Source organism: Micromonospora sp. NPDC001898 (assembly GCF_042891255.1).
Lineage (GTDB): Bacteria > Actinomycetota > Actinomycetes > Mycobacteriales > Micromonosporaceae > Micromonospora.
The window spans coordinates 218,489-274,131 of the sequence record NZ_JBIATC010000001.1 but is presented as its reverse complement, the minus strand read 5'-3'; the positions used below and the strand labels follow the sequence as shown (position 1 = coordinate 274,131).

The 55,643-nt window shown below is 74.2% G+C and carries 51 protein-coding genes, 1 tRNA gene, 2 pseudogenes and 1 riboswitch (1 of these 55 cut by a window edge); of the genes and pseudogenes, 23 read left to right on the top strand and 31 right to left on the bottom strand.

What is annotated here, in order from left to right; genetic code table 11:
• Both ACFYZF_RS01320 and ACFYZF_RS01315 read left to right on the top strand, forming a co-directional pair.
• On the top strand, positions 1–793 hold the 3' portion of the coding sequence (locus tag ACFYZF_RS01320; RefSeq protein ID WP_387014560.1) for a GNAT family N-acetyltransferase. It extends 146 nt beyond the left edge of the window; the window shows 793 of its 939 coding nt (coding positions 147–939); its start codon lies beyond the left edge, outside the window; it ends in the stop codon at positions 791–793.
• 223 nt (positions 794–1,016) lie between these two features.
• Entirely contained in the window at positions 1,017–1,262 is a 246-nt protein-coding gene (locus ACFYZF_RS01315; protein WP_387014557.1) for a hypothetical protein, read from the top strand.
• A 75-nt stretch (positions 1,263–1,337) separates the two neighbouring features.
• On the opposite strand, the gene groL is transcribed toward ACFYZF_RS01315, so the two are convergent.
• Positions 1,338–2,960: a chaperonin GroEL gene (groL, locus tag ACFYZF_RS01310; protein ID WP_387014555.1), complete on the bottom strand. Its 1,623-nt coding sequence runs from the start codon at positions 2,958–2,960 to the stop codon at positions 1,338–1,340.
• A 1,002-nt stretch (positions 2,961–3,962) separates the two neighbouring features.
• On the bottom strand, positions 3,963–4,166 hold the full coding sequence (locus tag ACFYZF_RS01305; RefSeq protein WP_007073263.1) for a cold-shock protein: 204 nt from the start codon (positions 4,164–4,166) through the stop codon (positions 3,963–3,965).
• Positions 4,167–4,389: 223 nt separating this feature from the next.
• Here ACFYZF_RS01305 and ACFYZF_RS01300 point away from each other — a divergent pair, with 223 nt between their 5' ends.
• Positions 4,390–4,983, top strand: coding sequence for a GNAT family N-acetyltransferase (locus ACFYZF_RS01300; protein ID WP_387014552.1), 594 nt, complete (start codon positions 4,390–4,392; stop codon positions 4,981–4,983).
• A gap of 77 nt (positions 4,984–5,060) precedes the next feature.
• Here ACFYZF_RS01300 and paaN read toward each other — a convergent pair whose 3' ends face one another.
• The 3 genes from paaN to thrC form a co-directional block, all read right to left on the bottom strand.
• Entirely contained in the window at positions 5,061–6,734 is a 1,674-nt protein-coding gene (gene paaN, locus ACFYZF_RS01295; RefSeq protein WP_387014549.1) for a phenylacetic acid degradation protein PaaN, read from the bottom strand.
• 120 nt (positions 6,735–6,854) lie between these two features.
• A complete protein-coding gene (locus ACFYZF_RS01290; protein WP_387014546.1) occupies positions 6,855–7,874 on the bottom strand; it encodes a GNAT family N-acetyltransferase in 1,020 nt (339 codons plus the stop codon).
• Positions 7,875–8,256: 382 nt separating this feature from the next.
• Positions 8,257–9,543: a threonine synthase gene (gene thrC / locus ACFYZF_RS01285; RefSeq protein ID WP_387014543.1), complete on the bottom strand. Its 1,287-nt coding sequence runs from the start codon at positions 9,541–9,543 to the stop codon at positions 8,257–8,259.
• A 12-nt stretch (positions 9,544–9,555) separates the two neighbouring features.
• Positions 9,556–9,687: riboswitch (SAM riboswitch) on the bottom strand.
• A 197-nt stretch (positions 9,688–9,884) separates the two neighbouring features.
• On the opposite strand from thrC, the gene ACFYZF_RS01280 reads away from it, so the two are divergent.
• Together ACFYZF_RS01280 and ACFYZF_RS01275 are read left to right on the top strand one after the other, a co-directional pair.
• Complete coding sequence (locus ACFYZF_RS01280; RefSeq protein ID WP_387014540.1) at positions 9,885–10,340, top strand: hypothetical protein; 456 nt, start codon at positions 9,885–9,887, stop codon at positions 10,338–10,340.
• Between the two features lie 142 nt (positions 10,341–10,482).
• Positions 10,483–11,193 (top strand): hypothetical protein, encoded by a 711-nt coding sequence (locus ACFYZF_RS01275; RefSeq protein ID WP_387014538.1) that lies wholly within the window; start codon positions 10,483–10,485, stop codon positions 11,191–11,193.
• 70 nt (positions 11,194–11,263) lie between these two features.
• Here ACFYZF_RS01275 and ACFYZF_RS01270 read toward each other — a convergent pair whose 3' ends face one another.
• The 3 genes from ACFYZF_RS01270 to ACFYZF_RS01260 form a co-directional block, all read right to left on the bottom strand.
• Entirely contained in the window at positions 11,264–11,713 is a 450-nt protein-coding gene (locus ACFYZF_RS01270; RefSeq protein ID WP_387014535.1) for a DoxX family protein, read from the bottom strand.
• Between the two features lie 337 nt (positions 11,714–12,050).
• Positions 12,051–12,923 carry an ABC transporter permease gene (locus ACFYZF_RS01265; RefSeq protein ID WP_387014532.1) on the bottom strand — a complete coding sequence of 291 codons (873 nt, stop codon included), beginning with the start codon at positions 12,921–12,923 and terminating at the stop codon, positions 12,051–12,053.
• A complete protein-coding gene (locus ACFYZF_RS01260; RefSeq protein WP_387014530.1) occupies positions 12,923–15,793 on the bottom strand; it encodes an alpha/beta fold hydrolase in 2,871 nt (956 codons plus the stop codon). The genes ACFYZF_RS01265 and ACFYZF_RS01260 overlap by 1 nt, the downstream gene beginning before the upstream one ends.
• 379 nt (positions 15,794–16,172) lie before the next feature.
• On the opposite strand from ACFYZF_RS01260, the gene ACFYZF_RS01255 reads away from it, so the two are divergent.
• From ACFYZF_RS01255 to ACFYZF_RS01225, 7 genes are all read left to right on the top strand, one after another.
• Positions 16,173–17,408: a hypothetical protein gene (locus tag ACFYZF_RS01255; RefSeq protein WP_387014527.1), complete on the top strand. Its 1,236-nt coding sequence runs from the start codon at positions 16,173–16,175 to the stop codon at positions 17,406–17,408.
• Positions 17,395–20,334 (top strand): nitrate- and nitrite sensing domain-containing protein, encoded by a 2,940-nt coding sequence (locus tag ACFYZF_RS01250; protein ID WP_387014524.1) that lies wholly within the window; start codon positions 17,395–17,397, stop codon positions 20,332–20,334. The genes ACFYZF_RS01255 and ACFYZF_RS01250 overlap by 14 nt, the downstream gene beginning before the upstream one ends.
• Positions 20,331–20,804: a roadblock/LC7 domain-containing protein gene (locus ACFYZF_RS01245; RefSeq protein WP_387014522.1), complete on the top strand. Its 474-nt coding sequence runs from the start codon at positions 20,331–20,333 to the stop codon at positions 20,802–20,804. Before ACFYZF_RS01250 ends, ACFYZF_RS01245 begins: the two co-directional genes overlap by 4 nt.
• Entirely contained in the window at positions 20,801–21,289 is a 489-nt protein-coding gene (locus ACFYZF_RS01240) for a DUF742 domain-containing protein (protein WP_387014519.1), read from the top strand. The genes ACFYZF_RS01245 and ACFYZF_RS01240 overlap by 4 nt, the downstream gene beginning before the upstream one ends.
• Positions 21,267–22,055: an ATP/GTP-binding protein gene (locus tag ACFYZF_RS01235; protein ID WP_387014517.1), complete on the top strand. Its 789-nt coding sequence runs from the start codon at positions 21,267–21,269 to the stop codon at positions 22,053–22,055. The genes ACFYZF_RS01240 and ACFYZF_RS01235 overlap by 23 nt, the downstream gene beginning before the upstream one ends.
• Before the next feature lie 44 nt (positions 22,056–22,099).
• Complete coding sequence (locus ACFYZF_RS01230; RefSeq protein WP_387014514.1) at positions 22,100–22,870, top strand: hypothetical protein; 771 nt, start codon at positions 22,100–22,102, stop codon at positions 22,868–22,870.
• Between the two features lie 144 nt (positions 22,871–23,014).
• Positions 23,015–25,312 carry an AAA family ATPase gene (locus ACFYZF_RS01225; protein ID WP_387014511.1) on the top strand — a complete coding sequence of 766 codons (2,298 nt, stop codon included), beginning with the start codon at positions 23,015–23,017 and terminating at the stop codon, positions 25,310–25,312.
• Positions 25,313–25,383: 71 nt separating this feature from the next.
• Here ACFYZF_RS01225 and ACFYZF_RS01220 read toward each other — a convergent pair whose 3' ends face one another.
• From ACFYZF_RS01220 to ACFYZF_RS01180, 9 genes and pseudogenes are all read right to left on the bottom strand, one after another.
• Positions 25,384–25,803 (bottom strand): gas vesicle protein K, encoded by a 420-nt coding sequence (locus ACFYZF_RS01220; RefSeq protein WP_387014508.1) that lies wholly within the window; start codon positions 25,801–25,803, stop codon positions 25,384–25,386.
• Positions 25,800–26,060 (bottom strand): gas vesicle protein, encoded by a 261-nt coding sequence (locus ACFYZF_RS01215; RefSeq protein WP_387014505.1) that lies wholly within the window; start codon positions 26,058–26,060, stop codon positions 25,800–25,802. Before ACFYZF_RS01215 ends, ACFYZF_RS01220 begins: the two co-directional genes overlap by 4 nt.
• Positions 26,054–26,902, bottom strand: a complete 849-nt coding sequence (locus tag ACFYZF_RS01210) for a GvpL/GvpF family gas vesicle protein (protein ID WP_387014503.1) — start codon at positions 26,900–26,902, stop codon at positions 26,054–26,056. The genes ACFYZF_RS01215 and ACFYZF_RS01210 overlap by 7 nt, the downstream gene beginning before the upstream one ends.
• Positions 26,903–27,059: 157 nt before the next feature.
• Positions 27,060–27,251, bottom strand: a pseudogene (gvpJ, locus tag ACFYZF_RS01205) (gas vesicle protein GvpJ); the annotation flags it as partial.
• A 1-nt stretch (position 27,252) separates the two neighbouring features.
• A complete protein-coding gene (locus ACFYZF_RS01200) occupies positions 27,253–27,606 on the bottom strand; it encodes a gas vesicle protein (RefSeq protein ID WP_387014500.1) in 354 nt (117 codons plus the stop codon).
• Between the two features lie 17 nt (positions 27,607–27,623).
• A complete protein-coding gene (locus tag ACFYZF_RS01195; RefSeq protein ID WP_387014497.1) occupies positions 27,624–27,917 on the bottom strand; it encodes a gas vesicle protein GvpG in 294 nt (97 codons plus the stop codon).
• Between the two features lie 3 nt (positions 27,918–27,920).
• A complete protein-coding gene (locus ACFYZF_RS01190) occupies positions 27,921–28,904 on the bottom strand; it encodes a GvpL/GvpF family gas vesicle protein (RefSeq protein ID WP_387015992.1) in 984 nt (327 codons plus the stop codon).
• Positions 28,899–29,078 (bottom strand): annotated as a pseudogene (gene gvpJ / locus ACFYZF_RS01185) (gas vesicle protein GvpJ); the annotation flags it as partial. The pseudogene gvpJ (ACFYZF_RS01185) and the gene ACFYZF_RS01190, both read right to left, overlap by 6 nt.
• Before the next feature lie 35 nt (positions 29,079–29,113).
• Positions 29,114–30,268 (bottom strand): SRPBCC family protein, encoded by a 1,155-nt coding sequence (locus ACFYZF_RS01180; RefSeq protein WP_387014494.1) that lies wholly within the window; start codon positions 30,266–30,268, stop codon positions 29,114–29,116.
• A gap of 56 nt (positions 30,269–30,324) precedes the next feature.
• Here ACFYZF_RS01180 and ACFYZF_RS01175 point away from each other — a divergent pair, with 56 nt between their 5' ends.
• Positions 30,325–30,453: a hypothetical protein gene (locus ACFYZF_RS01175; RefSeq protein WP_387014492.1), complete on the top strand. Its 129-nt coding sequence runs from the start codon at positions 30,325–30,327 to the stop codon at positions 30,451–30,453.
• A gap of 598 nt (positions 30,454–31,051) precedes the next feature.
• Here the strand turns inward: ACFYZF_RS01175 and ACFYZF_RS01170 are convergent.
• The 6 genes from ACFYZF_RS01170 to ACFYZF_RS01145 all read right to left on the bottom strand — a co-directional run bounded on the left by ACFYZF_RS01170 (position 31,052) and on the right by ACFYZF_RS01145 (position 36,231).
• Complete coding sequence (locus tag ACFYZF_RS01170) at positions 31,052–31,561, bottom strand: GNAT family N-acetyltransferase (protein ID WP_387014489.1); 510 nt, start codon at positions 31,559–31,561, stop codon at positions 31,052–31,054.
• A gap of 169 nt (positions 31,562–31,730) precedes the next feature.
• Positions 31,731–32,684 carry a hypothetical protein gene (locus tag ACFYZF_RS01165; protein WP_387014486.1) on the bottom strand — a complete coding sequence of 318 codons (954 nt, stop codon included), beginning with the start codon at positions 32,682–32,684 and terminating at the stop codon, positions 31,731–31,733.
• 88 nt (positions 32,685–32,772) lie between these two features.
• Positions 32,773–33,198, bottom strand: coding sequence for a DUF3263 domain-containing protein (locus ACFYZF_RS01160; protein WP_387014483.1), 426 nt, complete (start codon positions 33,196–33,198; stop codon positions 32,773–32,775).
• 124 nt (positions 33,199–33,322) lie between these two features.
• On the bottom strand, positions 33,323–34,342 hold the full coding sequence (locus tag ACFYZF_RS01155; RefSeq protein ID WP_387014481.1) for an ABC transporter permease subunit: 1,020 nt from the start codon (positions 34,340–34,342) through the stop codon (positions 33,323–33,325).
• Positions 34,339–35,262, bottom strand: a complete 924-nt coding sequence (locus ACFYZF_RS01150; protein WP_387015990.1) for an ATP-binding cassette domain-containing protein — start codon at positions 35,260–35,262, stop codon at positions 34,339–34,341. The genes ACFYZF_RS01155 and ACFYZF_RS01150 overlap by 4 nt, the downstream gene beginning before the upstream one ends.
• Positions 35,263–35,445: 183 nt before the next feature.
• Complete coding sequence (locus ACFYZF_RS01145; RefSeq protein ID WP_387015989.1) at positions 35,446–36,231, bottom strand: DeoR/GlpR family DNA-binding transcription regulator; 786 nt, start codon at positions 36,229–36,231, stop codon at positions 35,446–35,448.
• A gap of 197 nt (positions 36,232–36,428) precedes the next feature.
• Between ACFYZF_RS01145 and ACFYZF_RS01140 the strand changes: the two genes are divergently transcribed.
• From ACFYZF_RS01140 to nagA, 3 genes are read left to right on the top strand one after another with little or no spacing between them, the layout of a single operon-like run.
• The gene (locus ACFYZF_RS01140) at positions 36,429–37,358 is read left to right on the top strand and encodes an SIS domain-containing protein (RefSeq protein WP_387014478.1); all 930 of its coding nucleotides are present in this window, start codon (positions 36,429–36,431) and stop codon (positions 37,356–37,358) included.
• Positions 37,355–38,275 carry an ROK family protein gene (locus tag ACFYZF_RS01135; RefSeq protein WP_387014476.1) on the top strand — a complete coding sequence of 307 codons (921 nt, stop codon included), beginning with the start codon at positions 37,355–37,357 and terminating at the stop codon, positions 38,273–38,275. The genes ACFYZF_RS01140 and ACFYZF_RS01135 overlap by 4 nt, the downstream gene beginning before the upstream one ends.
• Positions 38,275–39,384, top strand: coding sequence for an N-acetylglucosamine-6-phosphate deacetylase (gene nagA / locus ACFYZF_RS01130; RefSeq protein WP_387014473.1), 1,110 nt, complete (start codon positions 38,275–38,277; stop codon positions 39,382–39,384). The genes ACFYZF_RS01135 and nagA overlap by 1 nt, the downstream gene beginning before the upstream one ends.
• A 380-nt stretch (positions 39,385–39,764) precedes the next feature.
• Here the strand turns inward: nagA and ACFYZF_RS01125 are convergent, their stop codons facing one another.
• The gene (locus tag ACFYZF_RS01125) at positions 39,765–40,988 is read right to left on the bottom strand and encodes a DUF4032 domain-containing protein (RefSeq protein ID WP_387014470.1); all 1,224 of its coding nucleotides are present in this window, start codon (positions 40,986–40,988) and stop codon (positions 39,765–39,767) included.
• A gap of 77 nt (positions 40,989–41,065) precedes the next feature.
• Between ACFYZF_RS01125 and ACFYZF_RS01120 the strand changes: the two genes are divergently transcribed.
• On the top strand, positions 41,066–41,857 hold the full coding sequence (locus ACFYZF_RS01120; RefSeq protein ID WP_387014467.1) for a phosphatase PAP2 family protein: 792 nt from the start codon (positions 41,066–41,068) through the stop codon (positions 41,855–41,857).
• A gap of 252 nt (positions 41,858–42,109) precedes the next feature.
• On the opposite strand, the gene ACFYZF_RS01115 is transcribed toward ACFYZF_RS01120, so the two are convergent.
• Positions 42,110–43,906 carry an NAD-binding protein gene (locus tag ACFYZF_RS01115; RefSeq protein WP_387014464.1) on the bottom strand — a complete coding sequence of 599 codons (1,797 nt, stop codon included), beginning with the start codon at positions 43,904–43,906 and terminating at the stop codon, positions 42,110–42,112.
• Positions 43,907–43,995: 89 nt separating this feature from the next.
• Here ACFYZF_RS01115 and ACFYZF_RS01110 point away from each other — a divergent pair, with 89 nt between their 5' ends.
• The 4 genes from ACFYZF_RS01110 to ACFYZF_RS01095 all read left to right on the top strand — a co-directional run bounded on the left by ACFYZF_RS01110 (position 43,996) and on the right by ACFYZF_RS01095 (position 48,047).
• On the top strand, positions 43,996–44,478 hold the full coding sequence (locus ACFYZF_RS01110) for an MSMEG_6728 family protein (protein WP_387014461.1): 483 nt from the start codon (positions 43,996–43,998) through the stop codon (positions 44,476–44,478).
• A 71-nt stretch (positions 44,479–44,549) separates the two neighbouring features.
• The gene (locus tag ACFYZF_RS01105; RefSeq protein ID WP_387014458.1) at positions 44,550–46,076 is read left to right on the top strand and encodes an FAD-dependent oxidoreductase; all 1,527 of its coding nucleotides are present in this window, start codon (positions 44,550–44,552) and stop codon (positions 46,074–46,076) included.
• 92 nt (positions 46,077–46,168) lie between these two features.
• Complete coding sequence (locus ACFYZF_RS01100) at positions 46,169–47,380, top strand: hypothetical protein (protein ID WP_387014455.1); 1,212 nt, start codon at positions 46,169–46,171, stop codon at positions 47,378–47,380.
• Positions 47,381–47,603: 223 nt separating this feature from the next.
• A complete protein-coding gene (locus ACFYZF_RS01095; RefSeq protein WP_387014453.1) occupies positions 47,604–48,047 on the top strand; it encodes an HNH endonuclease in 444 nt (147 codons plus the stop codon).
• A gap of 85 nt (positions 48,048–48,132) precedes the next feature.
• Here the strand turns inward: ACFYZF_RS01095 and ACFYZF_RS01090 are convergent, their stop codons facing one another.
• Together ACFYZF_RS01090 and ACFYZF_RS01085 are read right to left on the bottom strand one after the other, a co-directional pair.
• The gene (locus tag ACFYZF_RS01090; RefSeq protein WP_387015988.1) at positions 48,133–48,906 is read right to left on the bottom strand and encodes an enoyl-CoA hydratase/isomerase family protein; all 774 of its coding nucleotides are present in this window, start codon (positions 48,904–48,906) and stop codon (positions 48,133–48,135) included.
• A 127-nt stretch (positions 48,907–49,033) separates the two neighbouring features.
• The gene (locus ACFYZF_RS01085; RefSeq protein WP_387014450.1) at positions 49,034–51,412 is read right to left on the bottom strand and encodes a M4 family metallopeptidase; all 2,379 of its coding nucleotides are present in this window, start codon (positions 51,410–51,412) and stop codon (positions 49,034–49,036) included.
• A 167-nt stretch (positions 51,413–51,579) separates the two neighbouring features.
• On the opposite strand from ACFYZF_RS01085, the gene ACFYZF_RS01080 reads away from it, so the two are divergent.
• Positions 51,580–52,122, top strand: a complete 543-nt coding sequence (locus tag ACFYZF_RS01080) for a hypothetical protein (RefSeq protein ID WP_387014448.1) — start codon at positions 51,580–51,582, stop codon at positions 52,120–52,122.
• Between the two features lie 54 nt (positions 52,123–52,176).
• Here the strand turns inward: ACFYZF_RS01080 and ACFYZF_RS01075 are convergent, their stop codons facing one another.
• The 4 genes from ACFYZF_RS01075 to ACFYZF_RS01060 form a co-directional block, all read right to left on the bottom strand.
• Positions 52,177–52,800 (bottom strand): histidine phosphatase family protein, encoded by a 624-nt coding sequence (locus ACFYZF_RS01075; RefSeq protein WP_387014445.1) that lies wholly within the window; start codon positions 52,798–52,800, stop codon positions 52,177–52,179.
• 63 nt (positions 52,801–52,863) lie between these two features.
• Positions 52,864–53,283 (bottom strand): VOC family protein, encoded by a 420-nt coding sequence (locus ACFYZF_RS01070; protein ID WP_387014442.1) that lies wholly within the window; start codon positions 53,281–53,283, stop codon positions 52,864–52,866.
• A 35-nt stretch (positions 53,284–53,318) separates the two neighbouring features.
• Positions 53,319–53,717: an AraC family transcriptional regulator gene (locus tag ACFYZF_RS01065; protein WP_350881519.1), complete on the bottom strand. Its 399-nt coding sequence runs from the start codon at positions 53,715–53,717 to the stop codon at positions 53,319–53,321.
• 251 nt (positions 53,718–53,968) lie between these two features.
• Positions 53,969–54,045, bottom strand: a tRNA-Thr gene (locus ACFYZF_RS01060).
• 364 nt (positions 54,046–54,409) lie between these two features.
• Here ACFYZF_RS01060 and ACFYZF_RS01055 point away from each other — a divergent pair.
• Complete coding sequence (locus ACFYZF_RS01055) at positions 54,410–55,501, top strand: ABC transporter ATP-binding protein (RefSeq protein WP_387014439.1); 1,092 nt, start codon at positions 54,410–54,412, stop codon at positions 55,499–55,501.
• Positions 55,502–55,643: the final 142 nt, after the last annotated feature.

Below are 55,643 nucleotides of genomic sequence, written 5' to 3'. Positions count from 1 at the left end.
CCGGACGGTGCTGGGGCTGGGCGCGTACCACGGGACGGAGCTGGTCGGCGCGCTGATCGCCTCGCTTTCCGGCGGGGAGCCCCCGGTCGGGCACGTCGACCTGGTGGCGGTGGCCCCCGAGCGACGGCGGCGGGGCGTCGGGCGGGCCCTGCTGGACCGGGCCGAGCGCGACCTCGCCGGGCGGGGCGCGACCGAGGTGCTGCTGGCCGGCAACCCGCCGTACTACGCCTGGCCGGGGATCGACGTGCGGTACACCCCGGCGGTCTGCGCCGCGCTGGCGCTCGGCTACGCCCAGGACCGCACGGCGTGGAACATGACGGCCGACCTGTCGTACGACGAATCGCCCGCGCTGCGGACGACGGAGCCGGCGGAGCGGCGGCTGGCCGAGCGGGGGATCACGGTGCGGCGCGCGGAGCCGGCGGACCTGCCGGCGCTGGCCGCGTTCGCCCGGTCCACCTTCGGCGGCGCGTGGGACAGCGAGCTGGCCGGTTCGCTGGGACGCCCCGGCGCCGGGGCACACCTGGCGGAACGGGCAGGCACGGTTCTCGGCTTCGCCGCCTGGGGCTCGTCCCGGCCGAGCTGGTTCGGCCCCATGGGCACCGCCCCGGAGGCGGAGGGCACGGGGATCGGCGGGGTGCTGCTGCGCCGGTGCCTGCGCGACCAGCGTGCCGAGGGGGTGTTATCCGCCCAGATCGGCTGGGTGGGCCCGGTGCCCTTCTACTCGGGCAGCGCGGGGGCCCGGATCGAGCGCGTCTTCTTCCTGTACCGCAAGGCGCTGCCGGCCGCCGGATGAGCGGGGCCGCCCGGGCCGGTGCCCGGGCGGCCGAGTGCTGCGTGGCAGGCCGGGCGGGCGGCTGCGTGGCAGGCCGGGCGGGTGCGTGGCAGGCCGGGCGGGTGCGTGGCAGGCCGGGCGGGTGCGTGGCAGGCCGGGCGGCGAAACGGGCATCGGCCTGTATAGCGCCGTTCGGCCGCGTCGGCCATCGACGGCCCCTACCGTCTGGGTAGAGGAGGCGGTCATGGCCACGGACGACGACAAGATCGACGACGCGCAGCCGGCCACCTGGGTGCCGGTCGAGGAGATCCCGGGGCAGCTGCCGTTCGACCGGCTGGACTACGGCGACGCCGAGCAGCTCGCGGAGATGACGGAGGACGACGCGCCCCCGGCCGAGGAGCCGGTGGTCCTGGTGGACGAGCCGATCCGCATCCACCCGCCGTACGACCGCACCCGAAAGCGACGCAACCAACGACCCCTGCCGACGTGACCGGCGGGCCGGCAGACGACGGAAGGGGCGGGCCGTGTCAGCGGCCCGCCCCTTCGGCGTTCGGTGGAGCTGGACTCAGAAGTCCATGTCCCCGCCACCCGGGCCAGCCGGGGCAGCCGAGGCCTTCTCCGGCTTGTCCGCGACGACGGCCTCGGTGGTGAGGAAGAGCGCCGCGATGGAGGCGGCGTTCTGCAGCGCCGACCGGGTGACCTTGGCCGGGTCGATGATGCCCGCGGCCAGCAGGTCCACGTACTCGCCGCTGGCGGCGTTGAGGCCGTGGCCCGGGTCGAGGTTGCGGACGCGCTCGACGACCACGCCACCCTCAAGGCCGGCGTTGACGGCGATCTGCCGCAGCGGGGCGTCCAGCGCGATCTTGACGATCTGCGCGCCGGTCGCCTCGTCGCCGGTCAGGTCCAGCTTCTCGAAGGCGGTCTTGCCGGCCTGCACCAGCGCGACGCCACCACCCGGGACGATGCCCTCCTCGACGGCCGCCTTCGCGTTGCGAACGGCGTCCTCGATGCGGTGCTTGCGCTCCTTGAGCTCGACCTCGGTGGCCGCGCCGACCTTGATCACCGCGACACCGCCGGCCAGCTTGGCCAGGCGCTCCTGCAGCTTCTCGCGGTCGTAGTCGGAGTCGCTCTTGTCGATCTCGGCCCGGATCTGGTTGACCCGACCCTGGATCTGCTCGGCGTCGCCGGCACCGTCGACGATGGTGGTCTCGTCCTTGGTCACCACGACCTTGCGGGCGCGGCCCAGCATGTCGAGGCCGACGGCGTCCAGCTTGAGGCCGACCTCCTCGCTGATGACCTGGCCACCGGTGAGGATGGCGATGTCAGCCAGCATGGCCTTGCGGCGGTCACCGAAGCCCGGCGCCTTGACGGCGACCGACTTGAAGGTGCCACGGACCTTGTTGACCACGAGGGTGGCCAGGGCCTCGCCCTCGATGTCCTCGGCGATGATCAGCAGCGACTTGCCCGACTGCATGACCTTCTCCAGGATCGGGAGCAGGTCCTTCACCGAGGCGATCTTGCTGTTGACGATGAGGAGGTACGGGTCGTCGAAGACGGCCTCCATACGCTCCGGGTCGGTCATGAAGTACGCGGAGATGTAGCCCTTGTCGAAGCGCATGCCCTCGGTGAGCTCAAGCTCCAGGCCGAAGGTGTTGCTCTCCTCGACGGTGATGACGCCTTCCTTGCCAACCTTGTCCATCGCCTCGGCGATGATCTCGCCGACGGTGCTGTCACCGGCGGAGATGGAGGCGGTGGAGGCGATCTGCTCCTTGGTCTCGACGTCCTTGGCGAGCTTGGACAGCTCCTCCGAGACGCTGGCCACGGCGGCCTCGATGCCCCGCTTCAGGGCCATCGGGTTGGCGCCGGCGGCCACGTTGCGCAGGCCCTCACGGACCAGGGCCTGGGCCAGGACGGTCGCCGTCGTCGTGCCGTCACCGGCAACGTCGTCGGTCTTCTTCGCGACCTCCTTGACCAGCTCAGCGCCGATCTTCTCGTACGGGTCCTCGAGCTCGATCTCCTTGGCGATGCTCACACCATCGTTGGTGATGGTGGGGGCACCCCACTTCTTCTCGAGCACCACGTTGCGGCCCTTGGGGCCGAGGGTCACCTTCACGGCGTCGGCGAGCTGGTTCATGCCCCGCTCGAGGCCACGGCGAGCCTCTTCGTCAAACGCGATCATCTTGGCCATACGGCGTTGTCCTCCTGGACACTCACGGCCACCCGAGTGTGTGTCCCGGATGGGCCGCCTGGTGTACGCACCTTGGGACGTCGCCACCTGGCGACGACGACGTCTCCTCGGCCGGGCCGGATAGCCCGCGACGACCGGCCATGCGCCACCCGGCGGTTGCCCACCGGGGGCCCGTGGCCCCACCGTCCCGACCATTGGCACTCACGGTATGCGAGTGCCAATGACTTGTTTAGCACTCTGCCTTGCCGAGTGCAAGCACGATGCCGGGTCCGGACCCGGTCCGCGAGCCCTGACCAGCGCTATCCGGCCGTCGGCTCGGCCAAGTTCACCCGGCCGCCGGACGGCGGTCACCGAGCACCGCACGCCCGCCGCTCGGGTACGTGACGCCGGGCCGAACCGGCTCCGCGACCGTCAGGGACCGGCAGGCCGGCCGGCAGGGGAAGCCGAGGCAGCCGTAGGGCTGCGGGCCCGGGGAGGCCACCGGGCGGCGTGGGGCACCGGCGGCATGGCAGGTGCGGCCGGCAACCGAGGTACGGCCCGGGGCCCCCGATCGGCGCAGATTCAGGGAATGCCTGGTCATGGAGCGCCGAGAGGCCACACATTCCCTGAATCTGCGCGGGCTGGTGGGGTGCGGCCCGGCACCGAGGCACGGGGCGGGCCACCAGCAGCAGGGCGGGCGTCGGCAAAGATGTCGGTGGTCTCGACTGGGCACCGGCCGGGTCGGCACCCGCCGGAGCGGCGCAGCGCGTCGGCTCATCGGAGAGGTCGGCGCATCGGAGAGGTCGGCGCACCGGAGAGGTCGGCGCACCGGAGAGCCAGTCCCGCGTCGAGACCCAGTTTCGCGTCGCCGTACCGCCCGGGGCCACCGCGTCCGGCTGGGGCCACCGCGTCCGGCCGGGGTGCCGAGCACGACGTCCGGCTGGGGTGCCCCGTCGTCGCAGTCGCGACCTACGCCCGGCCCGGGCCCGCCCAGTCGCGGGCCCCGGACCTGGTCGGGGGGGGTCAGGCGACGACGCGGACCCGCTCGGCCTGTGGGCCCTTCTGCCCCTGGGCGATCTCGAACTCCACCCGCTGTCCGTCGTCCAGCGCCTTGTAGCCGTCCATCTCGATCGCGGAGAAGTGGACGAAGACGTCCTGCCCTCCGTCGACGGCGATGAAGCCGTAGCCCTTTTCGGCGTTGAACCACTTCACGGTGCCCTGTGCCACGGTGCACTTCCTCACGTCGCGCGGCCTGCAAACCGGCGGGACGCCGGCGCGAACCGGCGGCCCCGGACCACCGGCTCCGGGGTCGACGACGACCCCGAATTCAGTGACCAAAATCGCACGGTACACGAGCCGTCACGCAGGCGCACGACCGTAAATCAGGCTATACCGGACCGACCTCGACCCGGAACCGCATAGGCGGGCGTCACTGCGGTAAGCATGCGGGATGACAGCAGGTCCCCGCCCGTCGGCCGCCGGGCGTCCCGAGCCGGACAGGACGGTCGCCCCGGCCACGCGGGCGGCCGTCGTCCACCGGGTGACCCCGTGGGACGCGGCCCGGATGCGCGCGCTGCGGCTGGAGATGCTCGCCGACGCCCCGCTGGCCTTCCTGGAGACCCTGGCGGACGCCGCCGCCCGTCCGCACGCCGACTACGCGGCCCGGATCGCCTCGGTCGCCGTCGGCCGGCACACCGCGCAGTTCGTCGCCGACCCGGGCACCGACCGACCCGGCGGTCCCGCCGGCCGGCTCCTGGGGCACGCCGGCGGCACCGTCGCCCCGGACGAGCCGGGCCTGACCGTGGTGTACGCCGTCTACGTCACCCCGCAGCGGCGGGGCACCGGCCTGCTCGCGGAGCTGATCGACGCGGTAGCCGGCTGGTCCCGCGAGTGCGGCCGACCGGAGCTGATGCTGGAGGTGGTGGTCGGCAACGACCGCGCCTACCGGGCGTATCAGCGGCTGGGTTTCGTGGACACGGGCGTCCGGGTTCCCCACCCGGTGATTCCCGCCCTGCGCGAGCTCCAGATGCGCCGCCCGGCCTGAGCGCCCCGGCGCCGAGGGGCGGGGTGCCCAGGGGCCCGGCCCGACGCCCGCGCGCCGAGAGGCCCCTGGGTGCCCCGTCAGGCGGGGCGGCGGCTCTGTACGACGCGGAACCGGTTCGCCACGTACGCGCCGTCGGTCAGGGCCGCGTTGGCCGCCGGGTTGGCGCCGCTGCCGTGGAAGTCGGAGAACGCCGCCGACTGGTTCACGAACACTCCCCCGGTCAGGTTGCACGACAGGTGCACCCCGGTGTCGACCGCAGCCGCCTCGGCGGCGTCCAGCACCGCCTCGTCGGTGGAGTACACGGCTGCGGTCAGCGCGCCCTTCTCCCCCACCGTGGAGCGCAGGATCTCCAGGCCGTGCGCGGTGGAGTCGGTCGCGATGACGAACGAGATCGGCCCGAACCACTCCCGCGAGTACGTCCCGGTGTCGCCGGCCGCCAGCTTCACGATCGTCGGGGTGCGGACCACCGCGCCGGGGAATGACGGGTGCTCGACGGCCCGCGACTCCAGCACGGCCTCGCCGACCTTTGTGACCTCGTCGAGGCGCTCCAGCACCCCGTCGTTGACGATCGCCCCGGTCAGCTCGACGCCCCGGGCCGGGTCGGCGGTGATCTTGCCAACCGCCGCGGCGATCCCGGCGGCCACCTCGTCGAAGCTCCTGTGCCCCTGGTCGGTGGCGATGCCACCCGACGGGATCAGGATGTTCTGCGAGGTGGTGCACATCTGGCCGCTGTAGAGGGCCAGCGTGAAGCCCAGGTTGCGGCACATCCCGGCGAAGTCGTCGGTGGAGTCGATCACCACCGTGTTCAGGCCGGCCTTCTCGGTGTAGACCGCCGCCTGCCGGGCGTTGGCCTCCAGCCAGTCGCCGTACTCGGTGGAGCCGGTGAAGTCGACGATCTTCACGGCCGGGTGCAGGGCGAGCGTCGAGGCGAGCTTCTCGCCGGGGGCCTCGGGGGCGAGCAGCACCAGGTTCGGGTCGAAGCCGGCCTCGGCGAGCACCTCCCGGGCGTAGCGCACGGTGATGGCCAGCGGCAGCACCGCGCGGGGGTGCGGTTTGACCACCACGGGGTTGCCGGTGACCAGCGAGGCGAACAGCCCCGGGTACGAGTTCCAGGTCGGGAAGGTGTTGCAGCCGATGACCAGGGCCACCCCGCGCGGCACCACGTGGAACGTCTTGGTCATCCGCAGCGGGTCGCCCTTGCCGGCTGGCTTCTCCCAGCCGGCCGTCCCCGGGAGCCGGGTCATCTCCGCGTACGCGTAGGCGATCGCCTCCAGCGCCCGGTCCAGCGCGTGCGTCCCGCCGGCCTGGAAGGCCATCACGAACGCCTGTCCGCTGGTGAACTGCACCGCGTTGGCCAGCTCGAAGACGTGCTTGTGCAGCCGGTCGAGGATCTCCAGGCAGACCCCCGCCCGGGCCTGCGGGCCGGCGTCGCGCCAGGCCGGCAGCGCGGCGGAGGCGGCGGCGACCAGCTCGTCGGCGCCGGCGTGCGGGTAGCGGACGTTCAGCTCCAGCCCGAACGGGCTCGCCTCGGTGGCCACCCGGTCGCCGACGCCCGGCTGGTCGAGCGGGAAGTCACCGTTCAGGTACGCCTCGAAGGCCGCCTTGCCGTCGGCGGCGGCGGTCTCGCCGTACACCCGGGGGCTGGGTGATTCCGGGTAGGCGGACCAGTACCCACGCTCCGCGATCGCGGTCAGCGCACGGTTGAGGGTGTCGGCATGCCTGTCGTGCAGGGGATGCGGGGTCTCCGTCATGCCCGCCATCATGCCCCAGCCGCGAACCGGACAGTAGGGGCCGACGACGCCGCCGCCGTGCCGGGACGCCGCTCGGGCCGGCGCGGGGCTGGGCAGCCGGGTGCCGCGACGGCGGGCCGGTCAGAGGGTGAGCTGCCAGTCGGTCCAGGTGTCGACGGGGCGGAAGCCGAGCCGCTCGTTGATGGCGATCATGTGCCCGTTGGCCACCGCGTTGAAGGTGTCCACGAAGCGCAGCTCCGGCTCGTGGGCGAGGGCGTACCGCAGGTTCTCCACCTTCGCCAGCAGCCCGAGCCGGTGCCCCCGGTGCGCCGGGTCGACGATGGTGATCTGCTGGAACGCGTGCCACGACGAAGTGGGGTCGACGTCGAGCAGCGTCCAGGCGACCAGCCGGCCGGACGCCACGTGCACCGCCCCGTGGTGGTAGCGGCGGCGGCCCCGGGCGTCCAGCGCACGCTCGACGCCACGCATCCGCTCGACGTCGACCCGCTCCGGCTCCCACACCAGGTCCCCCAGCGGGGCATCGGTCATCAGCCGGCCGTCGAGGTGGGCCACGTCGGCGACGTACTCGTCGGGGGCGGGCCCCCGCCAGCGGACGGTGCGGTAGCCGGCGGCGCTGGGCCGGGCGTCGGCGAGCAGGGCGTCGAGCGCGGCCGGGTCGAGCCGGGCGGCGTCGAGCCGGCGGCGGACCTCGGCGAGCGCCGGTCGCCCGCCCACCGCGGCGGCGAAGGCTCCACCGGCCCCGTCCCGTCCCGGCCCGTCGGGCAGGGCCGAGACGGCCATCCCGACCACCCGCTTGCGTCCCCGCTCGCGCAGCACCCGCAGGCCGTGCTCGTGCAGCGCCCGGCCGACACCGTGCCGGCGGTGCGCGGGGTCCACGAACAGGTCCACGGTGGCGTTGTCGGTGTTGTCGAGCTGCGGCAGGATCAGGCCGAGGTAGCCGGCCGGCACGCCGTCGCGGCGGGCGAGCGCCCAGACCGGCATCAGGCCCGGCATCGGGTGGCGGAGCCCGGCCTCCAGCCGCCGCCGGCACAGCGGCGGGAAGTCGGGGACGTCCGCAGCGTCGGCCGCCGCCCTGATCCGGTACGCCGCGTCGACCGCGCTCTGGTCGGCCGGGTCGATCGGCGTGATCGTGATGCCCATGGGCTGAGGGTGACCCGGGAAAGACGATCGGGCCAGCGAATTAACCGCTGGCCCGATCGGACGTGGTCGGGAGGGACGATCGCACAACGCCTTCGGCGTTGGGTCGCAAGAACTGAAAGTCTTCGGCGAAACGCCCTCCCGCACCGAGCATCTTGCGCCGTCCGGTTCCTGCCGTCAAGTCCTCGGCGACTGGTTTTTCTTACCCAGGGCTAAAAGTCGGTTACTCGGGGGATCCGCCCTATCCCCCGTCCGGGCGATCCACCGCCCACCGGACGGTCGGGTCCGGGGGCGGCGGGCAGGGCCGGTGGGGTGCGGCATGCGGCGTGCTTCCGGGCCTGGTGCGGGGAAGGGCCGCATCCCGCGCCAGGGTCGATCGAGCAGGTCAGCCGAGCAGGCCGGCGTCCCGGGCGGCGCGCAGCGAGGGCCTGATCCGGTGGGTCGGGCCGACCTGGCCGGCGACGGCGTCGATGGTCTTCAGCCCTTCGCCGGTGTTGAACACCACAGTCTCCGCCGTCGGGTCGAGCCGGCCGGACTCGACCAGCTTGCGCAGCACGGCGACGGTCACCCCGCCGGCCGTCTCGGCGAACACCCCGGTGGTCCGGGCCAGCAGCCGGATGCCGTCGCGGATCTCGTCGTCGTCGGCGTACTCCATCCAGCCGTCGGTGCGCCGGACCGCCTCCAGGGCGTACAGGCCGGCGGCCGGATCGCCGATGTTGAGCGACTTGGCGATGCCGGTCGGCCGGACCGGGGTGATGATGTCGGTGTCGGCGTGCAGGGCGGCGGCGATCGGGTTGCAGCCGGCGGACTGGGCGCCGAAGACCTTCCAGCCGCCGGCCGGGGCCTCGACGAGGCCGATCTCGACCAGCTCGCTGAACGCCTTGTCGATCTTGGTGAGCAGCTCACCGCTGGCCATCGGGATGACCACCTGGGCCGGGATGCGCCAGCCGAGCTGCTCGGCCACCTCGTACCCGAGGGTCTTGGAGCCCTCGGCGTAGTACGGGCGGACGTTGACGTTGACGAACGCCGTGTCCTCGAACTCGTCGGTCTCCACCAGCTCGCCGCAGAGCCGGTTCACGTCGTCGTACGAGCCGTCGACGGCGACCAGCTCGCCCCCGTAGACGGCGGTGGTGACCACCTTGCCCGCCTCCAGGTCGCTGGGGATGAACACGACCGAGGGGACCCCGGCGCGGGCCGCGTGCGCGGCGACCGAGTTGGCCAGGTTGCCGGTCGAGGCACAGGCGAACCGGGTGAAACCGAGCGCCCGGGCGGCGGTGAGGGCCACCGAGACCACCCGGTCCTTGAACGAGTGGGTGGGGTTCGCGCTGTCGTCCTTGACCCAGAGCGGGGCGGTGATGCCCAGCTCGGCGGCGAGGTTGGGCGCGGCGACCAGCGGGGTCAGGCCCGGGTCGACAGTCACCCGGGTGGCGGGGTCCTGACCGGCCGGGAGGAGGGCGGCGTACCGCCAGATGTTCTGCGGGCCGGCCTCGATCTGCTCGCGGGTCACCCGGGCCAGGGCGGCGGCGTCGTAGTCGACCTCAAGGGGGCCGAAGCACTCGTAACAGGCGTGCTGCGCGGCGAGCGGGTAGCGCGCGGTGCAGGCCCGGCAGACCAGTGCGCGGGCGGGGCTGGCGGTGGTGTCGATGCCGGACGCGGCGAGGGTCGACGTCATATCGAGAAGGTCCTCTCATCTTTCCCCGCATCGCACCCTGCGGCGGGGACGGAATTGGCACCTGTCCGCACCGCTCGTCATCGAGCGCGCGGGTGGTTGCCGGGGCTTCGTCGGGCCGTATCCCTCTGCCCCTCTGGATGAGGTATTCAGTTGTGCGCACGAGTCTACGGCGGATCGCCGGCTCCGCCACCCGGGGTTCCAGCGTGTGGGCCGCTCCGGGGCATTGAATTGGTCACACCGTCACCGTGGGAATCGACGCCATCACCACTCGCAACATTGAGCTTGATCGATTCCAAGGGGGGACCGCATGGGGGTTGGCCTGGGGTTTCTACGCTCACGGCGTGAATTACCCCTCGACGCCCGGCATCCCCGGGCCACCCCCGAAGTCCCGCGGGCTCAGCCGGACGACCCGCACCGTGATCATCGTGGTCGCCGTGGTGGCACTGCTCTGCTGCGCCGGCGCGGTCGTCGGCGGCCTCTGGCTGTTCCGCACCGTGCAGGGCGCCATCACCCCGGCCCGGGACGCCGCGACCGCGTACCTGGACGACACGAAGGCGGGCAACTACCCGGCCGCGTACGCCCGGCTCTGCGAGCGGCTGCGCAGCCGGCAGACCGAGGCGCAGTTCACCCGGGCCCGGCAGGCCGAGCCGCCCCTGGACGAGTACCGCGTCACCAACACCCAGGTGCACACCAGCAACGGCGACACCAGCGCCGAGGTGACCGTCAAGATCGCGGACCGGAACAGGGTCATCAGCCTGGTCAAGGAGGGCGACGACTGGCGGGTCTGCGGGGGCTGATCGGGTGACCCCGGCCGGTCGGGCCCCGCGCCCCCACCCCACCTCCCGGTACGCGGCCCGGCCGGGTGGCGAGGCCGACGATGCGGGTGGCGTGGGGCCGCTACGGTGCGGGAAGCCCACCCCCCGAGAGAGGAACTGGCCGATGCGCCGGACCCTGCCCAGCCTCGCGATCCTCGCCCTGGCCTGCCTGTTGACCGCGAGTTGCGACACCGGGGGGTCGACCTCCTCGGCGGGTACGACCACCGCTCCGGCCGCCGACGACCCGGCCGTCCCGGCGGAGGACGGCCCGGAGCCGGCCCCGGCGACGACGGGCCCCGCCGCCCCGCCGGAGCCGACCGTCGCCGGCACCACCGCCGCGCCGCCGAAGCCCGCGCCGAAGAAGGTGCCCGCCCTGACCTGCAAGCAGCTCGCCGGCGCCCACGTCGGCAGCACCAAGGTTCCCTACCAGGGGTACGCCGACTACCTCCCGCTGGCCGAGGGCGTCTGGTCCGGCGAGGACGGCGACACGGTCACCCTCCAGAAGCCCTGCGGGATCGGTGACCTGGACGGCGATGGCGCGGCGGACGCGGTCGGCGCGGTCACCCTGAACAGCGGGGGCAGCGGCACCTTCTACACGCTGGTGGTGTGGCGCAACGCCGACGGTGAGCCGGTCTACCGCAGCCTGGCCGAACTGGACGACCGAACCCCGGTCGTCTCGATCACCGTGTCGGGCGGCCGGGCGAAGGTCGTCTGGCTGACCCGCTCCGCCGACCGCAGCATGGCGGAGCTGGACATCCGGCGCACCTCGTACTACCAGCTCTCCGGCAGCACGTTCACCGAGGTCAGCCACACCGACGCGCCGTACAAGCCGTAGCGGTCGCGCCGCCGGCAGGGCGGTGTCCCGGCACTCGGACACCGCCCTGCCCCCGGCCCGCGCCGACGGGTCAGGCCGGCACCGACCGTTTGCCGGGGGCCACGGACCCGATGGCAGGCTCGGCGCGCCGCCGGATCAGGGTGTCCAGCGCCCAGGTACCCGGGCCGAGCACCGCTACCAGCACGAACGACCAGCAGAACAGCGCCGCCAACTCGCCGCCGTTGCGCAGCGGCAGCAGCCCTTCCGGCTGGTGCACCGCGAAGTAGGCGTACGCCATCGAGCCGGAGGCGAGCAGCGCGGCCGGGCGGGTGAAGAGCCCGGCGAGCACCAGCGCGCCGCAAGCTGCCTGGATCAGTGCGCCCCACCAGCCCGGCCACTCGCCGAACGGGACTGCCTGGCCGGTGCCCCGGGCGCCGCCGAACACGCCGAACAGCGACGACAGTCCGTGGGACAGGAACAGCAGGCCGACCACCATGCGGAACAGGGACAGGGCGGGCCCACCGAGTCGATCGAGATTCATCCGACACCTCCACAGTGACAGCATTCAATGCCACATCAGGTTGCCGGACTCATTTAGAAGAGTCGATCAGTTCCCTAGTTATAGGAAGGCTTCCACGACTCTAGAGGTCAAATTAGGACAACCTGCGGAGCTACCGGGACCTCGCCACAGGCCCGTGAATTCCTTCGAGCAGGAGGGAGCCGTGGTGACTGACTACCGGACTGTCCAACAGGCCTGGCCCCAGACCAACACACCCCGGTAGACCCCGTCGGGCGGCTCCCCATGATCGTCTGCTGATTCCCGGCCGCTGCCCACGCCCGGCCGACCACGACGGGCGGTGCGGGCCCCGCCTCGGCGGTCAGCTCGTGATGTCCTTGCGGGTGAAGCGCCAGAAGGCCAGCGACCAGAACAGCGTGGCGTAGGCGATCGCCGAGATGCAGCCGCGCACCACGTCGTCGGTCTGCACCGGCGTCGACAGCAGCCCCAGCCAGGCGTTGGCGTAGTGGGTGGGCAGGAACGCCCGGATCCCGCCGAGCGCGGTGATCTGGTCCAGGATGCTGGACAGGATCCACAGCAGCACCGCACCGCCGACCGCGCCGAGCGCCGCGTCCGTGACGACCGAGAGCAGGAACGCCAGCCCGGCCACCGCCAGCAGGACGACCGCCAGGTAGCCGAGCACGGCCAGCAGCCGCAGCAGCCCCTCCCCCGGGTCGAGCTGGGCCGCCACCTGACTGCTCAGCGGCTCCCAGCCGTACCGGAGCGTGCCGGCGAGCAGGGCGGTGCCGGCGAGCAGTAGCAGGGCCAGCCCCGAGTACGCGAGCGCGACCACCAGCTTCACCGCGAGCAGCCGGGCCCGGGGCACCGGGACGGCCAGCAGGTAGCGCAGGCTGCCCCAGCTCGCCTCGCTGGCCACCGTGTCGCCGCAGAACAGCGCCACCACCACGACCAGCAGGAACGACGCCGAGACCAGCAGCGCGAAGAGGGTGAAGTTCAGCCCGCCCGAGGTGGCCAGGTCGGACAGGCTCGCGAACTCGCCCCCGCCGTTGCGGTCGTCCTCGCCGGAGTCGAACTGGAACGCGATCAGGATGATCAACGGCAGCAGCACCATGAACCCGAGCGCGAGCTGGGTCCGCCGCCGGGATGCCTGCCGGCGGAACTCCGCCGCGAACGGCAGGGTGGCCGAGGGGCGGTAGCCCGCCGCCGCGCCCACCGTGGAGGACGACTGCGCCATCACCGGTCCCCGCTTCCCCGAGAGTTCTCGCCCACCAGGGCGAGGAACGCGTCCTCCAGGCGGCGGCGCGGCACCACCCGGTCCACCCCGATCCCCGCCCGGACCAGCTCGGCCACCACCTCGCTGCGCGCGGTGCCGTTGGTGTCCACCACCAGGTTCCCGTCGGAGTCCGGCAGCACCGTGACCCCGTCCAGCCGGCCCAGCACCTCGCGCGCGGCGGCCGGGTCGGTGACGTCGAGCAGCACGCTCGGCGACTCGCCGACGATGTCCTCGACCGGGCCGGACGCCACGATCCGCCCCTTGTTGACCACCACGGCGTGGGTGCAGGTCTGCTCCACCTCGGCGAGCAGGTGGCTGGAGACCAGCACGGCCCGCCCGTCGGTGGCGTAGCGCTGGAGCACCCGGCGCATCTCGGCGATCTGCGGCGGGTCCAGGCCGTCCGTCGGCTCGTCGAGCACCAGCAGCTCGGGCAGGCCGAGCATGGCCTGGGCGATGGCCAGCCGCTGCCGCATGCCGTGGCTGTACTTGCGGGTCTTGCGGTGCACCGAGTCGCCGAGCCCGGCGATCTCCAGCGCCTCGTCGAAGTGCGCGTCCGCCCAGGGCCGGCCGGTCGCCCGCCAGTACGCCTTGAGGTTGTCCAGCCCGGACAGGTGCGGCAGGAAGCCGGGGCCCTCGACCAGCGACCCGATCCGGGACAGCACCGGCGAGCCGGGCACCAGCCGGCGGCCGAAGACGTAGATCTCCCCGGCGGTCGGCTGGGTCAGCCCCATCAGCACCCGCAGGGTGGTGGTCTTGCCCGCGCCGTTGGGCCCGAGCAGACCGACGACCTGGCCGGGGTGCACCTCGAAGTCGACGTTCGACACGGCGACGAAGCCGTCGGCGTACTCCTTGCGGAGCTGCCGTACGGCCAGCGGGACGCCCGCGTACTCGGGGTGGACCGAGCTGTCCTGGCGGCGGTGCCGGCGGCGGGCCAGCAGGACGACCGCGACGAGCCCGACGGCGATCGCGGCCAGCAGCCCGGCGAGCACCCAGCGCCAGACGACGGCCGTGGTGGGGATCGGTTCGCCGGCAACGGTGGGCAGCACGACCGGGGCGTCGCCGGCCGCCACGGTGTAGACGGTCGGGTCGACCGGCGTGGTGTACGCCTGGTCGGTGGTGGCCACCGTGATCCGCAGCCGGTGACCGGCCTCGATGCGGCGGACGATCGCCGGCAACGTCACGGTGACGGGCGTCGCGGCATTGACCTCCGTCGGCAGCCCGGTGAGCCGGACCGGGGCGACCAGCCCGTTCGGCAGGGTCGCCGCGCCGGTCGGGTCGACGTCGTAGAGCTTGACGAACAGCACCGCCTCGCCGGTGGGCGACGCCGCCCGGATCGAGAACGTCGGCGCGCCGGCCACGTCCACCGCCTCGGCCAGCGGCTCCGACTCGAACCGGGCGTGCTGGCCCGGGACGTCGCCGGCCACCCCGTCCAGCAGCGAGCCGAGCGCGCCGGCGAACGGCACCGACGAGATGGCCGCCGGGTTGCCGTTCGGCGGGTTCGCGACGGGCTGGGCCGGGCCGGTCACCGCTACCTCGCGGCGTCCGTCGCCGGCCAGGCCCGGGTACTCGGCGGTGCGGAAGCCGGTGGCGACCAGGCCGCGGTCGAGGGCGTCGAAGCCGGCGATCCGGGAGTACGTGAAGTCGTCGCCCGGGGCCGACCCCTCGCCCTTGACGTAGTGGTCGAGCCACTGGACGGTCAGGTACTTCACCCGGTCGGAGTCGTTGCGCGGCCCCGCGCCGCCGTCGTGGCCGCCGGTGTACCAGGCGACCCGGACCGGGGTGCCGTTCGCCGCGATGCCGCGCGCGTTGGCGTCCGCCTCGGCGATCGGAAAGAGGCTGTCCGCCTCCCCCTGCACGAGCAGGGTCGGCGCCTTGATCTTGTCCAGCACCGGGGCCGGGCTGGACCGGCGCAGCAGCTCCACGTCGGCCTGTCCGGCCCGGCCGGTGGTGGCGATCCGCAGGTACGCGGCGCAGACGTCGGCGGCGAACCGGCCGCAGGCCGGGTCCGCCGCGCCCGCCGGGGTGCGCCCGGAGCCGGTGCCCGGCCCCGAGCCCGGTGCCGGGCTGGGCGGCCCGGCCGAGGCGGGGGCGCCCTCCGGCTCGGCGGCCGAGGTGCCGGAGAGCCCTGCGGGGCCGGAGCCGGCGTTGCCACCGCCGCCGAAGAAGATCCCGGCCCAGCCCTTCTTGAACACGCCGGAGGTGGCGTCCTTGCCGGTGCTCTCCGGCAGGAACGCGCGGGACAGGTCGTTCCAGGTGATCATGGGGACGATCGCGTCGACCCGCCGGTCCTGGGCGGCCAGCAGCAGGGCCAAACCGCCACCGTATGAGCCGCCGACCACCCCGACCCGGGGGTCGCCAGGTGCGTCGGTGCGCACCTCCGGGCGGGCGGCCAGCCAGTCCAGCAGCCGCTCGCCGTCCCGCACCTCGTGGTCGGGGCTGTCCAGGTGGATCTGGCCGCCGCTGCGGCCGAAGCCCCGGGCGGTCCAGGCGAGCACCGCGTACCCCTGGGCGGCCAGGTCCTCGGCGTCGGCCCGGACCGACTCCTTCGTGCCGCCGAAGCCGTGCGCGAGCAGCACCGCGGGCACCTTGCGGCCGGCCGACGCATCGTCCGGCAGGTAGAACGTGGTGTCCAGGTCCACCGGCTCGTCGCCTGTCGGCCCGGACCGGACGGTGACCAGCGCGGACTCGGTGCGGAAGCCGGCCTCGTCGGACCGGGTCGCCCACACCGCGACGGCGGCCACCAGCACGGCCGCCACCGACCCGGCGACGATCCGGCGGCGGCGGGTGCCCAGGGCCCGTCGGACCGGTGCGACCGGCAACGGCGATCTCATGGGGCACCACGGTACGGGGCCGTTCCTGACCGTTGGCTGAGATCCTCCGTACGTCCGTCCTGTGCGGCCGATCGGCGGCCGGATCGGATCGACCGCGCAGGGTACGGCGCGGCCCAGTGAGATGAATTCGGATCACGTGAATTCCGATGTTCCTTCCAAAATCACATCCGATCCATCCATGTCCACCGACCCATCGGCACCAAGAGTGCATCTGTCCTGCACATGGCGTGACATCGTTCGAAGTGACGCAAGACTGACCGACCGGCGGCTCTGCCGGCCCTGCCTGGTCGGTTAGTTTTCCGGTCCGGTGAGCGGGACTGCATCGGCGACCCCCGACACCTGCCCGCCCCCGCCGTCGCCGTCGCCGGAGGAGCCATCCATGACCGTCCCTGCGGAGCGGGGCCCCCGACGGCCCGCCCTCCCGGGTCGCGTGCTGCCGCTGCTGCTCGTCGTGGCACTGCTCGTGCCGGTGGCGTTCCTCTTCGCCCAACAGCGGCGGCTCACCGGCGACGACCGAGGGCTCGCGGTCCGTGAGCGGATGGGCGTGGAGTACCTGCGGGCCCTCGGCCCCGTCACCCTGGCCCTGGTCGACGCCCAGTCAGCCGCCGTCGCCGGGCGGACCGCCTCCGGCGAGGCGCTGAACCGGGCGGTGCAGGACGCCGCCTCGGTGGACACCCGCATCGGCGACCAGCTACGCACCCACGACCGGTGGACCGGGCTACGGGCCAAGCTGGAGGCGCTGCCCGACCGGGAGCTGACCGATCCGGAGGCGGCCTTCGTCGCGTACGGCGAGGTCACCGACCTGCTGCTGGCCCTGCACCGCAAGGTACGGGAGGGTTCCGGGCTGATGCGCGACCCGCAGTCGGACTCGTTCTTCCTCCAGGACGCCGTCAGCGAGGAGCTGCCCGAGGCGCTCGTGACCGCCGGCCGCCTCGCCGACCTGGCCACCCTCGCCGCCCGGCGCCCCGCCGCCGAGCGGATCCGTACCGGGCCCGAGCTGGCCGGCCTGCGGGTGGCCGCCCTCACTCCCGCCACCGACCTGGTCGCCGACCTACGCGCGGCGGTCGACAGCACGGAGAGCACCAAACTCGGCGCCAACGTGCTCACCCCGCTCGACAACTACCAGCGGGCCGTCGAGCGGCTCGCCGCGCTCTCCGCCCCGACCGGCCAGGCCGGCACCGAGGACGCCCCGGGGCTGGGCGGGCTGACCGAACTCACCGCCGCCCGGAACAACGCGCAGAGCGCCGCCAGGCAGCTACAGCCGGTCATCCTCGACGAGCTGGACGTGCTGCTGCGGGAACGGGTCGACCGGCTCGACCGGGAGCGGTGGCTGGCCGGGGCGGCTCTCGGAGCGGCTGTCCTGCTGGTCGCCGCGCTCGCGGCGATGCTGCTCGCCGCGTACCGTCGGGCCCGCCGGCGGGTCGTCGGGGAGCACCGGGCCGACGAGGACGCCGGCGCGTCGCCGGGCGGCACCGGCTGGATACCGCCGGGCGAGCCCCGGGGGCCCGCCCCGCTCGGCACGCTCGCCCCGGCCGAGCCCCGGACGCTCCAGCCGGCAGGGCGAGGCCGCGCCGCCGGCACCGAACGGTGGGGGCCCTTCGATGCTGCTCGGTAGGCTCCGCATCCGGGGCAAGCTCGCCCTGCTGGTGATCATTCCGCTGCTCAGCATGGTCGGGCTCACCGTGCCGGTGGTGCTCGACCGGATCGCCGCCGCCGGGCGGGCCGCGGACACCGCCGAGAGCGTCCGGGTGGCCAGCCGGGTCGGCACGCTGGTGCAGGGCATCCAGCAGGAGCGCCTGCTCTCGGTCGGGCTGTTGCTCGGCCGGGTCACCCGCACCGAGCTGATCCAGGCGTCAGCCACCGTGGACGACCGGGCCGCCGACCTGCGCGCCGAACTGGGCGACCAGCTCCCCGCCCGGGTCGCCACCGCCCTGGACGGGGTGCGGCGGCTGGCCGACCTGCGTACCGCCGTGCTGGCCGGCCGGGCCACCCCCACCCAGGTCATGGAGACCTTCGGCCCGGTCTCCATGACGCTGATCGACTCGCTGCGGCTGCCCTGGCAGGTCGACACCACCACCACGATCGGCCAGCAGGTGCTGGCCCTGGACGCGCTGCTGCGCACCGACGAGTGGATCGGGGCGTGCGCCACCCTGATCGTCCTGGTCCGGGCCACCGGCGACCCGCAGATCTCCGCCAGCTACCTCGCCTGCATGGCCAGGCTGAACGTGAACAACGAGCGGTTCCGCAGCCTGATCACCCCGGAGCAGCGCCAGCTGGCCCTGCTCGACGACGCGGCGGTGGCCGCCCGGACCAGCCCGGCGTTCCTCGCCCACAGCGTGCGGGACCCCGTCGCCGCGATCTCCATGATCCCGCTGGACACGCTCTTCCCGTCGGTCCGCTCGATGATCACCCTCGGCCAGTTCGTCGAGAAGAAGATCATCGCGGACGTCACCACGCAGGTACGGGCCGAACAGCAGCGGGCGCTCGTCGCCGCCTGGCTGGTCGGCGACGCGGCGTTCGCCATCCTGCTGGTCGTGGTGCTGCTCAGCGTGGCGGTGGCCCGGACGGTGGCCCGCCCGCTGACCCGGCTCACCCACAGCGCCGACCGGGTCGCCCGGGCCGCCGAAGCCGAACTGGTCCGGATCGCCGACGACGAGATCGAGAGCGTCCCGCCGATCCGCCTCGACCCGGTCGACGTCCGGGGGCGGGATGAGGTCGGCGACCTGGCCCGCGCGTTCGAGCGGGTGCAGACCACCGCGGCGCGGCTGGTGGAGCGGCAGGTCGCCGGGCGGCGCAACGTGGCGCAGATGTTCGGGCACGTGGGACGCCGCACGCAGAACCTGGTGGGCCGGCAGCTCGCGCTCATCGACCAGCTGGAACGGCAGGAGACCGACCCGACCCGGCTGGAGCACCTGTACCGCCTCGACCACGTCTCCAGCCGGCTGCGCCGCAACGCCGGCAGCCTCGTCGTGCTCTCCGGGTCGACCGACGCCGACGGGCACGTCGCGCCGGTGCCGCTGGCCGACGCGGTGCGCCTCGCCCTCGGCGAGATCGAGGACTACACCCGGGTCGACGTGCAGGTCCCGCCCGGTGTGTCCGCGGCACCGGCGATCGTCGGCGACCTGGTGCTGGCGGCGGCGGAGCTGATGGAGAACGCCACCGTCTTCTCCCCGCCGCACACCCGGGTGACGGTCACCGCCGCGCCGACCGAGGGCGGGATCCGGCTGTCGGTGGTGGACCGGGGCATCGGGATGACCGAGAAGCGGCTGGCCGAGGCGAACGCCCGGCTCACCCGCCGGGAGCGGCTCGACCTCGCCCCGACCGAGGTGCTCGGCCTGTTCGTGGTGGGCCGGCTGGCCCGCCGGCACGGCTGGACCGTGGACCTCGTCCCGACCGCTGTCGGCGGGGTCACCGCCCGGCTGGAGATCCCGTCGGCGCTGCTGGTCGTACCGCCGGCCGACCGGGCGGGGGCCAACGTGGCCCGGGCGTCGGCGCCGGACCGGGACCGGCGGACCACCCCCGCCCGGCCGGAGCCGATCGGCCCCCGGCGGGCCCTGGCCGCCGTCGCCGCGTCGCCCCACCCGACGGTCGGGGCCGACCCGCTAGACCCGACGGCGTCGCCCGGGTTCGACCCCGAGCTGCTCAGCCGGGCCACCCGGTCCATGGGGTCCGGAGAGTCCTGGAACGCCTTCGGGGCCGACACCGGGGCCTCGGCCGCCTGGGCCGGCGGGCCGGACCGGACCGGCGCTTCTGCCGCCGGCCCGCCGCCACCCGTGATCACCCCGCCGACCGCCGACGTCACGCCGGTCGTGTCCGGTGCCGCCGCTCCCCCGGCGGCCTCCGGCGCGGCCCGGCCGCCCCGTGACGGCGCGGCGGTCGGCGGGGCCGGCCCCGCCGCCGCGCCGCCGCTGCCCGTGCGGACCCGGGGCACATCCTTCCCCGCCGGGCCGCTGTTCGGCAGGCCCGGCCCGCCACCCGGACCGCAGACCGGGCTGCAAAGCGGGCCGCAGACCGGGCCGCGAACCGGGCCGCAGACCGCGCCGCAGACCGCGCCGCAGACCGGGCCGCAGATCAGGCCGATGCCCCGGGCGGGGGCGGGCGCCGGGTCGGTCCCGCCGGTCGCCGGGCCGGGTGGGTCGGTGGCCGGCGCCCTGCGCGGCGGCTCGGGCATCCGGCAGCGCATCCCCGGGGCGAGCCTGCCCCGCACCGGGCCGGTGGCCGGCCCGGTGGACGCGTCCACCGCCGATCCGGCCGCCGCCCGCGCCCTGGTCGAGGAGTTCGAGGCCGGGGTACGCCGGGCGGGGCTGCGGGCCCCGACCGGCGACCCGGCCCCGGTGGACGCGCCGCCGGCTTCGCCCCGGCTGAGCCGCCGCGTCCCCGGCGCCAACCTGACCGTCTCGCCGCCCCGGCCCCTGCCGGTCTCCGACCCCGGCGACCCGGCCGAGGTGCGGGACCTGATCAACCAGTTCGAGGCGGGCGTCGCCCGTGCTCTGCGCGAAGTCTGTCCAGCCCGCCGCCATGAAAAGGGATCAACACGGTGACCAGCCCGTTCCTGCACGACAACGTCGAGCACCAGAACCACCCCGGCGCCGGGGACCTCAGCCCCGAGGCCCGGACCTTCAACTGGCTGCTGGACTCCTTCACCTCCAGCACCGCCGGGGTGATGGAGGCGATCGCGGTCTCCTCCGACGGGCTGCTGATGGCCATGTCGGCGATCAAGGACCGGTCGAACGCCGAACGCCTCGCCGCCGTGGTCTCCGGCATGACGAGCCTCGCCGGCGGCGCGGCGAGCTGGTACGCCCTCGGCGGGCTGAACCGGGTGATCGTCGACATGACCGACGGCTACCTGTTGATCAGCGCGATCAGCAGCGGATCCGTGCTCGGGGTGGTCGCCGACCGGTCAGCGAACCTCGGCACCGTGGCGTACGAGATGACCCTCTTCGCCGGGCGGGCCGGCGGCGCCCTCACCCCACGACTGATCGTCGAGCTGAAGAACGCCGTCCAACAGTGAGTTCGGACGCCGCCGGCACCGGGCCGGGTCCGGAACCCACGGTCCGGATCCGGCCCTACCTGCGGGCGTCGTCCCCGGGCGGCGACGGCGGGCCGGACAGCGTCCCTGGTTCGCCGGCCGACCCCGAGCCGGAGCGGCCGGCCGGCCCGCGCCCGTTCGTGCTGACCGCCGGCCGGGTGGCCGGGGCGGACCCGGCGATCGGACTGGAGACCCAGGTGACCGCCCGGGCCGAGGCCGGAGGGTGGATCGCCACATCCGCGTCCCGGCTCGCCCCGGAGCTCCAGGCGATCATCGCGCTCTGCGGCGAGCCGATCTCGGTCGCCGAGATCTCGGCCCGGACCCGCATGCACTTCGGCGTCACCCGGGTCCTGGTCGGCGACCTGCGGGGCGCCGGCCACCTCGACGTGCACGTCGGCGCGGCCGAGGACGCCCTTGACCCCGACATCATCCTGCGAGTGATTGATGGACTCCGTGCGATCTCCTGAATGGCCGGCGGCCCCGCTCGGCGGGCTCGCCGCCAACAGCGCCACCACCCGCTACGGCACTCCGGCGGGCGCCGCGCCGGCCACCGGACGGGCCACTCCGCCGGCCCCACCGCCGCCGTACCCACCGCCGACGGCCCCACCACCGCCGTACCGGCCGCAGGCCGGGCCGCAGCACGCCGCGCCGGACCGTGGTCCGGGCCGGGTCGCCCCACCGATCCCGGTCAAGATCCTCATTGCCGGCGGGTTCGGGGTCGGCAAGACCACCACGGTCGGGGCCATCTCCGAGATCACCCCGCTGACCACCGAGGCGGAGATGACCAGCGTCGGGATCGGCATCGACGACCCGGGCGGGCAGTCCGGCAAGACCACCACCACGGTGGCGATGGACTTCGGCTGCGTGACCATCGACCGCAGCCTCAAGCTCTACCTCTTCGGCACCCCCGGCCAGGCCCGGTTCGGATTCATGTGGGACGACCTGGCCCGGGGGGCGCTGGGCGCGCTGGTCGTGGTGGACAGCACCCGGCTGGACGACTGCTACCCGGCGATCGACTTCTTCGAGCGGGCCGGGCTGCCGTTCGTGGTCGGGGTGAACGCCTTCGACGGCCGGCTGGCCCTGGACCTCACCTCGATCCGGTGGGCCCTGGCCATCGGCGACCAGGTGCCCCTGATCCGGTTCGACGCCCGGGACCGGCTCTCGGTGCGGGACGCCCTGCTGGTCGTCCTGGACCGGGCACTGGACCGGGCCACCCGGGAGGGGCGGGACTGAACGAGCCCTGCCTCGGGATCCGTTTCACCGGAAGGGGTGGCGACATGAGAGGTGACCTGGACGAGACACTCGCCCGGCTGGCCCGGCGCGAGGAGGCGCTCCGGCGGCGGGGTGCCGAGCCGGCCGAGGAGCCCGGCCGGAAGGCGGCAGCCCCGTCCGCCGCCGACGCCGCCGGGGTGCCGCCGGGGAGCGACGCCGGACGGGGCCGGCCGGGCGGGGCAACCGTCCCGAGCCGGCCGGCGGGCGACCCCGTCCCGGTTCCCCCGGAAGGCGGCGACGTCGGCCCGAGCGGGCCGGCGACCGGCACCCCGTCGGACCGGACGGACGGGGACGCGGACCGGCTGGCCGACCCGTCGGGCCGGGCCGGGGCCCTCCGCGCCCTGCCGGCCGGACCTACGGGCGGCCCGACGGGCGGCCCGGTGAGCGGCACGGTGAGCGGCACGGTGAGCGGCACGACGGGCGGCGGGGTAGGTGCTGCCGGCGGCACGTTGGACGCCTCCGTCAGGCGGGATCCGGTGGCGGAGGTCGCCGAGGCGGTCGCCCGGGTGGTGGCGACGCACCCCGGCGTGACGGTCACGATCCGGGTGGAGCACGACGGGCAGGCGTACCCGCTGCGGGTCGGCTGGTCGGGCGGGCGGGTGACGGTCGGCGCGGAGGCGGCCACCGTCCCGCCGCCGGTCTGGCCGCTGTCGGTCAGGACCGTGCCGGCGTGGGTGCCCGACCCGGACCGGCTCACGGCGGACCCGGCGGGCCGGCTTGCGGAGCTGATCCGGCGCGACCAGTCCCTGCTCGGCGGCCCCGGCGACCGCCCCTGACTCCACCGCCCTGAACCCCGCCGCTCTCATCCGGCGGCCGACACCGACGGGCGACGAACGTGTGGGCGACGGCGCGGGGCGGTCCGGCCTGGCTCGACGGCGCTTGTGCGGGGTCTTCCTTTTCCCGGCGGCTACCCTCGGGCGATGGCCGCACCCGACCTGACCCTCACCGCCAGCCTGCGCCCCGCCGCGCTGGACGCCCGACGCGGCGTTGTCCGGTTGCACCCGGAGGTGCTGACCGCACTGGCGCTGCGGTCCGGCGACCCGGTCCGGCTGGCCGGGCGGCGGGTGACCGCCGGCATCGTCGCCCCGGCCGGGCCGGCCGCGAGCACCGCCCTGCTCTACGCCGACGATCTGCTGCTGGGCAACCTCGGCATCCGCGACGGCGGGCAGGTGACGGTGAGCCGGGCGCCGGTGGTCCCCGCCCGCCGGGTGACCCTGGCCGGACCGGTCCAGGTGGTCGCCGCCGTCTCCCCGGAGATGCTGCGGCTCGCCCTGCTCGGCAAGGTGGTGACCGCCGGGGACGACGTCTCCCTGCTGCCCCAGGACGTGCTGCCGGACGCCTCCGTACGCACGCTCGTCGAGGCAGCCCGGCGCAGCCTCTCCAGCACGGTCGGGTACGCCTGGACCAGCACCCTACTCACCGTGACCGCCGCCGAGCCGGGCTTCGGGGCGCTGGTCACCATGGACACGGTGGTCGGCTGGGAGCACGGCCAGACCACCCGGACCGGCGGCCGGCCCGGCGCGGCCCGCCCCGGCACCGGGCCGGACGGCGGTACGGCCGACCGACCCGGACGGACCGACGCCTCGGCCGACCGGGCCGCCGGGACCGACGAGCCGGCCGACCGGGTCGGCGAGGCGGGCGGGGCCGAGGACGCGCCCGGCGTGGACGAGCTGCCCGGGCTGCGGGCCCAGGCCGAGGAGTTGACCGAACTGCTCGACCTCGGCTTCCACCACCGGGAGGTGCTGGGCCGGCTGAGCACCGCCGTGTCGCTCGGGGTGCTGATCGCCGGGCCCGCCGGGTCGGGCAAGTCCGCGCTGGTCCGGGCCGTCGCCGCCCGGGTGGGCGCGACCGTCCGCCCGCTCTGGGCCCCCGAGCTGGCGGCGCTCACCAACGACGCGGCGGCGCGACGGCTGCGCGCCGCCGCCGACGAGGTACGCGGAAACGCCCCGGCCGTGCTGCTGGTCACCGACGTGGAGGCGCTCGCCCCCGCCGAGAACCCCGGGCCGCTGTCCACCGTCTTCCGGCAGTTGCTCGCCGAGACCGTCCGGGCCGGGACGGCGGTGGTCTGCACGACCAGCCGTCCCGAGGCGGTCGACCCCGCGCTGCGCGCGCCGGACCTGCTCTCGCTACGGATCACCGTTCCCCTGCCCGACCAGGCACTGCGCCGGGAGCAGCTCACCGTGCTGACCCGACAGGTGCCGCTGGCCGGGGACGTCCGGCTCGACGAGGTCGCCGGGCGTACCCCGGGGTTCGTCGCCGCCGACCTGGCCGCGCTGGTCCGGGAGGCCGGGGTGCGGGCGGCTCTGCGGCAGAAGTCGGCCGAGTCGCCGACGGTGGCGATGACCGACTTCACCGCCGCCCTGGAGGTGGTCCGGCCGACCACGATGGCCGGGTCCACCCTGGAGCTGGCCAACGTCACCCTCGACGACGTGGGGGACATGGTCGAGGTCAAGGAGACGCTGACCGAATCGGTGCTCTGGCCCCTGACCTACCCGGACACCTTCGCCCGGCTCGGGGTGCAGCCGCCGCGCGGGGTGCTGCTCTACGGGCCGCCCGGCTGCGGCAAGACGTACCTGGTCACGGCGCTGGCCGGGTCGGGCCGGGCGAACGTGCTCTCGGTGAAGGGCGCGGAGCTGCTGTCGAAGTGGGTCGGCGAGAGCGAGCGGGCGGTCCGGGAGCTGTTCCGCCGGGCCCGGGAGGCCGCCCCGACGCTGGTGTTCCTCGACGAGGTGGACGCGCTCGCCCCGGTTCGCGGGCAGGCCAGCGACGGGGGCACCACCGACCGGGTGGTCGCCGCCCTGCTCACCGAGCTGGACGGGGTGGAGTCGCTGCGCAACGTGGTGGTGGTCGGCGCGACCAACCGCCCCGACCTGGTGGACCCGGCCCTGCTGCGGCCCGGCCGGCTGGAGCGGCTGGTGTACGTGCCCCCGCCGGACGGGGCGGCCAGGGCGGAGATCCTGCGCGCCTCCGCCCGCAACGTCCCACTGGCCGACGACGTCGACCTCGCCGCGCTCGCCGACAGGCTGGACGGCTTCTCGGCTGCCGACTGCGCGGCGCTGGTCCGGGAGGCCGCGCTCGCCGCGATGCGGGAGTCGTTGAGCGCGTCGACAGTCACCGCCGGGCACGTCGAGTCCGCGCGACGGCGGGTCCGGCCGTCCCTCGACCCCGACCAGGTCGCCTGGCTGGCGGCGTACGCGGAGGCCCGGGCAGCGCGCTGAGGACGGGCCGGCGCGGGGGCTGTCGGCCGGTCGCGGCGGGGTCGGTCCGCCCGCGCGGTCGGCCCGGGTGGTCAGTCCGTCGGCAGCAGCGGGCCGAGGGGGCCGAGGTCCAGGTTCAGGTCCTCGGGAGCCAGGCCGAAGTACTCCCGCAGCCCGGTCATCTGCTCCTCGAGCGCCATCAGCGTGACGCCGATCCGCTCCACCTGTTCGCCGGTGAGGTCGCCCACCTCGACCCGGCGCAGCGCCTGGCGTTCCATGAGCTGCCGCAGCAGCTCGATCACGGTGAGCACGAGGCTGGCCAGCCCCCGCTCGACGGAGTCCCGGTCCACGGCGAGCCGCCGATCCAGCGGCGTCACCCGGGGCGCCCGCCACCGCGGCTCGTCAAGGGCGGCGGCCAGTTCCCTCGCCTCCTCCCACCGGACGACCCCGTCCGGCCCGGCCGTGCCGTCCCGCCGGGCTCCGGCGTCCCGATCGGGGTCGGTGCCGGTCATTCCGCCGCCCCGTCGGGCAGGCCGGGCGGGTACGGCCCCGCTGTCACCGGCGGTTCAGGCGGGACGAGCGCGCCGACCGAGGCGACCAGCGCCCGCAGGGAGATCCGCACCAGGTCGACGTCGGCGATGGCGATGGTGATGTCCCCGGAGACCACCACGCCCCGGGCGAGCACCCGGTCGAGCACGTCCACCAGCGCCACCGACCGGTACGCCAGCGGGTCGTCCGCGCTGCTCGGCGCGAGGGCGGTGGTCACCATGCCGGCTCCTTGACGGTCAGCGCCGGCTCCGGCGGGCGGTCCTCGGCGAAGGAGTACGCCGGCCAGGGGCCCGTGAGCTCCAGGCGTACCTCGGGGTGCCGGCCGGCCAGCGCGGCGACCAGGCCGGTGAACCCGCCGAGGGTGGGGACGTCCACCAGGTACGCCCCGTTGAGCACCATCGCGGTGGGCGCACCGGAGAGCCGGCGGTCCTGCGGCGCGTGCCGGCGGGCGGCCACGGCGTACCCGGCGAGGGCGTCGTGCACGACTGCGGCAGCCTCGGCGGCGGCCCGCTGACCCTCGTCCCGGGCCGTCAGCTCCGCCCGGCGCCGCCGCAGGTACGCGGCCCCGGCCCCCTCGGACCCGGCCCCGCCGCCCGCGGCGGCGTGGGCGGTCGCGCCCGGCACGGCGTACCCCTTGACGCCCCACTCGGCGCGGCCGGTGAGCCGGTCGAGGGTGGCCGCCAGCTCGGCCCGGCGTTCGGCGAGCAGCCGGGCGACGCCCCGCTCGTCGCGGTAGACGGTGGCGAGCCGGGTCGGCACCACCGCGCCGGCCCGGGACAGCGCGGCCACCACCTCGTGGTGCGTGCGCGCGGCCCGCTCCAGCCAGGTCAGGTCCTCCAGGTTGCGGCGCAGCGCCTCCTCGCCGTACTCGGTCAGCGGCGCGGTGCTCACCACGGCGACCAGGCCGGCGGCCGGCACGCCCCGCAGCGGCCCGCCGTCCATCCCGGTGACGGCGGGCAGCGTGGCCGGGTCGGCCTCGCGGGCCACCCCGTGCAGCCAGCACCCGGCGGCGTCGCCGACGGGTTCCGGGTCGCCCGGAACCGGCTCAGCGGTCCAGCTCATCGCGGTCCTCCCTCAACACGGCGGCCCGCCGGGCCACCCGGGGCCGCCGTTCGGCCTCGACCTCCTCGGGGTCCCGGGGGCCCGGCTCCACCGGCGGTCGGGCCCGCGAGCTGAGCCACGGGTCGTGTTCCCACCAGTCGATGCCGATCTGCCGCGCGGTGTCGACCGACGCGATGACCAGGCGCAGCTTCAGCGTCAGAAGCTCGATGTCGAGCAGGCTGACCCGGATGTCGCCGGCGATCACGATGCCCCGGTCGAGCACCCGTTCGAGGATGTCGCCGAGGTTCGCCGGCTCGTGGCCGGCCGGCAGCACCTGGCCGGAGTTCTGCACCACCGACGGACTGGTCATCTCAGCCCACCTCGCCCTTCCCGCGCTGGTAGCGGCGCACCCGCCGGTACCCGAGCAGTTCCCCGTCGACGTCAATGTCGATCTCGTACAGGCCGAGGAGGTCGGTGGAGGCGGGAATCCGGTGGTCCTCGACCACCTCCACCCCCACCCGCCAGCCCTCGTCCGTGGACTCCAGCGAGACGACGCCCTGCGGCTCCCGGCCGGCGAGGGTGGTGATCAGGCGCAGCCCCTCGCGGGCCGCCTCGGCCGCCGGCAACGGTTCGGGGTACTCCTCGTCGTCGTACCGGTCGTCGTCGCGTTCCCCCGGCCGCCCGTCCGCTGGCGCACCGACGTCCCGGATCCGTCCCTGGGTCATCCCGCCCACCTCCCTGGTCAGCCCTTCTGCCTGCCGTTGCCGGCCCGCCGCCGCGCGCCGCCGTCGGCCCGCCTCGTTCCGCGCCCGCCCGGCGGCGTCAGCCGGTCGAGGACCCGTTGCTGGCCCCGGTCCCGCTCCCGCTCCGTGATGTCACCGGCCGCCGCTGCCCGGTCGAGTTCCTCCAGCTCCCGGCGCACGTTCGCCGGGTTGTGCTGCTGGGACTCGGCCTCCCGGGCGATCACCTTCACCACCGCGGTCAGCCCTCGCACCGGGGCGTACGGCAGGGTCAGCAGCGCCCAGAGGATGTCCACCGGTCACCCCGCCAGCTGGTGCGCGGCGACGAAGTCGTACGGGGCGTGCGGGCCGAGCAGCCGCATCCGGAGCAGGTCCCGGCGCCCCCCGGCGTACGCCTCCAGCGCGTCGACGAACTCGTCCGCCCGCGCGGAGTCCACCAGGAACGCCAGGTTCACCGCGTCCAGTTCGCTGCTCGGCGGGCGGGCCACGCTGTCCACCACGAGCGGCCTCACGCCGTCCAGAACGTGCCGGTTCTCCGCCTCCCGGCGCAGCTCCACCGCCTGGCTGACGATCTCGCCGAGCCGGATCCGCTGCGGCCGGGTCGCCGCCTCCGGCTGCCCGCGTACCTGCCGGGCCAGGTCGGCGGCCTCCGGGTCGGCGGCGAGCAGTTCCCCGAGCAGCGGCTGCTCGTGGTAGCGGCCGTGCACCGTGTACTCGATCCGGTCCTCGAACCCGTCGAGGGCCGCCGCGAACCGGTCGTGGTGGGCGGTGAGCAGCTCGGTCACCGCGTCCGGGCCGGTGACCACGGTGCCGAAGCGCACCGGCAGCACCGGCGCCACCGCCGCCGTCCCGTCCAGCAGTTTTTGGTACGCGGTCAGGTCGGCCGGCCGGCCCAGCGGCTCCTCCAGCCCCACCTCGCTGACCAACGCGGCCAGCTCACCGTGTCGAATCGCCGTGACCTCGCCCGGCGGGTCGCCGACCCCGGCGGCGTCCTGGGTCGGCTCCACGTCGGACGGCACGATGCCGTAGACGAACAGCCCCGTCCCGTCGGCTACCTCACGGCCCCCCGTTCCCCCGGCGCGCTCGCCGGGCCACCTCCCCGACGCCGCCGAACTTCCGGGCGGTTCCGCCGGCCGCCTCCTCGACGCCGCCGAACTTCCGGGCGGTTCCGCCGGCGGCGTCGCCGGGGCCGGCGGTAAGCCCCGCGCGGCTTCCGCGACGTTCCCGACCAGGCCGGCGAGCCCGTCGCCCTCGACGGGGGAGATGTCCAACCGGTCCACCATCTCGGCGAAGCGCAGGTACGTCTCGATGCTCGCCACCACCACCCGGGCGTTGATCTCCAGCAGCGGGATGCCGAGCACTCCGACGGCGACCTGGGCGTCGATCACCACGCCCTTGTCGAGCACGGTCTCCACCACGTCGGCCAGTCCCCCGACCGCACCGCCGGCCTGCTCCAGCGCGCCGCCGCCCCCGGCGCCTCCCGTGGTGACCGTCACTCGCCCCGCTCCTGTCGCCGACGTCGGACCACGGGTCGCCAGGGCGGCTCCGGGCGGCGGCGGGCCGCCGGGCGGGGACGTTCCGGCTCCTCCCGGGGCACCGGTTCCTCCCGGGGCTCCCGGCGGCGGGGGCGTACCTGCTCCTCGCGGGGCTGCGGGCGGCGGGCCACCTCCGGCTGGCGGCGGCGCGGCGGCGGCTCCTCCTCTTCCGCTTCCTCTTCCTCCTCGTCGTACTCCTCGTCCGCGTACTCGCCGTACTCCTCGGCGCGGGGGCGGGGGCGCTGCTCCCGCTCCTCCCGCTCCTCGCGCTCCTCACGAAGGGCGGTCTCGTGGTCCCGCACCACCTCCGAGTCCTCGATCTCGCCTCGCCAGCCCTGCACGGAGTCCGGGTCGAGGATCGTCTGCGTCATCACGTGCCGGACGAAGTGCTTCAGCTCCAGCCGCACCCGCCGGCCCTGGGCCCGCCAGAGGTTGCCGGTGTGCTCGAAGAAGCCCTGCGGGTGGTACTCCAGAACGACCAGGATCCGGGTCAGGTCGGGGGTCAGCTCGTGGAAACTGACGGTGCCGTCCACCGAGCCCTTCTCGCCCTTCGAGCGCCAGTGGATCAGCCGATCCGGGATCTGCCGGACGATGGTCGACTCCCAGGTCCGGTGCGACCAGAGCACCTGCGCCTTCCAGGTCAGCTTCTCGTCGCCGTCCGCGTCGACGGTCTCGACCTTCTTCATGAAGCTCGGGAAGTCGCCGAACTGCGTCCACTGGTCGTACGCGACCCGGATCGGCACGCCCACCTCGATCGACTCGACGATGTTGGTGACCTTGAGCTTCTTCGAGCCGCCCTTGCCGCCTCCCTTGCCGCCTCTGCCGAGAGCCGACATCAGTTTCTCCTTACCGCCGGCCAGGCCGGCATGGAACATGGCCTTCACCGGGGCCTTGCCCTCGGCGAGCTTCTGGGTGCCCGTGGCCGCGGCGATCAGGCCGGGGCCGCCGCCCTGCTGGGCGTACTCGCTGAGCCGCCCGGTCACGCCGGTTGCCTTCTCCGTCACCGCCGTCACCGCGCGCTCACCGAGCGCCGAGGCGAGGTTGCGCAGCTCGCCGCCGAGCTGGGCCCGGGCCCTGCCGGCGAGGCCACCAGGCTTCATGTTCTCGGCCATGGTCACCGTCCCCGCCGGCTGCCGGTGTCCTCGGTTCCGGGCTTCGGCCCGTCCCCTTGACCCTCGCCCTGACCCTGGCCCTCGCCCTGGCCCTGGCCCTGGCCCTGGCCCTGGCCCTGGCCCTGGCCCTGGCCCTGGCCCTGGCCCTGGCCCGACTCTTCGCGTCGGCCGTCGTTGCCTCCTGACGCGCCGGACGACCTACGGCGCAGGGCGTCCGCGCTGCCGCGCAACCGGCCGCTCACGGCGTCGATGCTGTTGCCGGCCGCAGCGGTCGCGGCGGCCCTGCCGGCCGAGACGAGGGGTCCGCCGAGGCGGCTGAGGCCGCTCAACTGGGGGGACGACTGGAGCAGTTCCCGGCCCTGCTTCAACAGCCCACCGGGACTTCGGCTGGCCCGCCCGGCCGCCACGGCGGTGGCCAGGACGAGGGCGGTGCGCAGCTTCCGTCGGCGACCGAGAAGATAGCCGAACCCCACCGCGAGTCCGATTCGCACTCCGCTCTTCATCAGTTCTCCTTAGCTCCCCGGTAGGAGGGAAAGTCCTTTTCGGTAAAGGCCGGGAAACAGCTACCGGGGATCAGCGCAACAGCGGCCTATGCCTGGACGTCCCGCTTCAAGCGGACGGGCGGGCAGTACCCGTCGGCGTTACCGCGAAACGTCCAGGTCGCACTCGCTGTGCAGGCCGGACGGGCGCATCAGGAGGCCCGGTCGGATACCTCGCGGTAGAGGGTGAAGACGACAGCCGGAACGATCCCCGATACGGGGAGACAATCGTTTCGGGGTGGGCTCAGAAAGTGGGCGGGGTGGCGTCTAGACTGATTTCCGCCCGCACCGCGTCGCCGTCCTCGACCAGTTTCGCACCGCATTTGCGGAGCACGGAAATGGCCCCGGCGTTGTCCCGCGTGGTTTCCGCCACGACAGTGTGCATTCCGGCCGCCGCCGCGAGGTTGAGCAGTTCGCGCAGGGCCGCCGCGCCCACGCCCTGCCCCCGGGCGGACCGGCCGAGCCAGACGCCCGCCTCCACCGTCCCTGGCTCGGCGCGGCGGGTCATCCGGATCATCCCCAGCACCTCGCCGCTGACCAGCACGACGTACATCGCGGTGCGGGACGGGCCGGCGAGGCCCGCGAAGCCCGTGCGGTAGTAGTCGCGGAACGCCTGCCGGCGGGCGTGCGACCACCCGGCTGGCGCGTCGACCGGGGGCATCACGTCGTCCGGCTCGGCCTCGGCGACCGCCGCCGAGAGCAGCGGTTCGAGGTTCCGCTCGCCAACCGGCTCCAGCCGCACCGCACCCGTCACGTGCCGCAGTCTGCCGGTCCGCACCCGCCCGAGTCCACCCTTTGCCGTACCGCTCCCCCGGTCCGGCGCGGGTACGACCTGGTCAGACCGTCTGCGCCCCGCCGCAGCGGGGCGGCGGCGGCCCGGCCGAGCGGGGCCGGGCGGGCATCGGCCGCCGCCCGGCGGACTGTCACCCCGGGTCGAACTCGCAGAGGACGGCCGAGGCGTCGTCGGTGGGCTTGTGCCGGCGCAGCCGGTCGGGCCGGTCACGCTCCGCGGCGCGGACCCGGTCGACGAGCGCGCCCGGCCCCTCGGCGGTGACCAGGTCCAGCAACCCCGCCCAGTCGAAGAGCCCGAACTGCTCCACCGCGCAGGAGGCGCCGTCGGTGAGCAGGGCGGCGCGGCGCAGCCCGCCCGGCCCGCGCAGCGGCACCGTCCCGGTGAGCGCGTGGTACGCGGCGTCGGGGTCGGCGGCGGCGACCCAGTAGCCGTGCGTGCGGTTCATCCGCTCCCGTTGCAGCCCCACGGCCCGCCGGAACCGGTCGGTCCGGTCGCCGTCACCGGCCGGTTCCGGCAGGGTGCCCACCGTCCGACGCAGGTCGGCCATCGCGGTCTCCAGCCGGTCGTCGGCGACCACCTCGACCCGGCCGCCGAGGTCGAGCACCAGCGGACTGTCACAGAGCACCAGCCAGTCGACCTCGTTCCCGCCGGCGCGCAGCAGGCAGACCGTCGACGAGGGTGTGCCGGGGTGGTCGAGGTCGCAGTCGCCGCCGTGGTCCGCCCGAACCGCCAGGATCGCCGCCGCGAGGCTGCTCATCAGCGTGGCCGCCGGGCGGGCGGCGGTGGCCAGCCCGAGCCGGGCGGCGAGGTGCCGGACGTACCAGGCCGGCCCGTGCCGGCAGCCCGTGTCGAAGCCCTCCGGTACGGTCGCCCCGTCCAGGACCCCGACCAGAGGGCCGAACCGGAATACCAGATCCTCGTTGACCGCTCGGCCGGGGGCCGGAGCGGACGCCGACCGTACCCGCATCATCGGTCCCGCCGACCCGGCGCGGGTTCCCGGCCCGGCCGCCGCCTCCGCCGTCGCGGTGTCCGCCCGCCCGGCACGATCCCTGCCGGCCGGTACGCCCCGGTGCCCTGCCGTCATCCTCCGCTCCTTCCGCCATCGCGCCGGCTACCCGGCCCCGCCGGGGACATTCCCGTCCGGGGCGAGCCACGCGGCGGGCCGGGCCGGGTCAGCGCCGCCGGTTGCGGGCCCGCGAGGAGCGCAGGCGGCGCAGCCGGCCGATCAGCACCGGCTCGGCGGCCAGGGCGGCAGGGTTGTCCAGCAGCCCGTTGAGCAGTTGGTAGTAGCGCGTCGCGGAGAGGCCGAAGCCGTCCCGGATTGCCTGCTCCTTCGCGCCGGCGTGCCGCCACCACTGCTGCTCGAAGGCGAGGATGCGCCGCTCGCGCTCGGTGAGGCCGGCGGCACCGGGGGCCGGCGCGGGTGGCGCGGACGCCGGCGCGACGGACTCGGGCGCGGACCGGGGCAGCGGGACGACCTGTTCCCGGCCGCCCGCGTCCTCCGGAGCCTCCGCGCCCGGAATCGCCCGGTCGCCGTCGCCGGGGCGCCCCGGCTCGGGCCGGTCGGTGGCGGCCGGGGAGGCGTCGGCAGGCGGCATGGCGCTCCTCACGCGGGCGTGCGAAGGGCCGGCAGAGGCACGCCGACCAGGGGATCACCAGCCTAACCAGGGGCGACCCGGACCGCATCGGACGTGCGGTCCGGGTCGCCCCGGCGGAGCCCGGTCAGGCGATGTCGCGGCGGCGCATGGTGACCAGCGCCGCGCCGAGGGCGGTCACCAGCCCGACGGAGAGCAGGATCGAGGCGTGCTGCCAGGTCAGGTCGAGGGTCTCCGGCTTGCACTCCCCGTAGTAGGTGGCGTTGCAGGCCTCGTAGTTCTCCAGGGTGACCTTCTTCTGCATCCAGGCCATCCCGTACGTCGGCAGCAGCCACGCTTCGATGAACCGGGATCCGGCCATCGACAGCAGGATGCCGATGCCGAACTGACCGACCACGACGACCCCGATCGCCCCGCCGAGGGCCATCGCGGTGTGCCGGCCGAGCGAGGCGAGCGCGAACCCGATGGTCGCCGCGACCACGATCAGCACCAGCCCGCGCAGCCCGGTCAGCGCGAACGACTGCCACACGCCGCCGGTCATCTTCTCGGTCTTGCCGCGCAGCGAGCCGACGAGCCAGAACCCGGCGGTCCAGACCGCCCCGGCGGCCACGGTCAGGGCGACCAGCCCGGTCAGCAGCGCCGCCAGCTTGGTCAGCAGCACGGTGAGCCGCCCGGGCCGCCAGAGCAGCAGGTTCATCATCCCGCCGGAGCTCCACTCGGCGCCGACGAAGGAGGCGCCGACCACGAACCCGATCAGCGCCAGGATCGCGGTGAACGTGACGATCATTTCCTCGAAGCTGCCGCGGAAGTCGAACGTCGACGGCAGGAACCACTCCGCCTGGATGCTCTCCCGTGGCGGACCCTCGATCATCGCGCAGTCCGGCGGGTACCGGCCCTCCGACTGCTCCTGGCCGGACGCCTTGGCCTGCACGCAGGCCGCCCGTTCCTGCTCCGCCCAGCGCGACTGCTCCTGGTACTGCTGCTCCGCCTGGCGCTCTGCGGCGGCCTGCTGGTCGGGACCGATCTTCTGGTTGGTGAAGAAGACCCCGACGATCACCGCCCCGAGGACCAGCAGCCCGAGCAGCGTCGCCCAGCGGGTGAAGCGCCGCTTGCCCAGCCGGCGCAGTTCCGTGCGATAGAGGCTCATGCGCCCCAACCTCCTCCGACGGCGCCGGGCTGACCCGCGCCGCCGACCTTCGTGGACTCGTCGACCTGGCGGTGCTGCCCCGGCACGGGGGCGGTCGCGGTCAGCTCCAGGAAGACGCTCTCCAGGTCGACCGTGACCGGGGCCAACTCGCTGACGTAGAGGCCCTGCTCGGCGAGCAGCCGGCTCACCATCGCCGGCTTGTCGACCCCGGCGAGCATCAGGTGGTCGGGCTGGGCGGTCACCGCCACGCCCGCCCGGGTCAGCGCGTCGGCTGCCCTCGGCAGGTCGGTGGCCGCCTCCAGGCGGACCCGCACCGCGCCGCCGGAGTGCTCGGCGAGCACCTCGTCGACCGGGCCGAACGCGACCCGCCGGCCGAGCGAGATGATGGTGACCGAGTCGCAGATGAGCTGGATCTCGCCGAGGATGTGGCTGGAGAGCACCACGGTCATCCCCGAGGCGGCCAGATCGCGCGTGAGGGTACGCATCTCCCGGATGCCGCCCGGGTCGAGGCCGTTGGCCGGCTCGTCCAGGATCAGCAGCTTCGGCTTCTTGAGCAGGGCCGAGGCGACCGCGAGCCGCTGCTTCATGCCCAGCGAGTACGTCTTGACCCGCTCGCCGGCGCGGTCCCGCAGGCCGACCAGCTCCAGCACCTCGTCGACCCGGTTCTGCGGCACCTCGCCGGCCCCGGCGAGCAGCGACAGCGTGTCGCGGGCGGAGAAGTGCGGGAAGAACTGCGGGCTCTCCACGATCGCGCCGACCTGGCTGACCACGGCGGGCAGCGCGGCCGGCACCTCCTGGCCGAGGATCGCCATCCGGCCGCCGTTGGGCCGGATCAGGCCGAGCAGGGTACGCAGGGTGGTGGTCTTCCCCGACCCGTTGGGGCCGAGGAAGCCGTGCACCTGGCCCTGCTCGACCAGCATGTCGAAGCCGTCCAGGGCATGTCGCACGCCCCGGCGTCGGCTCTTGTATGTCTTACGTAGACCTTCTATTTCCAGGACAGCCGGCAAAGCTGCGCCTCCCCCGATAGTTGCAGTGACGAGGCACACCATACGCGGTATACACCGGCCGGCAATACCCGGTATGCAGTTCGGTGTGTCGGCTGCTCAGGCGCAGATCACGTGCACGCCCGCCGCCTGGAACGCGTCGACCAACCCGGCATCCGCGCCGGAGTCGGTCACCAGCGTCTCCACCCGGTCGACCGGGCAGATCCGGGCGAACGCGTGCCCGCCCAGCTTGGACGAGTCCGCGATGATCACCACCCGCTTCGCCCGGGCCACCATCAGGTTGTTCATCGCCGCCTCGCCCTCGTGGTGGGCGGCGGCGCCGAGCTGTGGGTCGATCGCGTCCACCCCGAGCAGGGCCACGTCCAGGGTGACCTCGCGCAGCAGCGCCCCGCCCAGCGGGCCGACCAGCTCGAACGACTTGGGCCGGACCACCCCGCCGGCCACCACCACCTTCATCCGGGACCGGACCAGCAGCTCGTTGGCGATGTTGAGCGCGTTGGTGACCACGGTGAGCTGGGCGCCCTCGGCGTTGGTGTTCAGGTCGGGCCGGACGGCCAGCGCCCGGGCCACCTCCGTGCTGGTGGTGCCGCCGTTGAGGCCGACCACGGTGCCCGGGGAGACCAGCGCGGCGGCGGCGGCGCCGATCCGCTGCTTCTCGGCCGAGTGCTTGGCGGTCTTGTAGCGCAGCGGCAGGTCGTAGGACACGCCGTTGGCCACCGCGCCACCCCGGGTCCGGGTGATCATCTGCTGCTGGGCGAGCTGGTCGAAGTCGCGCCGGATGGTGGCCTGGGAGACGTCCAGCCGCCCCGCGGCATCCTCGACGCTCACCCGGCCGTTGTCAGTGAGCATCTCCAGCAGCGCGTTCCATCGGGCGTACCGGTCCACCGCGGGTGCCTCCACCGATTCTGCACGAAGGGTGATTGATTGCGTGCACAGTAGTGCGCGAAACTACGTAGGCGCAAAACTCCGCTCTGCGCGATCGGGCAGCCGGTTGCCAGGGTCGCGATGTCTCGCGCAGAATAACGCGCGAAAGACGGCCATATTGCGCCGTATTGCGCACGGCCGCCCGACGAGGAGTTCTCATGGCGTTCGTCCACGCGGAGATCGCGAGTCAGCCCGACTGTTGGCGGGAGGCTGCGCTGCTGGCCCCCACGGTCGCCGAGCACCTACCACGCCCCGGGGAGCGGGTCGCCATCGTCGGCTGCGGCACGTCGTGGTTCATGGCGACGGCGTACGCCGGGCTGCGTGAGGCCGCCGGCCACGGCGAGACCGACGCCTTCCAGGCGTCCGAGTTCCCGCCCGGCCGCCGCTACGACCGGCTGATCGCCATCACCCGCTCCGGCACCACCACGGAGGTGCTGGAGTTGCTCGCCGCGCTGCGCGGCCAACTCCCCACCACCGTCATCGTCGGCGACCCCGGTTCCCCGGCCGTCGAGTTCGCCTCCGCCGCCATCACCATGCCGTTCGCCGACGAACGCTCGGTCGTGCAGACCCGGTTCGCGACCACCGTGCTGGCCCTGCTCCGCGCCCACCTCGGCCACAACCTCGCCGCGCTCTCCGCCGATGCCGAGGTCACCGTCCGGGCCCCGCTGCCGATCGACCCGGCCCAGGTCGAGCAGGTCACCTTCCTCGGCCGGGGCTGGACGGTCGGCCTGGCCCAGGAGGCCGCGCTGAAGTGCCGCGAGACGGCCACCTTCTGGGCCGAGGCGTACCCGGCCATGGACTACCGGCACGGCCCGATCTCGATCGCCGCCCCGGGCCGGCTGGTCTGGGCGTTCGGCGACATCCCCGAAGGGCTGGCCGAGGACGTCGCGGCCACCGGGGCCACCTTCGTGCACAGCCGCACCCACGGCTGCCACACCGTGCTCACGAGCTGGGCGGCCGGGCGCACCCCGGTCGACCCGATGGCCGACCTGATCCTCGCCCAGCGCTTCGCCGTCTCCCTGGCCACCAGCCGCGGCCTCGACCCGGACGCGCCCCGGCACCTGAGCCGCTCCGTGGTGCTCACGTGAGCCCAGTCGACGTCGTCGTCGCGCTGGACGTGGGCGGCACCGGGATGAAGTGCGCCCTGGTCAGCCGGGACGGCGGCACCCTGCGCGCCGAGCGCCACCCCACCGACGCGGGCCGGGGCCCGGACGCGGTGGTCGACACCATCCTGGACGTCGCCGAGGGGCTGGCCGGCAAGGCGCGGGCCGACGGGTTCGAGCCGGTCGCGCTCGGCGTCGCCGTCCCCGGCGTCGTCGACGAGGCCGCCGGGGTGGCGGTGTGGTCGGCGAACGTCGGCTTCCGGGACGTACCGCTGCGGGACCTGGCGGTGGCTCGGCTCGGGCTGCCCGCGGCGCTCGGCCACGACGTGCGCGCCGGTGGCCTGGCCGAGGCCCGGCTCGGCGCGGGCCGCGGCACCGGGCACGTGCTGTTCGTGGCGATCGGCACCGGCATCGCCGCCGCGCACGTGGTCGACGGGTCGGCCGCCACCGGCGCGCACGGCGCCGCCGGGGAGATCGGCCACATCCTGGTCCGCCCCGGCGGCCCGCGCTGCGGCTGCGGCCGGCGCGGCTGCCTGGAGGCGGTCGCCTCGGCCTCCGCGATCGCCCGCCGGTACGCCGAGCTGACCGGCGTCCCCGCGACCGCCGCCGAGGTGGCCGACCGGGCCGCGGCAGGCGAGCCTGCGGCGACCCGGGTCTGGGCGGACGCCGTCGAGGCGCTGGCCGACGGCCTGGCCTCCGGCCAGTCCCTGTTCGACGTGGAGACTGTCGTGGTGGGCGGCGGCCTGGCCCAGGCCGGGCCCCTCCTGTTCGACCCGCTACGCGCGGCGCTGCACGAGCGGATGACATTCCACCGGAAGCCGCGTCTCGTCGCGGCGGCCCTCGGCGACGAGGCCGGCTGCCTCGGCGCCGCCCTGCTCGCCCTCGACAGTCTGGAGAAGTGATGGCGCTTCGGGTGAACGGCAAGGTGGTGACCCCGACCGGCGTGGTCCGGCAGGGCTGCGTGGAGCTGGACGGCGACCGGATCACCGCCGTCGCCGAGTACCCGTCCGCGCGCGACGGGCACTGGATCGTGCCGGGCTTCGTGGACATGCACACCCACGGCGGGGGCGGGCACACGTTCACCACCGGCGACGCCGACTCCGCCCGGCAGGCGGCGTCCTTCCACCTGGGACACGGCACCACCACGCTGCTGGCCAGCCTGGTCAGCTCACCGTACGAGCTGATGCGGGACGCCACCGCCGCGTTCCGGCCGCTCGTCGAGGAGGGGGTGCTGGCCGGCGTCCACTTCGAGGGGCCGTACCTCTCCTCGGCCCGGTGCGGCGCGCAGAACCCGGAGTTCCTTCGCGACCCGTCCACCGACGAACTGGCCGCGCTGATCGAGCTGGGCGGCGGCGCGGTCCGGATGGTCACCCTGGCCCCGGAGCGGGACGGCGCGCTGGAGGCGATCAAGCTGCTCACCGCCCACCGGGTGGTCGCCGCGGTCGGCCACACCGACGCCACGTACGACCAGACCCGGGCCGCGGTGGCGGCCGGCGCGAGCGTCGGCACTCACCTGTTCAACGGCATGCGCCCGGTGCACCACCGCGAGCCGGGCCCGGTGGTGGCCCTGCTGGACGCCCCGAGCGTGGTCTGCGAGCTGGTCGCCGACGGAGTACACCTGCACGCCGGGATGCTCACCTTCGCCACCTCGACCGCCGGCCCGGAGCGGGCCGCCCTGATCACCGACGCGATGGCCGCCGCCGGCATGCCCGACGGCGAGTACGAGCTGGGCGGCCAGTCCGTCACCGTGGCCGATGGAGTGGCCCGGCTGGCCCGGGACGGCGCGATCGCCGGCAGCACCCTCACCATGGACGCCGCCCTGCGGCACGCCGTGCACGCCGGCATCCCGATGGCGGACGCCTGCCGGATGGTGGCCACCACCCCGGCCCGGGCCATCGGCCTCGGCGACCGGGTCGGCGCGCTCCAGGTCGGCCTCCGCGCCGACCTGGTCGTCCTCGACGAGGACCTGAACGTGGTCCGGGTGATGAAGGGCGGCTCCTGGGTGGAGTGACCTGACCCCCGCCGCGACGGTCACGGCGGGGCGGGAACCGCGGGTCGGGGCGGGGCCGGCAGTCCGGGGCCGGCAGTCCGGGGCCGGCAGTCCGGGGCCGGCAGTCCGGGGCCGCCCCAACCCGGCGCGGCCCCTCTGGAGCTGCCCCGTCCATGCGCCCACGCCCGACGGGCAGGGACCTCGCGCGGCTCCTTTGGAGCTGCCCCGCCCATGCGCCCACGCCGACAGGCAGGATCCGATGCGGCCCCGTCTGCGGCTGCCCCGTTTATGCGGGCAGCTCCAAAGGGGCCGACCTGGCACACCCGCTGGAGATGGTGGCGCGCCCCACGGAAGCCCGGGGAGTTCCGCGTCGGGTAGGTGTCGCGGCCTCCGGCGGGCGCTCAGTCGAGGGCGTCGACCTCGACGCCGAGGACGGCCTGCTCGTCGGGGCGGTGCACCAGCACGTCGGACAGGAACGACTGCACCGCCGGGCCCATGCCGACATCCCGGCCGGCACGCTCGGACAGCAGCCACTTGTGCTCGATGATCTGCGCGAACAGCTCCTGCGGCTCCAGCTTGCGCCGCAGGTGCGCCGGCACCGCCCGGACCACCGGCTCGAACACCTCGGTCAGCCAGCGGTGGGCGGCCTGCTGCTCGTCGGTCAGGTCGCTCTCCGCCCGGTACGCGTCCAGGTCGTTGAGGAGCCTGCGGGCCTGGTTCTCCTCGGCGTCCAGGCCGGTAAGACGGAGCAACCGGCGGTGGTGGTGGCCCGCGTCGACCACCTTCGGCCGAATCAGGTACCGCCCGTCGGCGATGGTGGACAGCGCCACCTCGGCCACGTCGAAGCCCAACTCGTTGAGGCGGCGGATCCGGCCCTCGATGTCGTGCCGGGCCTCCCGCTCGATCTGCTGCTCGTAGGTGATCTCGTGCCAGAGCCGCTCGTAGCGCTGCACGACCTCCTCGCAGACCACCTCGGGGTCGATGGACTCGTGCAGCAGCCCGGCCGCCTGGAGGTCGAGCGCCTCGCCGAAGATGTTCACCTGGGCGATCTCCAGGTCCTCGCCCCGCTGGCCGTTGGACAGGGTGTTGTGCAGCGCCCCGGTCTCGGCGTCGACGAGGTAGGCGGCGAACGCGCCGGCATCCCGGCGGAACAGGGTGTTGGACAGCGAGCAGTCGCCCCAGAAGAAGCCGGTCAGGTGCATCCGGACGATCAGGGCGGCCAGCGCGTCGAGCAGCCGGCTCATCGTCTCCGGCCGCAGGGTGTGCGAGAAGAGCGCCCGGTAGGGCAGCGAGAACTGCAGGTGCCGGGTGATCAGCACCGATTCGAGGGTCTCCCCGTCCTCGGTCTGCCGGTCGGCGACGACCGCCACCGCCTCGACCGACGGAAAGTCGATCCGTTCCAGGGCCCGCAGCAGGTCGTACTCCCGCTCGGCGATCCGCTCGCGGGTCTCCTTGAACGCATACACGTACTCACCTAACCGGACGAACCGGACGACGTGCCGAGAGATGCCCTGCGGCAGCGCCACCAGGTGCTCGGCAGGCCAGTTCTCCAGCGGGGTCGACCAGGGGAGGTCGAGCAACGCCGGATCCACAAGGGCAGAGGTGATCCGCACGCCGACAAGCATGCCGGGTAACCAGGCCGAGCGCCTCCCTTCGTGGCTCGCCCCACAGCCGGCGGGCGGCGGGCCGGTAGCGTGGCCGCGTGCGGGAAACCCAGGCGGTACGGCGGAAGGTCCAGCTCAGGCCCGTACGGCCGGCGGGCTGGTGGTGGGACGCGCTGCTGGTCGCCGCCCTGGTCGGCCTGACGGCGGCGCTCGCCGCCGACCGGCTGTTCGGCGTCGACCGGGCGGTGGCCGACTGGGCCGAGGCGCACCGGCCCACGGCGGCGTACTGGGCCGCGGTCGTGTTCAACTACCTGGGCCAGGGCAGCCCGCTGACCCTGATCGCGCTGGGCATGGGGGTGCTGCTGGCGGTCCGGGCGCGGTCGGTGCGGCCGGTGCTGCCGCCGGTGCTCGCCTTCGTGCTCACGTACCTCACCATCGGCCCCCTGAAGGTGTGGACCGCACGGCCCGCGCCGAGCGCCGGCGTCAAGGAGCCCTTCCTGCCCGCCGAGGCGACCCTGCCTCTGTTCCAGCACGACCTGCCGGTGCGGTTCGCCCAGTCCTACCCGTCGGGGCACGTCGCCAACGCGATCGTCTGGTACGGCGTCATCGCCCTGCTGCTGGCGCCGCTGCTGGCCACCTTCGGCCGGACCGTCCCGCCGTCCCTGGTCACCGTGGTCCGGGCGGTGCCGCCGGTGGTCGTGCTCTGCACCACCACCTACCTGGGCTGGCACTGGCTGACCGACTCGGTCGCCGGGCTGCTGCTCGGGCTGTTCCTCGACCGGCTGCTGCGCCGGGTGCCATGGGACGACGTTCCGCTGCCCGGACGGCTGGGCACCTGGAACCGGCCCGCGCTGTTCACCGCGTACGGCGTCCGCCGCCGAGGGCGCTGATCAGGCAGCCTGGAGGCGGTGCTGTCGCTCCGGCGTGTTCCTCGCCCGGGAGCTGCCCGCAGCGAGAGGTTCTCCAGCGACGCGGCGCCCTGGGCCACCTCGATCAACTCGGTGAGCAACTGGTCGACGTCGGACTCGGGCAGGAAGGAGACCCACGGCAGCGCCTCGCCGAGCACCCGACGCACGGCGTCCGACGGCTGGGTGCGGACCAGCCCGGCCAGCAGCCGGGCCGTGAAGTCGATGACGACGGCGTCATTCCTCGCTCGCCCGGGGCGGGGGTGGGCCGGCGGGCGCGTCGGGCGGGTGCTCCGTCGGGGGCGGGGAGGTCTCGCGCAGCAGGGCGGTCAGCCCGGCCCGGCGGGCCACCACGGTCAACCGGTCGCCGGCGGTGATCACCAGGCGGGAATCGGCCGACCAGTCCGCCTTCAGCCCGGCGCGGGCGTGCGCGAGCAGGCGTACCTCGCCGGGGTGGGCCACGGCGGCGAGCGGGCGGCCGTCCAGCGGCGACCCGGCGGCCACCGGCACCTCGGTGACCAGCAGCGCGTGCCGGCCCACCGGGATGGTGGCGATCACCGCCCGGTCCAGCAGGGCGGCGGCGAACGAGGGCGCGGCCAGGTACGACACGCTGCGCGAGATGCCGATCCCGAACGCCTTCTGGATGCGCTCGGCGAAGTCGCCGTCGAACAGCCGTAGCACCACCCGCAGGTCCGGGTTGAGCCCCCGACCGTTCAGCGCGGCCCGCAGGTTGACCCCGTCGTCGGTGGAGGCCACGACGAGCGCCTGGCAGGTCTCCACGGAGGCGGACCGCAGCGTCTCCTCCAGCGCCGCGTCGCCGACCACCACGGGCACCCCGAGCCGGTGGGCCAGCGAGGCGCCCCGCGCGTCCGGCGTCCGGTCGATGGCCACCACCTCGACGCCGAAGTCGTTCAGCTGGGCCATCACCCGGGTGCCGATGTTGCCCAGCCCGACGACCACCACGTGCCCGGACCGGTCGGGCTGGATCCGCCCGGCGTGCAGGGCCAGCCGGGCGTTGACGATCCCGTCGACCACCACGGCGGTGATCAGCGGGATCAGCGCCAGCCCGGCCAGGTTGAGCACCACCTGCATGACCTGCGCGGCGACGGGCTTGGTGACGTCCGGGTCCTCGCCGGTGAGCGTGGTGACCAGGGTGAGGTAGAGCGCGTCGGCCCAGTTGACCCCGGCCGCGCGGGAGTTGAGCCAGCCCAGCGCGGCGATGACCGCGAGCAGCACCAGCACGGCGATGCCGATCTTGCGGGTGGCGAAGCTGCGGACCGCGCGGAGCAGCACCGCGACCGGCTGGCGACGGCGCCGGGCGCGGACCAGCCTGCGGGCGGCCAACTCGGTGCCGGGCGGCTGGCCGGTCGCCTCGGCGAGCACCACGTCGGCGGTCGCCTCGTCGGCGGGCAGCACCCGGGGCCGGGACGGATCGCCGGTGTCGGCCACCCCGCACACCACGTCCTGCGGGCGGACGTCGGTGCGGCGGGCCACGTAGAGGGTGCGTCCGCCGTGTCGGAAGTGGGTCGGGGCGACCTCGCCGAGCGCGGCGGCCACGAACGCGGGGGCGGCCATCGACGCGTCGGAGAGCACCGCCGAGTCGGGGAAGAGTTGCCGCACCCCGTTGGCCAGGCTGGTGTTGAACATGCGCACCACCAGCCGCAGCCGGGGCTCCACCTCCTGGGCGCAGAGCGCGGCGTGCATGTTGCCGACGTCGTCCTGGTGCAGCAGGGCCAGCCCGTCCGCGCCGGCGAGCCCGGCCCGGCGGAACGTCGCCTCGTCGAGCCGGTCCGCCCGGACGACCTGGATGCCGTCGACGTCCCGGCCGTCCGGGCCCTCGGAGCGGCGCCGCTCGGGCACCACGAGGGTGATCCGGATCCGGCCGGTGTCCAGCTCGGTGGCGAGCAGCGCCCGCACCACCCAGTACGCCAGCGGGTCCGACCCGCAGACGACGTAGTGCGGGCGGTTCTCCCCGTTCATCCGCAGTCGCCACCCGGTGGCGCGACGCGCGCGGTCACGCAGGGGCTCCGCCATGCGCCGAATCGTAGTCAGCCGACGGACGACCGCGCAGCCCCACGCGATCATGAACGAATGTCGTGGCCCGGTACGGGTAGAGCAGCGGCATGCAGACGTTCCTGCCGTACCCGGACTTCCTGGCCAGCGCCCGGACGCTGGACCAGAGGCGGCTGGGCAAGCAGCGGGTGGAGGCCATCCAGGTGCTGCGCGGGTTGACCCGGCCGGGGTACGGCTGGCGCAACCACCCGGCGGTCAAGATGTGGGCCGGGTACGAGGAGGCGCTGGTCCGCTACGGCCTGGACGTCTGCGCGGTGTGGTGCGAGCCGGGCCGGGCCGACACCTGCGCGGCGACGCTGGCCACCGACCTCGCCGCCGCCTGCGGCGTCGTCACCGTGCGCACCCAGGAGATGCTGGCGCAGGCCGGTGAGCTGCCGCCCTGGCTGGGCCGCGACGACCTGCACCGCAGCCACCGTTCCTCGCTGCTGCGCAAGGACCCGGAGCACTACCGTCCGTTCTTCGACGACGTCGGGCCCGACCTGGAGTACGTCTGGCCCGCCTCCGACCGCGAGCCGCACTGCCGCCCGTCGTGAGCGGAAGGTCCTCGCCGGCCGCCCCGCGTCGGAAGCGGCCCCTCCCCCGCCCCTCGGGCAGACTGAGTCGCATGGCGCTGTCGCGGCTGGTGGGCCGGTTCATCGGCGTACGGGAACACGTGGTGGACCCGGGCGGCGGTGCCGCCCCGCGCGTGTCGCGCCCGGTCGAGGCCGTGGTGGTCGGCGGCGGGATCGCCGGCATGTCGGCGGCGGTGGTGCTCGCCGAGCGCGGGGTGCGGGTGACCGTGCTGGAGGCCGCGCCGACCCTCGGCGGCCGGTTGGGCGCGTGGCCGGAGCCGCTGGCCGACGGTACCCAGGTGAACGAGCACGGCTTCCACGCGTTCTTCCGGCAGTACTACAACTGGCGGTCGATCCTGCGCCGGATCGACCCGGGGCTGGCGTTCCTCAGGCCGGTTCCCGGGTACCCGGTCCTGAGCGCCGAGTGGCCGACGGAGGAGTTCGGCAAGCTGCCGCCGGCCCCGCCGGCGAACCTGCTCGCCCTGCTGCTGCGCAGCCCGAGCCTGCGCCTGGCCGACCTGCGCGGGATGGATCGGGACGCCGCGCTGCCGCTGCTCACCTACGACCCGGTGCGCACGTACGCCGAGTTCGACAGCGCCACCGCCGACGAACTGCTCACCTCGCTGCGGCTGCCGGACCGGGCCCGGGCGATGCTGTTCGAGGTCTTCTCCCACTCGTTCTTCAACCACGAGGCGGAGATGTCGGCCGCCGAGATGATCGCCCAGTTCCACTTCTACCTACTCGGCAACCCTGAGGGATTGACCTTCGACTGCCCGGACGCGGACTACGCCACCGCGATCTGGCAGCCGCTGACCCGGCACGTGGAGAAGCACGGCGGACGGGTGGTCACCGGGGCCGCCGCGACCCGGCTGGACCGGGGCCCGGGCGGATGGCGGGTGACCACCGCCGACGGCACGGCGTACCCGGCCCGGCACGTGGTGCTGGCCGTCGACCCACCGGCGCTGGCCCTGCTGGTGGGCGCCTCGCCGGTGCTCGCCGGCGCCGCCCCGGAGCTGGTGGCGGCCATGCCCGCGTTCGGCGCCCCCGGCCCGCCGTACGCGGTGGCGCGGTACTGGTGCGACGGGGACGTCGACGGTGGGCGGGCGGTGTTCAGCGGGGTGTCCCGGCAGCCCACGTTGGACTCGGTGACCCTGTACCACCGGCTGGAGGACGAGTCGCGCCGCTGGGCGGAGCGCACCGGCGGCTCGGTGGTGGAGCTGCACGCGTACGCCTGCGACGAGGGTGTGCCGGCCGAGGAGCTGGCCGAGCGGATGCGGGTCGAGCTGGTCGCGCTCTGGCCGGAGGCGGCCCGGCTGCGGGTGCGCGAGCTGCGCGCCCGGGTGGAGGCCCGGGCCCCGGCGTTCGCCCCGGGCGGTCACGCGTGGCGGCCGGGCGTGCACACCGGCGCCGACGGGCTCTACCTGGCCGGCGACGGCATCCGGACCGACTTCCCGAGCGCGCTGATGGAGCGGTCGGCGGCGACCGGGATCATCGCGGCGAACCACGTCCTGCGGGCCGAGGGGGCGGCGGCCGAGCCCGTCCGCTCGATCCGCCCGCGCGGCCTGCTCGCGCGGCGATGACCACAAAGGCCCTGATTCACCACAAATTACCCCAAATCTGATCTATCCTCGACTGACATCCACCGGCGTCGCCGGCACGGGAGGTCGAGAGGGTGTCCACGGTGCACCGGCGCGACGCGGCCGGCGGGCCGCCCGGCGACGAGGCGGGCGGCGGCCGGTACGACGACGCGTACGGGCTGCTGCGCGACGAGCGGGCCTGCATCGTGACGGCGCTGCGGCTTGGCTGGTGGTTGGCGGACGCGTACCACCACGCGCGGACGGCCGACCTGTCGACGGACGGGCGGCCGGCGCAGCCGCCGGCGAAACTGACCAACTTCACCGAGATGTCCGGCCGGCGGCGGCTGGGGATGTACCTGGACGGGATCGACGTGGCGCTCGCCCAGATCGCCGGGCTGACCCGCGGCGGCGCCGCCGCGCCGCCCACGGTCGCCCCGGGTGGCGGCGTCCCGTCCACCGGGGACACCCGGGCCGCCCTGTCGGCCGGGGCCGGAACGCTGCTGCTGGCCCTCGACGACCTCAACGTGGACGTGCTGCGCTGGGCGATGGCGACCAACCACCGGGTCGGGCTGGCCTACCGGCTCGGCAGGTCGCTGGCCGACACCGTCCGGCGCGGCGACGCCGACCAGGTGCCGTGGCGCTTCGCCGGCCGGCAGGTCGAGATCAGCCGCTGGCTCGACGAGCTGGCCAGCGTGCTGCCGCCGTACTCGGCCGCGGTGGTGCGCCGGTCGCTGCGGGCGTGGGCCGACGCGGTCACCCGGGCCGGGGTCGGCGACCCGGCCGAGGCCGGCCTCGCCGAGCTGGCCCGCGAGCTGCGCAACCAGGGCGACCTGTGGCGCAGCGTGCTGACCGGCGGGCTGCAACCCCGGGACCTGCTCGACGAGGAGGACTACGCGGTCGTCGCCCGAAACGTCATCATCCGGGACCGGAAGCTGGTGGCGCGGGCCGCCCGGGGCATCTTCTGGCCGGTACTGGCCCCGCTGCTGGTGGTGCTCCTCGCCGTGGTCGGGGTGAGCGCCGCCGCCGCGGCCGGCTCCCCCGCCGCCCGGACCGCCGTCGCCCTGGTCGGCCTGGGCGCCGGGCTGACCGCGGTCTGGCGGACGGTGTCCGGGCCGGCCCTCGCGGTGGCCGGGGAGGTGAACCGGCCGCTGCTGGAGGGCGAGCTGACCGTCCGGATGGCCGACCGGGTGACCCGGCCGCTGGCCACCGCCCGCGCCACCGCCCGGTCCCGCCGCCAGCGCGGGCCCGGCGAGGTCGCCAGCGGATCGAAATGCGTTGCCGGCCGCACCCCCGCCGACCTACCGTGATCGCGCAAGGTCAACCAGCCCGGCGGGAGCAAGTCATGCCGTTGTCGCACTTCAGCACCGTTCCGACAGTGCTGCCCGTCGATGGTTGTCGCAGCGAGGCCCCCCGGGACGGGTGGCCCGGCTGACGCGTGCCCGCACGCGTCGAGCCGTCCCGTCCCCCCGCTGGACCGGACGGCTCCTCGCCGGCCGGCCCACCCACCGTCGATCCTGGAGGGAGTGCCCGGTGGACGCCGTTCTCGTCATCAACGCCGACCTCGGCCCGCTGCACCGGGTCACCGTGCAACACGCGATCCGGATGCTCTGCCGGCGGGTCGCCGAGATCCACGAGGCCGAGCCGGACCGGGTGATCGGGGTCTTCCCGGTCCCCCGGGTGGTCCGCCTCGTCCGGTACGTGGTGACCCGCTGGCGGTTCAGCGCCGGCCCGGCCTGGTCCCGGGCGGGCGTGCTGCGCCGCGACAGCCACTGCTGCGCCTACTGCGGCGGGCCGGCCGGCACCGTCGACCATGTGCTGCCCCGCTCGCGCGGCGGCCGGAACACCTGGCGGAACACCACCGCCGCCTGCTACGGCTGCAACCAGCGCAAGGGCGACCGGACGCCGGCCGAGGCGGGCATGCCGCTGCGGCACGCGCCGGTCGTGCCGAGCTGGGCGTCGCTCGCCGGGCGGTGACGGACCGGCCGGCGGGAACGGGGGGCCGCGTCAGGGGTACGCCCCCGGCGCGGCACCCGCCGGCCCCTGGCGATCGCGCCCCGGTTCAGCCGGCGGCGGGCGGGGCCCAGCCGAACCGGGGCGGCCGGCGCTCGTTGGCCGCCGCCACCCCCTCGCGGGCCTCCCCGCTGGCCCGGACCTGCCCGTGCCACCAGGCGATCCGGTCCTCGTCGGCCCGCTCGTCGACGATCTCCTTGGCGGCGGTGACGGTGAGCCGCGAGCGTTCGGCGATCGCGGCGGTGACCGCACCCACCCGGGCGGCGAGCCCGTCGGGCGGCAACACCTCGTCGACCAGCCCGATCCGCAGGGCCCGCTCGGCGTCGATCAGCTCGGCGGTGAAGAGCAGATGCTTCGCGGCGGACGGGCCGACCAGCCGGACCAGCCGCCGGGTGGTGGGCACGGGGTAGACCAGGCCCAGCCGGGCCGGCGGCACGCCGAACCGGGCGTCGGCGGCGGCGAGGCGCAGGTCGCAGGCGACGGCGAGCTGGCAGCCGCCCCCGACGCAGGCGCCCTCGATCGCGGCCACGGTCGGCCGGGCGAAGGCGGCGAGCCGTTCCTCGGCGGCCACGGCGATGCTGGCGTCCCCGGCGTCCAGCAGTTCGTCGAGGTCGCCCAGGTCGGCCCCTGCGCAGAAGGTGCCGGCCGCGCCGGTGAGCACCAGCGCGCGGACCCGTTCGTCCGCCTCCAGCCGGTCCAGCAGCACCGGCAGTTGCCGCCACATCGCCGCGGTCATCGCGTTGCGCCGCCCCGGACTGGAGATCACGATCGTGGCCACCGGTCCGGCCGTCCAGACGGTCAGCTCCGCGTCCGACACCCCCACCAACTCCCTCGCCTCGCCGGCCCGGTCCGCAGCACGAGCGCGCCGGGCCGGTGCGGCGACCATAACGAGGCGGGCCCGACGACCACCCGTGTGGGGTGGCCGCCGGGCCCGCCGGGGTACGGCTACGTCAGGCGACGTTGACCGCGGTGTCGTCGACGACGAAGGAGGTCTGGAGCGAGACGTCCTCCGTGCCGGTGAACTTCAGGGTGACGGTCTGGCCGGCGTACGAGGCCAGCGAGAACGACTTCTGGCTGTACCCGGCGGCCTTGTTCAGGTTCGAGTACGTGGCCAGGGTCGCCAGCACGGTCCCGGACGAGTTGAGCACCTGCACCGAGAGCTTGTCGTACTGGATGCTGGTGGTGGTCTCGGTCGTGTCGATGTGCAGCCAGAAGCTGTAGTTGTACGAGCTGCAGCCCGCCGGCAGGCTCACCGACTGGGACAGCGTCTCGGTGTTGGTGGTGGCGCGCCCGTTCAGCCAGGCGCTGTAGGTGCCGGTGCGGGCCGGCTGGCTGGTGCCGTGCTGGCCGATGACGCCGGAGCTGGCCGTCCACACCGTGTTGCCGGACTCGAAGCCGGGGTTGCCGAGCTTCTGGCCCGCGCCGGTGCAGCCGCCGGTGCCGGTGACGGTCAGCGTGTAGGTGGCGCTGTGGGGCACCGTGCCGGTGCCGGTGACCGTGACGTTGTACGTGCCGGCCGGGGTGCCGGACGTGGTGGCGATGGTGAGGGTCGACGAGGCGCCCGAGGTCACCGAGGCCGGGTTGAACGACGCGGTCGCGCCGGTCGGCAGGCCGGACGCGGAGAACGTCACGGTCTGGGCGGTGCCGGCGGTGGTCGCGGTGGCCACGGTGGTGGCGACGGAGCCGCCCGGGGCGACCGAACCGGAGGTCGGCGACAGCGTGACGGAGAAGTCGTTACCGGTCGACGAGCAGGGCGCGTCGTTGCCGGCCACGTTCACCGCGGTCCACGCCGCCTGGACGGCCTTGTACTCCGTGGAGCAGTTGCCGTACAGGTCGGTCGCAGCCTTGAGCGTGTACGCGCGGGAGGTGTTCGCCGGGGTGGTGGTGTTGACGTACGACGTGTTGGAGGTGAAGTACACGTCCAGCGCCCGGAACCAGATCTTCTCGGCCTTGGCCCGGCCGATGCCGGTCACCGCCGGGGCGGAGCCGCAGACCGGCGAGGTGCCGTACGCGGTGGCGCCGGTGCCCTCGGCGAGGTTGAAGTAGAAGTGGTTGCCCACGCCGGAGGAGTAGTGGACGTCCTTGTTCTTCGTGCTGGTCGACCAGCACGAGTCGGAGGAACCGTCCAGCGTCGGGTTGTACATGTACCGCAGCGGGGTGTTGTTGCCGTTGATGTTGATCTTCTCGCCGACCTGGTAGTCGCCCGGGTCGCTCGGCGCGTTGGCGTAGAACTCCACCATGTTGCCGAAGATGTCGCTGGTGGACTCGTTGAGGCCACCGGACTCGCCGGAGTAGACCAGGCCCGCGACGGCCTCGGTGACGCCGTGGCTCATCTCGTGGCCGGCCACGTCGAGGGAGACCAGCGGGCGGGAGTTGCCGGAGCCGTCGCCGTACGTCATCTGGGAGCCGTCCCAGAAGGCGTTGACGTAGGCGTTGCCGTAGTGCACCCGGCTCGGCACGCCGGCGCCGTTGCCGAAGATCCCGTTGCGGCCGTGCGTGTTCTTGAAGTAGTCGAACGTCATCGCGGCGCCGAAGTGGGCGTCCACGCCGGCGGACTGCCGGTTCGTGTTGGCGCCGGTGCCCCAGACGTTGTCGGCGTCGGTGAACGTGGTGCAGGTCGACGTGCCGTTGTTCATGTCGCAGGTACGGCCGTTGCCGCGCACCGGGTCGATCATCTGGTACGTGCTGCCGGAGAGCGTGGTGTCGACGCTGACCGTGCCGGTGTAGATGCCCGTGCCGCTGCCGGTGACCGTCTCGATCTCGTCGTACGAGCCGATCACCTTGCCGGTGACCGCGTCGGTGATGACGTGCAGCTTCGAGGGGGTCTGCTTGTCGGCCTTCCAGCCGGAGGCGACGGTCTCCCAGGCGAGCCGGCCCTTGCCGGAGCTGGCGTCGACGAAGAGCTCCGGGGCGCCCACGGCGGTGAGCGAGCCCGAGAACTCCTTGCGTGCGGCCTCCTTGGCCTTGGCCGAGGTGACCTTCGGGCTGGCGGCGAGGGTCAGCGGGGCCGCGAGGCCCACCGAGGCCCCGGCGTACTCGCCGTTCGCCTTGGCATGGATGACGAAGTCACCGCCGTAGACCCGCAGGCCCTGGTAGGTCCGGGAGTAGCGGGTGTGCGAAGCGCCGTCGGCGTCCACCTTGGTCCGAACTGCCTGGTACGCCTCTCCGCTGGCACCCTGGACGGCGCCGGGGTTGCTGCGGAGGACCGAGTCGGCACGGGCTGCCGACGAATCCGGGGTGGGGGCTGCCGCCTGCGCCGTGGTGGCGACGCAGGTGAGCAGGCCGCCGGTAAGCAGCGCTGCGCTAGCGGCGGCGAGGGTTTTCTTCACGTGCCCTCCTGGCAAGGAATGTGTGACGGGGGTAGTCACGCATGTAGATATAGTGATCTCCCGACGAAAGGGGAAGGGGGCGACCACTTCCGGACTCCAACACTGGCCGAACGGATGAGGAGGACAAGGTGACGGAACCGGGCGGAGTCCGGACACGTCCGACGGTCATGAGATCGACCCCCCTCCGCATCGCCATGATCGCCGCGCTGCTGGCGGCGGCGACCGGGTGCGCGGCCGGCGATCCCGGCACCCCCGCGCCGACGCCGTCCGCCACCGTCTCGCCCCCCGCCTCCCCCGGGACGACCGCCGCGCCGGGCACCACTGCCGGAACCCCCGGCGCCAGCGTCCCGGCCGAGGCGTCCCCGGCCCCGGCCGCCCGGGTGGTCGTCCGACGATCGGGCGGCTTCGCCGGGGGGAGCGACACGGTCACCGTCGAACCGGACGGCCGATGGACGGCGGTCGACCACGCCGGCACCCGGCGCACCGGCCAACTCACGGCCGCCGACCTCGACCGGCTGCGGCGGCTCGCCGCCGAGCCCCGGCTCACCGAGGGTGGCACCGCCGACGCCGCCGGCCGCTGCTCCGACGCCTACGAATACCGGCTCACCGTCGGCACCGCCACGATCGACTGGACCGACTGCCCGGTCGCCGGCACGCCGCCACAGGCCGCATCGGCGCTGGCCGCGCTCGTGCTCACCGCCGCCGGTTGACCCACCGCCGGGCCGGAGGAGCGCTTCGTCGAGGCGGGCTATACCCGGCGGGCGTCAGAACCGGTAGTCCGGGGGCAGCCCGGTGCCGCGCAGCTCGGCCGGCAGGTGGGCCACGTCGTTGACGGCGACCAGGGTCGGCGGCCCGGCCGAGCTGTAACGGATCACGGTCAGCCCGGCGTTGTGGTGGTTCAGCCCCAGCCAACGCCCGGGCGGGGCGTCCAACGCGTGCCGGACCAGCCAGGCGATCAGGAACGTGTGGGTGACCACCAGCACCCGGTCGTCTCCGTCGGCCGGCGGGGCGGCGAAGCGCGCGACGGCCGCCGCCGTCAGCCACGGCCCGTCGACCCGCTCGCTCGCGGAGAACCCCGCCAGGAGCCTCGCGTACGCCGGAGGCAGGCCGGCCGGGTCGGTGTCGTGCGGCAGGTGATCGCCGGCCAGTTCGGTGGCGTACACCGGGATCCCGGGCAGCGACCGGGCGACCAGGCCGGCGGTCTGCGCGGCCCGGGGCAGCGGCCCGTGGTGGACGGCGGTGAAGGGCACCCCGGCCAGCCGCTCGCCGAGCAGGGCCGCCTGCCGCCGGCCCCGGGCGGAGAGCCCCACCTCCGGCGGGTCGTCGGTAGTGCCGGCGGGCCGGTCCTGCTCACCGTGCCGGGCCAGGAACAGCAGGCGGCTCGCCATCGTCACCTCGTACGGGTCGGGAGGCGCGATGCTAACCCGCGCCTCCCGAGCCACCCGCCCCGCTCAGCCGCGCGGGAACATCTGACCGATACGGATCTTGTTGCCGAACGGGTCCCGGATGCCGAAGTCGATGCCGTACGGGCGCTCGGTCGGCTCGTCGGTGATCTCCACGCCCTTGGCGACCAGGTCTTCGTACGTCTTGTGCGCGTCGTCGGTGGTCATGAAGAGGTAGCCGCCCAGCGCCCCCTTGGTGAGCAGCTCGCGGACCTGCTCGGCCGTGCCCGGGTCCAGGGCCGGCGAGCCGGGCGTCTCCAGCAGGATCTCCCGCTCCGGGTCGCCGGGCAGGTTGACCGTCAGCCAGCGCATGAAGCCGAGGTCCTGGTCGGTGTTGACCTCCATGCCGAGCTTGCCGACGTAGAAGTCGAGGGCCTCGTCCTGGTCGAGCACGTAGATCTGGGAGCGGCTGATCGCGTTCATCGTCATGCCGAGAACGCTATTCGACCGCCCCGACCTGCTGCTTATCCAAAACTGCTAGGTCGCATCCAGGCCTTGGCGAAGCACGCGGGCACGTCCGCCGGCACCCTGCGCCGGCGATACTCCGTCGGTGACTCGCCGACGATCTGACGAAACGTCCGGCTGAAGGTGCCGAGGCTGTTGAACCCCACCGCGAAGCAGACCTCCGTGACATCCCGGTCGGTCTGGGCGAGCAGGTACATGGCCCGCTCGACCCGACGCCGTTGCAGGTACCGGTGCGGGGTCTCGCCGAAGGTGGCGCGGAAGGTGCGGATGAAGTGCGCCTCGGAGACGTGCGCGATCCGGGCCAGGGCGGGGATGTCGAGCAACTCGGCGTACGCCCGGTCCATGGCGTCCCGGGCGCGGAGCATGGCCCGGTTGGACTCCTCCACCGCGCGGCTCATCCCACCTCCGTCCAGCGCGGGCGAACGCCAACGCGGCACCGGCATACCGTCCTCCAGGACACCGGCAAAACTGTGGAGCCCTCGGCCGGGATCGAACCGGCGATATGATTGGCAGAGGTCGCGGCGCCCCCGAAGGGGTCAACCAACCTCGACCGCTTGTCCGTCCCGCCGCCCGTGAGCCCGGTTACCGTCGGCGCTGCCGACACTCCGGCGAGCAACAGCGGCGAGTGCCACCGAACGCCTTGTGAAATTGGAGCCCCCGGCCGGGATCGAACCGGCGACATCTCGCTTACAAGGCGAGTGCTCTGGCCAGCTGAGCTACAGGGGCAGGTCGTGCGTGGTCAGCATAAGCGACAGACCTCGGGACTTGTCCCTCGGCAGGCCCTCCCAGCACGGAAAACGCCGATTTGCCGACCCTGCCGGCTGTCATCCGGCGGCGGGCGGGCGGAACCACGCGGAGATTGATGCCTGGCTGTGCCCGACTGCCCGGAATGTGAATGCCGTCCGTCCCATCCGACGCTTCTCGTGTTGGCAGGTTGCGGAAACCCGTTTACGGTGCAGTGACACGGATGACAGTTCCGGCGGCCCCCACTGCCGGAGTGTCGCCCGGATGGCCGGCGCCACAGGGCACCGGTTGCTCCTTCACTCGGATCGTCCGGCACGTTCCTGCCGGTGAGAGGAAGCGCTCCACCATGGCCACGGTCACTTACGCGAAGGCGTCCCGGATCTACGCGGGCACCGAGCGTCCCGCAGTGAATCAGCTCGACCTCGAAATCGGCGACGGCGAGTTCCTCGTCCTCGTCGGCCCCTCCGGTTGTGGCAAGTCCACCAGCCTGCGCATGCTCGCCGGCCTGGAGGACGTCGACGACGGCGCGATCTACATCGACCAGCGCGACGTCACCCACCTCCCGCCGAAGTCCCGCGACATCGCGATGGTCTTCCAGAACTACGCCCTCTACCCGCACATGTCGGTGTACGAGAACATGGCGTTCGCGCTGAAGCTGCGCAAGATCCCCAAGGCCGAGATCGACCGGCGGGTCAAGGAGGCGGCCGGGCTGCTCCAGTTGGAGGAGTTCCTCAGCCGCAAGCCGAAGGCCCTCTCCGGCGGTCAGCGCCAGCGGGTCGCGATGGGCCGGGCGATCGTCCGCGAGCCGCAGGTCTTCCTCATGGACGAGCCGCTGTCGAACCTCGACGCCAAGCTCCGGGTGCAGACCCGTACCCAGATCGCGTCGCTGCAGGCGAAGCTCGGCATCACCATGGTCTACGTCACCCACGACCAGGTCGAGGCCATGACCATGGGCCACCGGGTGGCCGTCATGCTCGACGGCGTCCTTCAGCAGGTGGACACCCCCCGGGCGCTCTACGACACCCCGGCCAACGTGTTCGTCGCCGGCTTCATGGGCTCCCCGGCCATGAACATCAAGACCGTCCCGCTGAACGAGCGGGGCGCGACGTTCGCGGAGCTGGACATCCCGCTGACCCGCGAGCAGGTCGAGGCGGCCCGCGCCGAGGGCGGCGACGGCAAGGTGACCGTAGGCTTCCGCCCGGAGGACTGCGACATGGTGAGCCCGACCGAGGGCGGCATGCCGGTCGTGGTCGAGCTGGTCGAGGACCTCGGCTCGGACGTCAACGTCTATGGCCACGCCGCGATGGAGGGCCACAACGAGCGCTTCGTGGTCCGCACCGACCGGCGCACCATGCCGAACATGGGCGACACCGTGTTCGTGAAGCCGCGGACCGGCCGTACCCACGTCTTCAACGCCGCCACCGGCAAGCGGGTCTGACGTACGACGCAGCTGGGGGTGGGGGGGGCGGGGGGCGGCCCCCCCCCCCCCGGCGGGCCGCGGGGGGCGGCGGGGGGGGGAGCGGGGGGGGGGGGCGGGCCGGCCCCGGGGGGCGGCGGGGGGGGGGGGGGGCCGCGCCCCC

Bases quoted from the DNA above. Each gene is read 5' to 3' on its own strand.
- ACFYZF_RS01315 (WP_387014557.1), top strand. From the start codon at position 1,017: ATGGCCACGGACGACGACAAGATCGACGACGCGCAGCCGGCCACCTGG.
- groL (WP_387014555.1), bottom strand. From the start codon at position 2,960: ATGGCCAAGATGATCGCGTTTGACGAAGAGGCTCGCCGTGGCCTCGAG.
- ACFYZF_RS01300 (WP_387014552.1), top strand. From the start codon at position 4,390: ATGACAGCAGGTCCCCGCCCGTCGGCCGCCGGGCGTCCCGAGCCGGAC.
- paaN (WP_387014549.1), bottom strand. From the start codon at position 6,734: ATGACGGAGACCCCGCATCCCCTGCACGACAGGCATGCCGACACCCTC.
- ACFYZF_RS01290 (WP_387014546.1), bottom strand. From the start codon at position 7,874: ATGGGCATCACGATCACGCCGATCGACCCGGCCGACCAGAGCGCGGTC.
- thrC (WP_387014543.1), bottom strand. From the start codon at position 9,543: ATGACGTCGACCCTCGCCGCGTCCGGCATCGACACCACCGCCAGCCCC.
- ACFYZF_RS01275 (WP_387014538.1), top strand. From the start codon at position 10,483: ATGCGCCGGACCCTGCCCAGCCTCGCGATCCTCGCCCTGGCCTGCCTG.
- ACFYZF_RS01270 (WP_387014535.1), bottom strand. From the start codon at position 11,713: ATGAATCTCGATCGACTCGGTGGGCCCGCCCTGTCCCTGTTCCGCATG.
- ACFYZF_RS01265 (WP_387014532.1), bottom strand. From the start codon at position 12,923: ATGGCGCAGTCGTCCTCCACGGTGGGCGCGGCGGCGGGCTACCGCCCC.
- ACFYZF_RS01260 (WP_387014530.1), bottom strand. From the start codon at position 15,793: ATGAGATCGCCGTTGCCGGTCGCACCGGTCCGACGGGCCCTGGGCACC.
- ACFYZF_RS01255 (WP_387014527.1), top strand. From the start codon at position 16,173: ATGACCGTCCCTGCGGAGCGGGGCCCCCGACGGCCCGCCCTCCCGGGT.
- ACFYZF_RS01250 (WP_387014524.1), top strand. From the start codon at position 17,395: ATGCTGCTCGGTAGGCTCCGCATCCGGGGCAAGCTCGCCCTGCTGGTG.
- ACFYZF_RS01235 (WP_387014517.1), top strand. From the start codon at position 21,267: ATGGACTCCGTGCGATCTCCTGAATGGCCGGCGGCCCCGCTCGGCGGG.
- ACFYZF_RS01230 (WP_387014514.1), top strand. From the start codon at position 22,100: ATGAGAGGTGACCTGGACGAGACACTCGCCCGGCTGGCCCGGCGCGAG.
- ACFYZF_RS01225 (WP_387014511.1), top strand. From the start codon at position 23,015: ATGGCCGCACCCGACCTGACCCTCACCGCCAGCCTGCGCCCCGCCGCG.
- ACFYZF_RS01220 (WP_387014508.1), bottom strand. From the start codon at position 25,803: ATGACCGGCACCGACCCCGATCGGGACGCCGGAGCCCGGCGGGACGGC.
- ACFYZF_RS01215 (WP_387014505.1), bottom strand. From the start codon at position 26,060: ATGGTGACCACCGCCCTCGCGCCGAGCAGCGCGGACGACCCGCTGGCG.
- ACFYZF_RS01210 (WP_387014503.1), bottom strand. From the start codon at position 26,902: ATGAGCTGGACCGCTGAGCCGGTTCCGGGCGACCCGGAACCCGTCGGC.
- ACFYZF_RS01200 (WP_387014500.1), bottom strand. From the start codon at position 27,606: ATGACCCAGGGACGGATCCGGGACGTCGGTGCGCCAGCGGACGGGCGG.
- ACFYZF_RS01190 (WP_387015992.1), bottom strand. From the start codon at position 28,904: ATGGTGGACCGGTTGGACATCTCCCCCGTCGAGGGCGACGGGCTCGCC.
- ACFYZF_RS01180 (WP_387014494.1), bottom strand. From the start codon at position 30,268: ATGGCCGAGAACATGAAGCCTGGTGGCCTCGCCGGCAGGGCCCGGGCC.
- ACFYZF_RS01165 (WP_387014486.1), bottom strand. From the start codon at position 32,684: ATGACGGCAGGGCACCGGGGCGTACCGGCCGGCAGGGATCGTGCCGGG.
- ACFYZF_RS01160 (WP_387014483.1), bottom strand. From the start codon at position 33,198: ATGCCGCCTGCCGACGCCTCCCCGGCCGCCACCGACCGGCCCGAGCCG.
- ACFYZF_RS01155 (WP_387014481.1), bottom strand. From the start codon at position 34,342: ATGAGCCTCTATCGCACGGAACTGCGCCGGCTGGGCAAGCGGCGCTTC.
- ACFYZF_RS01150 (WP_387015990.1), bottom strand. From the start codon at position 35,262: ATGCTGGTCGAGCAGGGCCAGGTGCACGGCTTCCTCGGCCCCAACGGG.
- ACFYZF_RS01140 (WP_387014478.1), top strand. From the start codon at position 36,429: ATGGCGTTCGTCCACGCGGAGATCGCGAGTCAGCCCGACTGTTGGCGG.
- nagA (WP_387014473.1), top strand. From the start codon at position 38,275: ATGGCGCTTCGGGTGAACGGCAAGGTGGTGACCCCGACCGGCGTGGTC.
- ACFYZF_RS01125 (WP_387014470.1), bottom strand. From the start codon at position 40,988: ATGCTTGTCGGCGTGCGGATCACCTCTGCCCTTGTGGATCCGGCGTTG.
- ACFYZF_RS01115 (WP_387014464.1), bottom strand. From the start codon at position 43,906: ATGGCGGAGCCCCTGCGTGACCGCGCGCGTCGCGCCACCGGGTGGCGA.
- ACFYZF_RS01110 (WP_387014461.1), top strand. From the start codon at position 43,996: ATGCAGACGTTCCTGCCGTACCCGGACTTCCTGGCCAGCGCCCGGACG.
- ACFYZF_RS01105 (WP_387014458.1), top strand. From the start codon at position 44,550: ATGGCGCTGTCGCGGCTGGTGGGCCGGTTCATCGGCGTACGGGAACAC.
- ACFYZF_RS01080 (WP_387014448.1), top strand. From the start codon at position 51,580: ATGAGATCGACCCCCCTCCGCATCGCCATGATCGCCGCGCTGCTGGCG.
- ACFYZF_RS01075 (WP_387014445.1), bottom strand. From the start codon at position 52,800: ATGGCGAGCCGCCTGCTGTTCCTGGCCCGGCACGGTGAGCAGGACCGG.
- ACFYZF_RS01070 (WP_387014442.1), bottom strand. From the start codon at position 53,283: ATGACGATGAACGCGATCAGCCGCTCCCAGATCTACGTGCTCGACCAG.
- ACFYZF_RS01065 (WP_350881519.1), bottom strand. From the start codon at position 53,717: ATGAGCCGCGCGGTGGAGGAGTCCAACCGGGCCATGCTCCGCGCCCGG.
- ACFYZF_RS01055 (WP_387014439.1), top strand. From the start codon at position 54,410: ATGGCCACGGTCACTTACGCGAAGGCGTCCCGGATCTACGCGGGCACC.